This is a genomic window from Rhodoferax sp., from assembly GCF_030646845.1.
Classification (GTDB): domain Bacteria; phylum Pseudomonadota; class Gammaproteobacteria; order Burkholderiales; family Burkholderiaceae_C; genus Rhodoferax.
In genome coordinates this window covers 1-51195 of sequence record NZ_JAUSLE010000062.1, presented here as the reverse complement: position 1 = coordinate 51195, position 51195 = coordinate 1, and the positions used below count along the sequence as shown (strand labels likewise).

Genomic DNA, 51195 nt, shown 5'->3' with positions numbered 1-51195 from the left:
AGTTGCCGCAAACGTGCTAAATCGATCAAAACAAGTCCGGCGCGGCCCTAAGTGCGCGACTAATCCGTGGGCTGGCAGAACTGGCGAAGGCCCTACCATCAATCAGTCGGTATTTTAGCTGTAGCTGGAGACTAACTGCGGACCCTCACCGGCAGTCGCGCCGGCAGGACCCGTTGGAATTTGATTCTATGGGACTATTCGCGGTCGGCACCCTCGGCGGCAGTCGGTTCAGAGATCGGTTGTGGCTGCCCTCGGACCACCGATCTTGTCGCTTTCCAGCGCGACCTGACCGCCTATCTTCCTGAACTCGTAGAGAACGTCGGAGGCCGGGCGAGGTGGCGTTTCGACGACTGCTCAAACGGGCTGGGTCGTCATGCCTTTGCCTGCGGTTAGCGGGCGTCTGAGCAACCTTTCAACGGCTTCGGGCGCGATCGGCTTGCTAAAATGGTAGCCTTGGATCTCGTCACACTGATTGTCGCGCAGGAAGGCCAACTGCTCGTCGCTCTCGACGCCCTCTGCGATGACCCGCATATTCAGCTTCTGCCCGAGTGAAATTACGGCAGCCGCAATGCCCCGGTCGGCCGCGCTATAGGGTAGGCCACGGACAAACGATTGATCAATCTTCAGCCGCGACACCGGGAAGTTCTTCAAAGCGCTGAGGCTCGAGTAGCCCGTACCAAAATCGTCGATCGAAACGCCGATGCCCAGAGCCTTCAACTCAAAGAGAATCCGGGTCGCCTGCTCGGCGTTCTCCATGATGGCACCCTCCGTGATTTCCAGCTTGAGTAGGCGTGCCGGCAAACCACTTTCCTCCAGCGCCTCGCGCACGATGTGCACCAGCTTGTCGTCGCGAAACTGGCGGGTGGAAAGATTGACCGCCACCCGCAGTTCAAGGCCGTCGCGCTGCCACTGGCGGGTCTGGCGGCAGGCCGTGCGCAGCACCCACTGGCCAATCGGAACAATCAGCCCGGTTTCTTCCGCCAAGGGAATGAAATCCAGTGGCGAAATAAGTGCGCCATCGCTGGCGCGCCAGCGTATCAGGGCTTCGACGTCGGTGACTTCGTTGGTGCTCAGACTCAGCAGGGGCTGGTAATGCAGCAGCAATTCGTCGCGCTCAAGCGCATGCCGCAAACGGGCTTCGAGTTCGAGCTTTCTCAAGGCATGCGCGTTCATGTCGGCCGTGTAGTAACAGAAGGTACCCCGCCCGGCGTCCTTGGCCCGGTACATCGCCGCGTCAGCGTTGCGCAACAGGGTGTCAAAGTCGGCGCCATCGGGCGGATAAAGGCTCAGGCCAATGCTGGCGGCCAGACTGATTTCACGACCTTCCAGCGCCAGCGGGCGCGCAATGCGCTCCAGTATCTTGCCGGCCAGCAGCGGCACATCCTGTGGACTGCCCAGATCCGACAGCACGACCACGAAATCGTCACCGCCAAGCCGGGCCACGATGTCGCCGTCCCGCATGCCGGTGCTCAAACGTGCAGCCACCGTGCACAGGACGGTGTCACCAAAAGCGTGACCCAGACTGTCATTGATGCGCTTGAAGTGGTCCAGATCGACGTACAGCAGGGCAACCGAGCGGTGATGGCGTGCCGCATAGGCGATGGCCATGTCGGTCCGGTCCTTGAGCAGACTTCGGCTGGCCAGGCCGGTGAGGGCATCCTGGTTGTTCTGTCGCTCCAGCTGCTCCTCGTACCGCTTGCGGTCCGTGATGTCGTTGAGGATGCCGACGAAATGGGTGCTCTCGCCCGCAGCATTGCGCACGGGCGCGATCGCCAGATCGTTCCAGAACAGCGAGCCGTCCTTGCGGTAGTTCCTGAGCGTGGCACTGCCCTCGCGCTGCTCGCGCAGGGCGCTCTGGATTTCCGCGGTACCCAGCTGTTCCGTCTCGGTGCCCAACAGAAACCACGCGTTGCGGCCATGCACCTCATGCGCGCCATAGCCGGTGATGCGCTCAAAGGCCGGATTCACATAGATGATGGGAAACTCGGATTCCCTGATCTCGACAATGACGATGCCGTTGGCAGAGGCCTCGACCGCGCGGCTGTTCAACCGGGCTGACTCTTCACTGGCCCACAGCCGTTCCTGCGCCTGTTGGCGCTGCACTTCTTTCTCGAAATTGGACACGGCGAATGAGATGTCGGTTGCCATCTCGGTCACCAGAGCGGTCAGCTCCGCGTCAAAGAAATCCTTCTCCGCAGCAAACAGGGACACACTGCCGATCAGGCGCTGAGCCACGTACAAGGGAAAGCACGCCGCTGACTGAAAACCGGTTTGAAGCAAATCGTCCTTGATCGGTGCCAGGGCCGGATCTGCCAGCAGGTCATTGTTCAGGTAAGGGGTACCCTGACCCAGTGCAATCTCGGTCGGAAAGCGCGGCGCGCCCTGCAGGCGCATGGGCGTCAATTTGGTCGCAAACGCCGGTTCCACGCCGCACCGTGCCACGGAAACCAGCTCCCCGGAATCGGGGTCCAGCAGTCCGACCCAGGCCATCGCCAGACCACCACGTTGCACGGCAATGCGGCACAGCTCGGCAAACAGGTACTCCTTGTCCGGCGCATGGACGATGGCCTGGTTGGTCTCACTCAAGGCCGCATAGAGCCGGTTCAGTCTCAATATCTGTTGCTGCGCCAGCTTGAGCTCTGCCACGCGTTGCTCCAGCTCGGCGCTGCGTTTTTCCAGCTTGGCAATCAAAACGTCGTTATAAACCTTCAGCGTGACAGTCTCACTGGCCATGGGTGTTTGCGCCGGTTGCGTGGATTGCGAGGCCGCCTGCAGGACGGCATGCACCCGGCTGATGAAGATACCGGGCTCAGTTGGCTTCACAATAAATCCGTCGGCCCCCATGTCCAGCGCCAGCAGTTCATCTCTGGGCTGGGTGTAGGTGGCGGTGTACACGATGAACGGAATGCGACGCAGCGACTCGTCAGCCTTCCATTCGCGCAGCAGGGTGTAGCCATCCATCACCGGCATCAGCAGGTCGCTGATGATCAGATCCGGCGCCACAGCGCGCGCCAGTTCCAGCGCCTGCCTGCCGTGCTGCGCTTCCTCCACGGCAAAACCATGCCCTTGCAGCAGCATGCGCAGCAAGTAGCGGTTGTCGGCCCGGTCATCCACGATCAGCACATGCGTCATCATGTTTCCTCCAAAAAGCGTTCCACTTCCCCGGCAAAAGACTGTGGGTCAATGGGTTTCTCAATGTAGCCATTACAGCCCGCCGCCAGGCAGCGCTCACGGTCCCCCGGCATGGCATAGGAGGTGACCGCCACAATCGGGGTAGCCGCCAGCTTGGGGTCAGACCGTAGCGCGCGTGCCACCGCATAACCGTCCATCCCTGGCAACTGAATGTCCAGCAGGATCAGCGCCGGGTCCACCTGGCTGGCCAGCGTCACGCCGGTCGGCCCATCTTCAGCCTGCACCATTTCCCAGCCGCGCGCCTGCATCAGGAACGAGGCGAGGTAGCGATTTTGTTCGTTGTCTTCGATCAAGAGAATCCGTTTGTTCATGCGGCTTCCAAAGCAGGTTGTACCTGCACGGGCAGGGTCACGGTGAACACGCTGCCTTGGCCCCAGTGGCTTTGGGCGTCGATGCGCCCACCCATCAGCGCGGTCAGGCGCCGGCAAATCGCCAGCCCCAGTCCGGTTCCATCATGCTTGCGCGAGAGGGCTGAGTCAATCTGGCGAAATGGCGTGAACAGCACGGACATGTCTTCCGGCTTGACCCCGATACCCGTGTCACTCACGCTCAGCCGCACGGCGGCACAGGGCCGGTGCTGGGGATCGGCCTTAAATTCACTGACCGGTTCGGCCTGCACGGTCACTGACCCGGTCTCGGTGAACTTGATGGCATTGCTCAACAGGTTAAGCAACACCTGCTCGACGCGACGCGCATCACCCAACATGTTGCCAACACCTTCGCCGACCTTGACAGCGAGCACCAACCCTTTGCGGTCGGCCAGCGGTCGCACGATGGCAACCACTTTTTCAATCGACTTGAGAAGGTCAAAAGGCTCACGCACCACGGCAAGCTCGCCCGCCTCGATCTTTGCGATGTCCAATACATCATTGATCAGCGCCAGCAGATGCCATGCGCTGTCGCGCACCATGCCAAGCTGTTTGCTCTGCTCGGCGTTGAGCGGGCCGGCCAGGCCTTGCAACAGGATGCCGGAAAAACCAATGATGGAATTGAGCGGCGTTCGCAATTCATGGCTCATGGTGGCCAGAAAAGCGGATTTGAGGCGGTCTGCTGATTCAGCGCGATGCTTCGCATCCAGCAATTCAACATTGGTCTGCGCCAGTTCTTCAGTGCGCAAGATCACCCGATTTTCCAGCTCCTGCGCGTTCTCACGCGCCTGCGCGTACAGACGGGCATTTTCCATGGCCAGTGCAATCGGGCCGCAGATGTCTTCCACCAGTTCCATCGAATGCCGGGATGGCGCCTCGGTGTGGCGCGAAAACAGGCACAACACGCCCAGGGTGCGCTCCTGCACCGTCAGAGGGAAATAGGCATTCCAGCGCACGCCGCCATCCTGTCCCTGGACATCAGCTGGCGGGTGCGCCGGACCAACGGCCGCAAGCAGCACATGGTGTGGCCCGTCGAACACGGTCGGCGGCACGCTCGCACAAACGGTATCCGCCCTCGTTCCGTCGTCAGGCAACAGGTCGTTCCTCACCAGAGCACCCCGGCTCGCCCCGACCCTTAGCAGCCCATCCTGCTCGTCGCGAAGGCACAGCACGCCGCCATCGAAGCCGGTGAGGGCCAGCGCGCCCTTGATCGCTTCGTCGAGCACCGCCGTGACCTCACGGCGCGAGCCCGTGGCGCGCAAGGTGCGATTGATGAGTTTCATTTCTTCATTGCTCTGCCGGATTTCGCTGGTTCGGGCGGCCACCCGGTGCCTGAGCAGAACGACCCAGGCCACGCCGGCAATCAAGGTCAGAAGGGTTGCCACCGCTAGCGGAAGCAGCCAGGCGGGTGTCGCGGCACGCACCTCGTCCACAGCCCAGTGCCGCAGCGATCGGTAGTAGACCGAGTCTGAATTCTTCTTGAACTCGACCAGATGCGTATCAATGGCCGCCAACAATGACTCACGACCAATCCTGGGCGCCGCAAAGTACAGTTTCGAGGGACTGAAGATGATGGCGGTGTCCTCCAGGCCGTATTTGTCCGCGTTGCGCAGGCCAAAGAAACGGTTGGTAATGACCGCATCGGCCTGGCTGCTCGCGACGGCCTCAAACGCGGCGTCATAGCCCACGTAAGGCATCAGTGTGATGGGCAGGTTGAAGGCATCCGCCATCTGCGTAAACAGCAGCTGCTGAATCGACCCCTCAACGACCGCCACCCGTTTGCTCTGGAGGTCGAGCATGGAACGGATGCCGCTGCCGCGTCGCGCATAGACCTGATTCCAGCTGGCCAGCACCGGTTCCTGGTGAAAAGCGTAGCTCTCTTCACGCTCGGTGGTGCGTGCCGCGTCAGGCATCAGGTCGATCTCCCCCCGCTCCAGGCGCTCCAGCCCTTCGGACCAGGTGCCCACGACGTACTCGAGCTGCCAGCCCTCCTTCTCGGCAATGGCTTCAATCAGGTCGATGAATATGCCTTCGGGCTTGCCCGTGTTCGAGATCGCCACTTTCGGGCTGTTCTCGTACACACCCACACGCACTTTTTGCTGGGCCCAGGCGGGAGCCGCCAGCAGCAGGAAACCCAGCACACACAGCCACAACGCACAACCCGAAAGCCGCGCGAAGAAGCCGACTGGGTGGTGCATGTTGGTTACAGGGTGCTCCTGGTCAATAAGGTGGGCTACATCAACTGCGCTGGCGCACGGCTTCGTACAGGCACACGCCGCTGGCCACGGACACATTCAGGCTTTCCACCGCACCACGCATGGGGATGCTCACCAGTTCATCGCAGGTCTTGGCGGTGAGCTGGCGCATGCCTTCGCCCTCGGCGCCCAGCACCAGCGCCACCGGGCCCTTCAAGTCCGCCTGGTAAATGGTCTTGGGCGCCACGTCGCTGGTGCCGATGATCCAGATGTTGCGCTCCTTCAGTTCGTTCAGCGTGCGCGCCAGATTGGTCACCATGAAATAAGGCACGGTTTCGGCCGCGCCGCTGGCCACTTTGGCGACTGTCGCATTGATACCGGCAGCGTGGTCTTTGGGCGCGATCACGGCGTGCACGCCAGCGCCATCGGCCACCCGCAGGCAGGCGCCCAGATTGTGCGGATCGGTCACGCCGTCAAGCACCAGGATCAGCGGCGCTTCGCGCTCGGCCGGCGGCTTGTCAGCCTGTGAGGCTTCGAGCTGCTCCAGCAGTTCGTCCAGCGAGTGCACCTGCGCCAGCTCCTGCACCCGCGCCGCTACGCCCTGGTGCCCGTGGCCGCCGCAAAGCTTGGCCAGCCGCATGCCATCGGCCTCAATCAGGCGAACACCCGCTTCATTGGCTTTCTCGATGAACTGGCGCATGCGCGCATCGCGGCGGGTGGGCTCGAAATAAATCTCGACAATGGATTTGGGCGCGGTTTTGAGACGCACACCGACGGCATGAAAGCCGAATAGAACTTTGGGTGAAGACATGGCCCAATTATCGCGGCTTGTTATTCGCTACAAAAATAATAGCTTCCTACGCAATATCCACGCGGGCTAGAGGTCAAAAAGGCTTAAACATCGGCCGTGGTGTCAAGCACCTGCCCGGCCTCGATCGTGATGCAGCGCGCACAACGCGAGGCAATGGCACGGTCATGCGTCACCAGCACCAGCGTGGTGCCCTGCTCCCGGTTGAGGTCAAACATGAGTTCCATCACCTTTTCACCAGTGGCAAAGTCCAGGCTGCCGGTGGGCTCGTCGGCCAGCAGCACGGCCGGCTTGACCACAAAGGCGCGCGCCAGCGCCACCCGCTGCTGCTCGCCACCACTGAGCACCTTGGGGTAATGACCCAGGCGCTCGGACAGGCCCACGCGCGCCAGCATCTCGGTGGCCGCCTTGCGCGCATCGCGCCTGTCCGCCAGCTCCAGCGGGAGCATGACGTTTTCCAGCGCCGTGAGATTGCCCAGCAACTGAAAGCTCTGGAATACAAAACCCACTTTTTGTGCCCGCAGGGCGGCGCGCTGGTCCTCGTTCATGGCAAACAGGTCCTGGCCCGCCAGCCGCACGGTGCCGCGGGTGGGCGTATCCAGACCCGCGATGATGGACAAGAGCGTGCTTTTGCCGGAACCGGAGGCGCCGACAATGGCCGCTGTCTCCCTGGCGTTCAGCACAAAATCAATATCGCGCAAAATGTCGAGAGTACCGGTGGAATCCGTCACCGATTTGTAGACATGCTCAACGGAAATAATTGAATCAGACATGAGGCTTTCTTTGTACCGACGACACTTTATCGCGGCAGCTGTACTGGCTGCAGTTGCAGGGCTATCTACGGCGGCTGGCGCTGCCACGGCAACCAGGGCCCCCCAGGCTGGCAAAGCGAGGAGCATTCTGGTCGTGGGCGACTCCCTGAGTGCAGAGTATGGCCTCAAACGCGGCACTGGCTGGGTGGCGTTGCTCGAGAAAAAGCTGAAGGCCGAAAAATTGCCAGCCACCGTGGTCAACGCCAGCATCAGTGGCGACACCACATCGGGCGGGCGCTCGCGCCTGGCCGGACTGCTGGCACAACACCGGCCGAGCCACGTGATCATTGAGCTGGGCGCCAACGACGCCTTGCGCGGCCTGCCCCTGCAGCTCACCGAAGACAACCTGACCCAGATGACGCAGGCGGCCCAAAAAGCCGGGGCAAAGGTGCTGCTGGTTGGCATGCAGGTGCCGCCCAACTATGGCAAGGACTACGCCGCGCGCTTTGCCGACCTGTTCGCGGACGTGGCCAGAACCAACAAGGCGGCCCTGGTGCCGTTCCTGCTCAAAGGCATCGCCGATGCGCCGGACAGCACCCGGCTGTTTCAGCCCGACCGCATCCACCCCAAGGAGGAGGCTCACCCCGTCATGCTGGCCAACGTGTGGCCTGAACTGAAGAAGCTGCTGAAATGAGTCTGACCACCTTGAGCGCCAGTGAAGTCATTCAGCGCCTGCATGAATTTGACACCGTCATTGACGCCCGCAGCGAAGGCGAATTTGCGGAAGACCACTTGCCGCAGGCCGTGAACTGGCCCACGTTGAACGACGAAGAGCGTCGCGACATCGGAACCCTGTACAAGCAGGTCAACGCGTTCGAGGCCAAGAAACGCGGCGCGGCCATTGCCGCACGCAATATCGCAGCGCACATCGACCGTGAGGTCATCGACAAACCGAAAGACTGGAAGCCACTGGCTTACTGCTGGCGCGGCGGCAAACGCAGTGGATCGCTGTCACTCATCTTGTCCGAAATCGGCTTTCGCGTGACGCTGGTGGAAGGCGGCTACAAGGCCTTTCGGGCCGCCGTGGTGGAGGACATTCCGCGCCTGGTCAGTGGCCTTGAGTTCCGTGTGATCTGCGGCACCACGGGGTCGGGCAAAACCCGGCTGCTGCAGGCCCTGGCGGCACAGGGGGCGCAGGTGATCGATCTGGAGGCCCTCGCCAACCATCGAAGCTCGGTACTGGGCGCCATACCGGGAATGGCGCAGCCCACGCAGAAGCGTTTTGACACCCTGGTGTGGGACGCGTTGCGGCGGCTGGACCGCACACGCCCGGTGTTCATCGAGAGCGAAAGCAAAAAAGTGGGCAACGTGGCCGTGCCTGTCTCGCTGGTCGAGGCCATGCGGCAAAGCACTTGCCTGAACCTGGTGCTGCCGGATGCCGAGCGGGTTGCCCTGCTGATGGAGGATTACGATTTCTTTGTGCGGGACGTCGAGCATTTCTGCGAACGCCTGCAGATCTTGACCGAGTTCCGGGGCAAGGTGGTGGTCGAAGGCTGGAAAGCGTCGGTGCGGGCCGGAGACATCGAGCCGGTCGTGCAGGAACTGCTCACGCAGCACTACGATCCCGTTTACCTGCAGTCGATGCGGCGCAACTTCGTGCAGTTCGAACAGGCAAAACTGATAGCACCAGAAGACCATTCGACGGGGGCCATGGCATTTTTGGCCCAACAACTGATGGCGGAGACCCCATGAAGAAAGCAGCGTTGATTCTGGGCGTGATGTTGCTGGCGCTGGCGGCTTACCTGAGCCTGTGGCCGGTGCCGATCGAGCCGCTCAGCTGGAACGCGCCCACCGCGCCCGGCTACAGCAGTCCCCACGCGGTGAATAACAAACTGGCCAACCTGAAGATGATTTCGCTGGGCACCGAAGAAGGACCGGAGCACATTGTGGTCGCCAAAGACGGCAAGCTCTACACCACGGTCGCCAGCGGCAACATCCTGCGCATGAACCCCGACGGCAGCGCGCAGGAAGTGTTTGCCAATACCGGCGGACGGGTGCTTGGTTTTGACTTTGACGCGGCCGGCAACCTGGTGGCGGCCGATGCCGTCAAAGGGTTGCTGTCGATCAGTCCGGACAAGAAGGTCACATTGCTGACCGACAAGGTTGGCACCGATCCGATTCGCTATGCCGACGCGGTCGTCGTGGCCGGCAACGGCAAGATGTACGTGAGCGACGCCTCGACGCGTTTCGCGCCAGCCAGCTGGGGTGGCACCTTCGAGGCCAGCGTGCTGGACATCATCGAGCAGTCCGCCACCGGACGCATTCTGGAATACGACCCTGCCACGCAGGGCACGCGCATCGTGGCCAGGGGCCTGAGCTTTGCCAACGGTGTGGCGCTCAGTCAGGACGAGCAAACGCTGTTCGTCAATGAAACCGGCAAGTACCGGATATGGAAGATTTCAGTGAAGGCCAGCAACCTCGACGTGACCCAGGCGAGCCCGCAGGCCAGCGTGCTGTTCGACAATCTGCCAGGCTATCCCGACAACCTCATGCGCGGCCTTGACGGCAAGATCTGGCTGGGTTTTGCCAAGCCCAGAAACCCGACCATCGACAAGCTCGCGAACCAGCCCTTCCTGCGCAAGCTGACCCTGCGCTTGCCGCGCGCCATGTGGCCCATCCCCAAGGCGTATGGGCATGTAATGGCATTCACGGAAGACGGGAAAGTGGTGGCAGATCTGCAGGACCCGACCGGGGCTTACCCGGAGACGACCGCAGTCACAGAAACACGCGATCGGCTCTACGTCCAAAGCCTGCACGCCAAAGGTTTGGGCTGGCTGGCTAAATAAGACTCAGGGTTGCGCGGGGGTGTCCGGATTGCTATCGGAGGGCTCGACGGCCGCATCGTCTTCAGGCGCCCCGTCCTCAGCACCTTCGCCAACCTTGCGCTCGGCCTTGTGCTTGAGTTTTTCCTCTTTTTTCTTCTTCTTCGCCAGCTCTTTCTGACGTTTCTCGTATCCGTAATTGGGTGTAGCCAAAGTATGCTTTCAGGTTGTTAGGGACACTTTAACATTTCACGGCCGGTGCCCGCCATAGCGGGTGCAATTTTTCTTGCCTCAGGACACCAAGGGGGCTTCATCCTCATCCAGCCAGCGCACCGAACCCCGGTACGCGTGCCAGCTGGCGTGTCCCAGCCAGGGGCCAATGAGCAGTAGCCCCAGACCCCAGGGAATGAGCGCCACCAGAACCAGCCCGGTCAGCAGCATGCCCCACAACAGCATCACGGCCGTGTTCGCAAAGACCACCTGCAGGCTGGTGATGGCCGCGGAAATGGCGTCGGTGTCGCGGTCCAGGATCATGGGAATCGACACCACGGACACCGCAAATACCAGCCCGGCAAACACACCGCCAACCACCAGATAAACCGCCAGAAACTCCCAGTTCTCGGGATTGAAGACGGCCCTGATCACGCCCGTGGTGGATGGCATGCCGGTGTTGAAGAACACGGCAAATACCACCAGCGACGCCCGGCCCCACAGCAACTCGAGAACAATCAGCACCAGAACCAGCATGCCCATGCTGCGCATATGCGAGTCCCAGCAGGTCAGGGATGCGCCCAGCTCGGGCGTGATCCCCTGCTCGCGCCGCCGGCTCACCTCATACAGGCCCATCGCCAGAAATGGTCCCACCAGCAAACAGCCCGAGGCAATGGACATGACGTACTCGGGCTTGCTGCGAAACACCGCGCCCAGCACCCAGGCCATGGCAAAGAAGCAAACGCCATAGAAAAGGCTGATGCCCTTCGCCGCCATCAGATCGCGCCAGCCGCGCAGCAGCCAGCGAAACGGGTCACTCAGGCGCAGGTCGACGATTTCTTTGCGTGGTGCCTCAGAGGGCGGCGGCACATACGGGGCGGGAGTTGAGTTCATGGGGTCCAGCGTATCGAAGACCGGACCATATGACAATTCAGGAAAACACTGACTCAGGTCAAGGCGGCCTGCAGTGCCTGATTCAGATCGGCCTGCAAATCAGCCACCGCTTCCAGGCCCACCGAAAAGCGGACCAGAGTACCCTGCTCCAAGTGGGGCGGCCAGACACTGCGCATGGAAGCCAGCTCGTAAGGCACGACGAGACTCATGGGTCCACCCCAGCTATAACCGATTCCGAACAGCTTCAGCCGATCGCAAAACGCATCGATCCGGGCTTGGCCGTATCTTGGGTGAAAAATCACACTGAACAGTCCGGCCGCACCACCTGATCCGGGCTGACACACCGCCCGCCAATGCGCGTGTCCGGGCGAGTCGGGCAGCGCAGGATGCAACACCTGCGCAAATTCGGAACGGGTCTGGCACCAGCGTGCCAATTCCCGCGCGGCTTCGTCATGCGCCTTGTAGCGCAGCGCCAGGCTCGGCAACGCCCGCAACACGGCTTCCGCATCATTGGCCCCCACGCCCAAGCCCAGTCGCATGTGCGTCAGCTTAAGCTTCATGTGCAGCGAGGCATCACGGGTGATGACACTGCCCATGAGCACATCGCCGCCGCCGCTGGGGTATTTGGTCAGCGCGTGCACGGATATATCGACACCCAGCGCCGGGCCGACTCCTGGCGTCAGGTCAAATGGCGCAAAGGCGAGTCCCGCACCCCAAGTGTTGTCCAGCGCCGTCAAGACACCACGAGACTTGCACACCCGGACCATCTCGCACAAGTCAGGAAATTCCAGCGTCACCGAGCCCGCCGCTTCCAGCCAGACCAGACGGGTCTGAGGACTGATTTTGGCCGCCAGATCCTGCGGATTCATCGGGTCGTAGAACCGGTGGGTGATGCCCCAGCTTTTCAGTTCCCCCTCGGCCAGCACCTTATTGGGGCCATAGGCGTTGTCAGGGATGAGCACTTCGTCGCCGGTGCGCAGCAGCGACAGCGCGACATTGGCGATGGCCGCCAGCCCGCTCGGCACCAGCACGCACTGCAGGCCGCCCTCCAGCGTGCACAGACGCTCCTCCAGCATGTAGGTGGTGGGCGTGCCATGCAGCCCGTAGGTGTAGGCCGTCTTGTCCTTCCACTCGAAGTTGCGCATGGCAGCCACATTGGGGAACAGGACGGTTGACGCCTTGAACACGCCGGGTTGCGGTGCGGCAAAGCCGGCCGGCGGAACATACGGGTGATGAATCAGCGCAGTGGAAAGCTCAGCCATGGTCAGATCCGCTTCATCAAACAATTTGTCAAACGACTGTCAAACGCTCCACTTTTGAATCAACTGCTCCGGACGCAGCGCGTCGTAGCCTTCAAAGGGCTGGTGAATCCAGGGGTTCGTGGGCAAGAACTCAACCGAATAGTCCGGCGTGAAAGTGGACAAGGCCTTGGTCCAGATCACGGCGCTACGCAGTTCTGAAATGGGCTCGTAGTTGTTCTTGAGTTGCTTCATCACGGCGTTAAGCGTATGGCCGGAATCTGCCAGATCGTCCACCAGCAACACCTTGCCGGCAATCTCGCCTTTGGGGGTGGTGATGAAGCGGGCAATGTCCAGATTGCCCTGCACCGTACCGGCGTCCGACCGGTAGGAACTGGTCGACATGATGGCCAGCGGCTTGTCAAAGACGCGTGACAGGATGTCGCCAGGGCGCATGCCGCCACGGGCCAGACACAAAATGGTATCGAACTCCCAGCCGGACTGATGGATCTTGATCGCCAGTTTTTCGATCAGGTTATGGTATTCGTCATAACTCACGTACAGGTGTTTGCCGTCTTCCGTCAACATCGTGTTGCTCCTGAATTAATAGCTAGCTGCGCTTGTAGCACGTGGGCTACAGGCCAATTTCATCAAAACCGTCTGCGATCCTGGAAACTAGTCCGCCAGATACGGATGCCGCATCATGATGGTGTGATCGCGGTCCGGACTGGTCGAGACCATGTGAATGGGAACGCCCGTGACCTGCTCAATGCGCTGCAAATACAGGCGCGCATTGGTCGGCAGCTTGTCGTACTGGGTCACGCCCACCGTGCTGTCGCTCCAGCCGGCCATCGTCTCGTAAACCGGTTTGCAGCGTTCAATGTCTTCGGCCCCCATCGGCAGGATGTCAATCAGTTCGCCATCCAGTTCATAGCCCGTGCACAACAGGAGTTCCTTCAGGCCATCGAGCACATCCAGCTTGGTGATGCACAAGCCGGTCAAGCCGTTAACCTGCGCCGAGCGCTTGAGCAGCGCCGCGTCGAACCAGCCACAGCGACGGCTACGGCCCGTGGTAACGCCTTTCTCGGCGCCGACGGTACTCATGTGGTAGCCCGGCGTGCCCTCGACTTCCCAGTCCAGCTCAGTTGGAAAAGGACCGCCGCCAACACGGGTGCAATAGGCCTTGGTGATACCGAGGATGTAGTGCAGCATGCCCGGACCGACGCCGGAACCCGCCGCGGCATTGCCCGCCACGCAGTTGCTGGACGTCACGTACGGATAGGTGCCATGGTCCACATCCAGCAGCGTGCCCTGGGCACCTTCGAACAACAGGTTGGCGCCTTTGAGGTGTGCCTCGTTGAGTTCACGCGACACATCGGCCATCATGGGTTTGAGCAGTTCGGCGTGGCGCATCGCCTCGTCAAATACAGCCTGATACTGCACCTGTCCGTCCACCATGTAGGGCGCCAGCGTCGGACCGAAGTCGAACGCCGCGGAGCCGAGGTAGGTGGTCAGAACGTGGTTGTGCAAATCCAGCAAATCACGCAGCTTGGCGGCGAAGCGCTCGGGGTATTTGAGGTCTTGCACCCGTAGCGCCCGGCGCGCGATCTTGTCTTCATAGGCCGGGCCAATGCCACGACCGGTGGTACCGATCTTGGCATTGCCGCCCTTCTCGCGTGCCGCTTCGCGGGCCACGTCCAGCGCCGCATGAAACGGCAAAATCAGCGGGCAGGCCTCGCTGATGCGCAGGCGCGAACGCAACTCGACACCGACCTTTTCCAGGCCCTCGATTTCCTCAAACAGCTTCGCGACCGAAAGCACCACACCATTGCCGATGTAGCATTTGACGCCCGGGCGCATGATGCCGCTGGGAATCAGGTGCAACGCCGTCTTGACACCGTTGATCACCAGGGTGTGGCCTGCGTTGTGGCCGCCCTGAAAGCGCACCACGCCCTGTGCGCTCTCGGTGAGCCAGTCGACCAGCTTGCCTTTGCCCTCGTCTCCCCACTGGGTCCCCACGACAACGACGTTACGTCCTTTAGTTGCGATCATTTTCAGTATTTCTCAAATTGCTTTCACGACCCACCGCCCCGCGACCTGAATCAGCTCGCGATCGCAATGGAACTCATCAACTTCACTCTCATGCCCGGGCAAAGCACAAACGACGGTCTCGCCCTGAACGCGCAAGGACGCTATGGCCGCACGCAAGTCGGCGGCTTCACGCCACGGCGCGCGTATCGCGGCGCGCAGTGGACGCGCCGCCAGAACACCGACAAGAGCTTTGACGTCCAGACTGAAGCCGGCGGCCGGACGGTTTCGGCCGAACACGGCGCCGACCTCGTCGTACCGCCCGCCACGCACCAGCGCATCGTTGGCACCCGCGGCGTAAATCGAAAACCGGGCACCGGTGTAGTAGGCATAACCGCGCAGATCAGCCAGATCGAAGGTCACATGCGTCCCCTCCAGATGGCTGGCGAGCCACTTCAGATTTGATAGCGCCTCACGCACAACTGGCGAGGGCGGCAGCATTTTTTCAGCTTCGACCAGGATTTTTTCATCGCCATAGAGCTGAACCAGTGCCAGAAGGCCCTGACGGGAAGCCTGTGGAAAATTTTTGGTCAGCACTGACAGTTCACTGCTGTCTTTGGCAGCCAGCGCCGCATGAACCTGCTCCGCCAAGTCGCCTTCGAGCGCCACGCCTTCGAGCAGGGCGTGGACGATGCGGGCATCGGCCATGTCCACGCTGGGCGATTGCACTCTGGCCACCTTGAGGCAATCCAGTGCCAGCTGCAGTGTCTCCAGATCGGCCTCCAGCCCGGCGTGACCGTAGATTTCGGCGCCAAACTGCAACGGCTCCCGCGTCGCATGGGGTCCGCCGGGGCGCGTATGCAGCACCGGGCCGCAATAGCACAAACGGGTGACCCCATGGCGATTCAACAAGTGCGCATCGATGCGCGCCACCTGCGGCGTGCTGTCGGCCCGCAGGCCCATCATGCGCCCGGAGAGTTGATCCACGAGTTTGAAGGTTTGCAGGTCAAGCGCTTCACCGGCACCTGTCAGCAAAGACTCCAGATGCTCCAGCAGGGGCGGCATGACCAACTCGTAGCCATAGCAGCGGGCCATGTCCAGCAAGTCTCGACGAAGTTCCTCGATGTGCCGCGCTTCGGACGGCAAGACATCGGCAATGTGATCCGGCAGGACCCAAGCAGACATGTGAATTTGGGGAGCTGTTAAAACCGTGATTTTACCGGGCTTGGACGCCGGAATTTCTCAAAGAAGAAACCAAATCACGAACAGACCCGCAAGAATGCTGCACATTCCGAAAAAACGAAGCTGTCCGTCGTTCAACTGCAGAATCTGCGCAAACATGCGTCGCCAGCCAGCTGGCGACAACAATGGAAAAAGGCCCTCGATCACCAGAACGAGGGCCATGGCCAGCCAGAAAGTCCCGCTATCCAAGCTTTATTTCTTGGGAGGGGTGGGGGAAACGCTTCCTCGGAAGACTTTGAAGAACTCCGAGGATGAAGGGTCCACAACCATCACGTCGCTCTTTTTGCTGAAACTGGCCTTGTAGGCATCCAGACTCCGGTAGAACTGCGCAAACTGCGGATCACGACCAAAGGCTTCCGCATAAATCCTGGCGGCTTCGGCGTCACCCTCGCCTTTGATTTTCTGGGCATCCCGGTAGGCGTTGGCTATTGCCACTTCCCGTTGTCGATCAGCATCGGCACGGATCTTTTCACCTTCGGCAGCACCGGTTGAACGCAACTCATTGGCCACCCGCTTGCGCTCGGCCTCCATACGCCGGTAGACCGATTCGGTTATCGCGTCAACATAGTCGGCACGGGTAATCCGGACGTCCACGACGTCAACGCCCCATGGCTTGCTGCCCTTGACTTTGTCAAGCACTTCAGCCTTGACGTCTGCCGTTATGGCTTCGCGCTTGGTAGACAGGAGCTCCTTGACCGTGCGCTTGTTGATTTCTTCCTGAAATGCATTGCGCACCACGCGGTTGAGCTGATTGGCGCCATCGGCCTCAGTCAAGCCGACGTTACGAATGTACTGGGTGGGCTCCGAGATGCGCCAGCGCACGTACCAGTCGATCACAACACGCTGTTTCTCAGCCGTGAGCATGGGTTCCGTGTCGCTGGTTTCGAGCGTCAGCAGACGCTTGTCGATGTAGGAGACATTCTGGAATGGCGGCGGCAGCTTGAAGTTCAAACCGGGCTCGGTGATGACCTCCTTGATCTGCCCCAAGGCATACACCACACCAAACTGCCTCTGGTCCACTACGAACAGCATCGAACTGGCAAGCGCCAATGCCACCAGAAGCGAAGCGAAAATAAAACCTAACCTGTTCATTCTGGGCTCCTAGCGTGTATCGCGATCGCGCGCGCGGGCAGCATCCCGCGTACGTGCATCAGGGATCGAGTTGGCGGGTGTGGTTGCGGGCACCGCCGCAGGCGCCGCAACCGCAGCCGGATCAACGCCCTGCCCGCTCATCTGGACAATCTTGTCGAGAGGAAGGTACAGAAGGTTGGAGCCCTGTCTGGAATCAACCATCACCTTGGTGACGTTGCTGTAAATCTGCTCCATGGTGTCAAGGTACATGCGGTCGCGCGTGACCTGAGGGGCCTTCTGATACTCAGCCAGTACCGATTTGAAGCGTTGTGCGTCACCTTGCGCCTGCGCCACAATTTTGGCTTTGTAGGCGTCGGCTTCCTCCTTCAGTCGGGACGCAGAACCGACGGCACGCGGCACCACGTCGTTCGCATAGGCCTGCGCTTCGTTCTTGGCACGTTCGCGCTCCTGGCCGGCCTTCAAAACATCATCAAAAGCCGCCTGCACCTGCTCTGGCGGACGCACGCCGCCCTGCTGCAAATTGATGCCAACCACTTCAATACCCACCATGTACCGATCCAGTATTTTTTGCATCAAGTCGCGAACGCGCGGCGCGATCTGGTCACGCTCTTCTGACAGCGCACTGTCCATGCGCATCTTGCCAACTACTTCGCGCACAGCAGTTTCCGCAGCCTGCACCACCGCCTCGCCAGGACTCTTGCTTTCGAACAGAAATGCCCGCGCATCGCTGAGGCGGTACTGGACGGCAAACTTGATCTCAACGATGTTTTCGTCTTCGGTCAGCATGGCCGACTCGCGCAAGCCGGTGGCCTTGATGACCGTATCACGTCCCACATCGACCGAGCGGATCTGGGTCACAAAGATCAATTCATGACGCTGAATGGGATAAGGCAAACGCCAGTTAAAACCGGCACCGACCGATGATTTGTACTTCCCGAACTGGGTAATAACCGCCTGCTGGCCCTCTTGCACGATGAAAAAACCCGTGCCCAGCCAGATCAGCAGGACCACGCCAACAATCAGGCCAACTCCGATACCGGCGCTCTTCATGTCAGGCTGAAAGCCACCGCCGGAGCCGTTGCCCCCGCCAGCTCCGCCACCGGGGATGCCACGCCCCACGTTTTTCACACCACCAAACAAGCCACCCAATTTGCGATTGAAATCTCGCCAGAGTTCATCGAGATCAGGGGGGCCCTGGTTTGGCCCGCGCTTGCGCCCGCGATCGCCACCACCTTCAGGAGGCGGATCTGGCCTGTCTGACTGCGGGCGGACCGGCTCTGTCGTATCACCCTCCGTCGGTTTGTCGTCGCTGCGGCCCCACCGGGGATCATTCAGGTTGAACATTCCCCGGATTCGCGCTGGCAAAACCGCCCAGCGAAAGGTGCTTAAGTGAGGTTTCATCTCTTCTTCTCTTGTGTGTCGTTACCGGATTGTGCCCAATCAGGGGGCGGCCTCATCATTGTCAGGGGAATACTGATCCTCCTTTGCAGGCAGCACACCCCCACTCACGATGCGCGCTAATTGATGGCGCAACGCCTGAACGCCTTCGCCATTCTTTGCGCTCAAAAATATCCGTGGAATTGGCACTCCATTCAGATCAAATGTGTCTTCCAGTTGCAGGGGGCGGCGCTCGTTTTCAAGAGCGTCGAGCTTGTTGAATACCAAGACCTGCGGAATGTCAGCAGCGCCGATCTCTCCCAGTACACGCTGAACCTCGGCAATCTGCTCCAGGAAATTGGGGCTTGCAGCATCTACCACATGCAACAAGAGATCCGCATCCACTGCCTCCTGAAGGGTCGCTTGAAATGCATCGATCAGGCCGTGCGGCAGATCACGAATAAATCCAACCGTATCGGATAAAGAAACCGAGCGTCCCGCCTCTCCAAGATACAGCTGGCGGGTTGTGGTGTCCAGGGTTGCAAACAACTGATCTGCGGCATAGGCCCTGGCTTTTACCAAAGCATTGAAGAGCGTGGATTTGCCCGCGTTGGTGTACCCAACCAGCGAAATATTGAACGCGTCGCGTCGCTCGCGCTGACGCCGCTGGGTTTGGCGTTGACGCTTGACCTTGATCAGGCGCTCCTTGATCTTCTTGATGTTGTCGCCGATCATCCGGCGATCGAGCTCAATCTGGCTTTCACCAGGACCACCGCGCATGCCGATGCCGCCGCTCTGCCGCTCCAGGTGAGACCAGCGACGGACCAAGCGTGTGCTCAGGTACTGCATTCGGGCAAGCTCGACCTGGAGCTTGCCCTCATGGCTACGGGCTCTTTGGCTGAAAATCTCCAGAATCAGAAGCGTACGATCATTGACGGGCAGCTCAAGGTGTCGCTCCAGATTGCGCTGCTGCGCAGGGCTAAGACTTTGGTCGAATAGCACCTCAACCGCGCCCAGTTGAGCCGCCAGCAATTTGATCTCATCGGCTTTTCCGCTTCCCACAAAGAGGGCGGCATCCGGCGCTTTGCGTTTGCAGGTAATCCGGGCGACCGGATTCAATCCCGCCGTTTGCGCCAGCAAGCCCAACTCTTCGAGTTCGCCATCGAAATTGGGCAATCCAAAATCAACGCCAACCAGTATGGTTGGCGCGGACTGGCGATCAGACGGCGGCAGGTTCGTCACCCTCGCCGGCTGCAAAATTCACGGCGCGTCCCGGCACAATGGTGGAGATGGCGTGTTTGTAGACCATTTGAGTGACCGTGTTGCGAAGCAACACGACATACTGGTCAAAAGACTCAATCTGACCTTGCAGCTTGATACCGTTGACTAAGTAGATGGAGACCGGTACATGCTCCCGCCGCAAGGCATTGAGAAAAGGGTCTTGAAGTAACTGGCCTTTGTTGCTCACGATATTCTCCGTGTTCAAAAAATGATGAAGAGGTCACGATACCACAGCAAAGCGCGTTCTCAAGTCGGGCCGGCGCAATCCCACAATAAAGTTGAGCGCGCCCCCCGATGTTCTTTGCTAAGCGGCGCCTTTGTCGGCGAAGGGGTTGCTCGACGTCTTGAACTCGATGCGCATGGGGGTGCCCACCAGATCAAACTCTTTGCGAAAACGACCTTCCAGGAAGCGTTTGTAGGCATCGGTCACGTGTTCAAGCGAGTTGCCGTGAATCACGATCACCGGTGGATTCATGCCGCCTTGGTGCGCATAGCGCAGTTTTGGGCGGAACATGCCCGAACGCTTGGGACTTTGAAACTGGACGGCCTCCAGCAGCAAACGTGTCAAGACAGGCGTCGACATCTTGCAATTCGCCGCCTTGTAGGCTTGCGCAATGGACGCCCACAGCGGCCCCAGGCCCTGCCTTTTCGTTGCTGATATCAGATGCATCGTCGCGAACTTCAAGAAGGGTAAACGGGTCTCGATGGAGCGTTTCACGAGTTCCCGCTGGTACTCATCCACCGCATCCCATTTGTTTACCGCAAGCACGACAGCGCGGCCATTTTCAAGAATGTAGCCCGCAATATGGGCATCCTGATCCGTAACACCTTGTGTCGCATCGATCAGCAGCAGCACCACATTTGAAGATTCAATGGCCTGCAAGGTCTTGACCACCGAGAATTTCTCAATCGCCTCAAAGACTTTGCCTTTACGGCGCAACCCTGCAGTATCGACCAACTCGAACTTCTGACCGTTGCGTTCAAACGGCACGGAAATCGCATCCCGCGTCGTTCCCGGCAAATCGAACGCGACCAGTCGCTCTTCACCCAGCCAGGTGTTGATCAACGTGGATTTGCCGACATTGGGACGACCTGCGACTGCCAGTTTGATAACGCCAGGCTCTCGTTGATCCTCCGCGTCATCGGGATCCGGCAGGTGAAGAGGCGCCAGCGCCAGCTCCACCAGCGAGTGGATACCCTGGCCGTGCGCGGCAGAGACCGCATGAACTTCACCCAGCCCCAATTCAAAGAACTCGACCAGCTGGGCGCCTGCCAGCATGCCTTCTGCCTTGTTGGCCGCCAGCACGCAGGGTTTGCCGAGACGGCGAAGGTATTTGGCGATCTCGTGATCCTGCGCAGAGATACCCTCGCGGGCATCGACGACGAAAATGACTACATCAGCTTCCGCAACGGCCTGACGCGTCTGTTTGGCCATTTCCTTGAAAATGCCACTCGCAGCATCAGGCTCAAATCCACCGGTGTCGATGACAATGAACTCGTGCTTGCCCTGTCGCCCATTGCCGTAATGCCGATCCCGGGTCAGCCCGGCAAAATCTGCAACGATGGCGTCACGAGACTTGGTCAGCCGATTGAAAAGCGTCGATTTACCAACATTGGGACGGCCGACGAGGGCCAAGACAGGTTTCATGATTTGAGATCCGACGCTTACTCAGGCTTGAAGCCGAAAATACCACCGCTGCGTGTGACAACCACCAGAGTTCCTGCAGCCAAAACCGGCGCAGCAACAATTGCCGAACCATCGGTTGCCACTCGCGTCAGGGGGGACCCGTCTTCACGCGATAGCAAATGAACCAGACCGGCGTCATCGCCCACCGCAATGGATCGACCCACAACGAGCGGGGCAGTCAGGCTTCGGTATCGTAAACGCTCCGACACCCAGACGCGCTCACCATCGGTGCGTCGCCAAGTCACGAGTTTTCCGTCGCCTTCAACTCCGAAAACATACTTGTCGTCACCATGGATGCCGACAGAACCATTTGCCGGCTTGGTCCAAAGCAAGTTGCCACGTGCGGCGTCGACACAGCCAACAGCCGCCTGAAAAGCACGCGCGCAAACGACATCGCCTTCGCGACTGACGCGACCAACCAAATCAACCAGCCGTTCAATATCGTTGGTGCCGCGTGGGGATGCGATGGGGGACTCCCAACGGGTAGCGCCACTTGATGGATTGATGCCGACGAGACGGCCAGACAGGCCGGCCACCAGCGTATCTCCGACAGCCAACAACACACCAGACTGACGTAGCACCAAAGACTCCCCCGGACGCTGCTGGTTCCAGAGCTTGCGCCCTGACTGGGCATCGTAAGCCATCAACGAGCGATCGGCGGCGAGCAAGAACACACGCCCACCCGCAACCAGGGGAGGAGTGAAACTCTGCGCTGAAAGTTTTTGGCGCCACATCTCCCGTCCAGCATCCAGGACAATCAGTTCATTCCCACGAGTCACTACCGCAGCAAAGCGGCCATCGCTACCGACCCCTGCTGCAACCTGAGCATCCACGCTGGTACGCCAGAGTTCCTTACCTGTGCGAGCATCAAAAGAAGCCATAACACCGTCAGAACTGGCGACAGTGACTGTATTGCCGTTCACATTGACCTGAAGCGGGAAATCGATTGTGCCGACTTTCGACGACCAAGCCAATCGCACGCCCAACAGACCCGCGTTAGGAGCCAACTCGGCGGGCCTCAGCTTTTCCGATCCACTTGAACAACTGACAAGGGAACCCAAAACAAATAATCCGAATGCCACCCTGGTGGCGGCCTTCAAAAGAAGATCAAGCTTCACTTTTTCCCTTCTGGTGCCGCGGCATCCGACACAGGCACAGCGCCAGCGCTTTTAGTTGCAGCAACACCACTGCCAATCTCGCCACCTCTCTGCGGATTTATCCCCAGCGAATTCAACTTCACTTCCACCAAGCGCCGGTACTCGGTACGCTCTTCGAAACTCTTGAAAGCTTTTTCATATTCGACCCGCGCTTCCACCTTTTTTCCTTGCAACAACAAAATATCACCTTTTCGATCAGCTACCAGCGCGTCAAAATTGGCGGGGAACGATCCATTCAGCTGCTGCAAGGCAGCATCGAAAGCCTTGGATTCCATCAGAATTCCGGCCAGACGCAACTTCGCGATGGCCTGGTATCCCGGGTCCGATGATTTGGTCGCAACCCAGTCCAAAGCCGCCTTGGCAGCATCAACATTGCCGGCAAGGTAATATTGCTTTGCGACGAGCAACCCCGCCTGCTGTGCATAGGTCGTTGATGCAAACCGGTCTTTCATGTCGGAAAAAGCGCGGTCGATTTTTCCGGTGTCTGCCGACTTCACAACACGCTCGACCTCGTCATACATCGCCGCTGCCTGAATTGCCTGGCTGCGCTGCCAATATTGGTAGAAATTCCAACCTGCAAATGCACCGAGCACCAGAATCAATAGCCAGGTGATGGGATTGCCATACTGCTTCCAAAAATGCTTGAGCTGGTCGAGTTGCTCTTGTTCTTCAAGATCTAGATGATTTGCCATGAAAATATTCAGTTAAGTCCGCGATTGTAGGGTGGGTGCCCAGTCGACCAGGTCAGCGAGTGAGCGGGTTGCCTGCGAACCACTGCCATCGCGAAGTGCTTTGACGGTCACCAGATTTTTTGATATCTCGTCAGCCCCAAAAACAAGCGCGAAATTGGCCCCACTGCTGTCGGCTCGTTTGAATTGCGATTTCATGCTACCCATGCCGTCGCCCGAACTGGTGTGCATTTGAACACTGACTCCTGCGGCTCTCAGATCCTGGAGTGTCCGCAACGCCAGGGGCAAGGCAGCCGCATCGGGCACGATTGCATACGCATCCAGAGTCGGCTCAACAACCCCCAAACCTTGCTCCCGGATGAGCTCCAACACGCGATCGACCCCAAGCGCCCATCCGACAGCGGGCGCGGGCTTGCCGCCCAACTGCTCGACCAGGTAGTCATATCGACCACCGGCGCAAACCGTTCCCTGTGAACCAAGCCGGTCCGTCGTGAACTCGAACACGGTGAGGTTGTAGTAGTCCATACCCCGCACCAGGCGTGGATTCACGGTGTAGGCAACATCGTTGGCGTCCAGAAGGGATTTCAATGTATTGAAATGCGCCAGCGATGCCTCACCCAAATAGTCAAGCGGCCTCGGTGCGGACTCCACCACCGCCTGCATCGCGGGGTTCTTTGTGTCAAGAATCCGAAGGGGATTGCTGTGCAGGCGCCGCCTGGCGTCTTCATCCAGCACATCCGCATGCCGCTCAAAATGTGCAATCAGGGCTTGCCGATGCTTCAACCGCTCTGCAGGTTGACCCAGACTGTTCAGCTCGAGTCGAACATCGGTCAGACCCAGATCCTTCCACAGCGCAAATGCCAGCAAAATCAATTCGGCATCCACCTCGGCACCAGAGAAGCCGAGCGCCTCGGCGCCGATCTGGTCAAACTGCCGATAGCGCCCACGCTGAGGCCGCTCGTGCCGAAACATCGGACCCATGTAGTAGAGGCGTTTGCCGCCGTCATACAACATGGAATGCTCCACAACCGCCCGCACAACACCGGCCGTGGCTTCCGGACGCAGAGTCAGCGGATCCCCATTGAGTCGATCTTCAAAGGAGTACATCTCCTTCTCGACAATATCCGTCACTTCCCCCAGCCCTCGAATGAACAACGGTGTGCGCTCGACAATGGGCGTACGGATGTTCCGGTAAGCATAGCGGGCCATCAATGACCGGACGCGGCTTTCAAGCCATTCGACGGCCGCCGACTCCGGCGGCAGAACATCATTCATGCCCTTGACGGCCGTCAGTTTCTCCGACTTTGCAGCGATTTCTATTTGACTCATGAATTCATTCAAAACGTAGCGACAGTCGCATGCGTACCAAAACGGCGTTCAACATAGCTCTCGACAATCTTCTGAAACTCTTGCGCAATCGTGTCCCCGCGCAAGGTCAATCGCTTTTCGCCATCAATGAACACAGGCGCGGCTGGGGCCTCCCCGGTGCCCGGCAGACTGATCCCAATGTCAGCGTGCTTGCTTTCACCGGGCCCATTCACGATGCACCCCATGACCGCAACCTTCATTTTTTCAACCCCTGGGTATTTCTCGCGCCAGACTGGCATTTGCGCCCTCAGAAAGTCTTCAATCTGCTTGGTGAGCTCCTGAAAAGTGGTGCTGGTAGTGCGACCACAGCCTGGGCAGGCGGTCACGCTGGGAACAAATGACCGGAGTTCGAGGGCCTGAAGAATCTCACAGGCGATGACAACCTCCTGCGTTCGGGCTTCACCCGGCTGCGGTGTCAGGGAAACACGAATGGTGTCACCAATACCCTCCTGCAGCAGAATGGACAGTGCCGTGGCGGACGCCACGGCTCCTTTGGTCCCCATTCCGGCTTCGGTCAATCCCAAATGAAGCGGGTAGTCGCAGCGTCTTGCCAATTCACGGTAGACCGAAACGAGATCCTGCACACCACTGACCTTGCATGACAGGATGATCTGGTTCTCATCCATGCCCATTTCTGCGGCACGGCGAGCTGACTCAATGGCGGACGTGATCAAGGCTTCATACATGACCGGCTTGGCATCCCACGGCGTGGCGCGGCGACTGTTCTCATCCATCAGACCGGCCAGCAACTCCTGGTCCAGACTTCCCCAATTCACCCCGATGCGAACGGGCTTGCCCCACCGCATCGCTGCCTCGACCATCAGACCAAATTGCCTGTCGCGCTTGTCGCCCTTGCCGACATTGCCCGGGTTGATCCGGTACTTGGACAAGGCTTGCGCACAAGCGGGAAAATCAATTAACAACCGGTGTCCGTTGTAGTGGAAGTCGCCAATCAGCGGGACGTCAATTCCCATTCGGTCAAGCTGCTCCCGAACGTGCGGCACGGCTTGCGCCGCCTCCGGCGTATTGACGGTCAGGCGCACCATTTCAGAACCCGCAAGCGCCAATTCCTTGACCTGAATCGCTGTGCCGATGACATCGACAGTGTCCGTATTGGTCATCGACTGAACGCGCACGGGTGCATCACCACCCACAGTCACCACCCTTGCCCCCCAGACCACTCGAGCCTGGCGTGAGCGCCGCGCTTTGGGCGTTGCAGCCTCAATTGGCAAAAAAGATCCCACTATTTCACCTCAAAACGAGCAACATTGTCTCTGGCCACCCGCGTCAAATCAAATGGCTTGCCACGAACCTCGACGACAGTGGTGTCAGCCCGCCCGACCACCACAGAGAGCGGCACGGCACCGGACGCGCCAATCACGTCGCCATCTGCCATGGTCTTGCGCAACTGCACGACGCCACTGGCGTCCACCACTTCAACCCAGGATGCTCCTCGCGCCTTGAAGACGACCAGACCCGACGTCGCACCTGACCCAACCACGGTGACTGGCAGTGCAGTCGCCGCAGCACCCTGCATTGGCGAGGCCGTGGCCGTGGCCGCGGATGCGGATGCCGGCTCAGTCGCCAACGACGCAACTGAATCGGAAGCCGTCAAACTGGGAGACTGGACCGGGACCGCCACCTCCACTGGCGCCGGACTATCCGTTGCCTGTGGCGCTGGGGCCGACTGGGAGACGCCGACTGGAGCCACCTCGGACCGCTGACCACTGGCGATTTCAATTCGCTGCGCGAAGGGAAAGAATACAAGCACCAACACGCCAAGCAGAAGGGCCAGGACAGCCAGAACAACAGGCTTGGAAAGTTGATCCCAAAAAGTCAGACCTGACGCATCGCTGGATGCCCGGAACGGGACGTTGATTCCAGAGGCGTCTGTTTTGAGGTGTGTCGCGGTGGTGTGCGGCAATCTCGCCAGAATCGGTTCCGGATCAATTTTCAGGGTCCGACAGACGCTGGAGGCCAACGCGCGAACAAAGACAATATCCGGCAACAGATCAAATCGGTCTGTTTCGAGCGCTTCGAGCTTTTTGACTGGGACCTTCAGGGCGACAGCCAGGGCCGCAATGTGCAAGCCAGCCGCTTCGCGCGCTTTTCGCAGCATCGCGCCGCCAGATATCTGCGCCATTGAATCCTGGGCAGATGCCCGATCATCAGACGACGGCAAAACACTCTCACTCATCGAAGGCCCCCCGCTGGTACGCGCCAGCCTCATGCGAGCGGGGAAAACGCTTCTCCAGCTGTGCGCCGAGCTGCTGCATGGCTTCGCGATTTCCCAAACGTTGCTCCACCTTGACCCCCAACCAGAGAGACTCAGCGTTTGCAAGTTCACTGTTGTTCAACCGTCGCACATAAAACTGGGCACGAGAATAGTCGCCTCGCTGGAACAATAAAGTCGCCAGGTTGTAAGCCGTAATTGGGTTCCCCGCATCAAACTCGTAGGACTTCAAAAGGCTGATCTCGGCATCCCCTCGCTGTCCGGCTCTGATTTGACACAGGCCCTGCGCCCTGAACGTCTTGGCACGCTCGCCATATTGCGGGTTTAAGAGCGCCTGGGAGAAAAGCTGCAGGGACTCAGGGTATCTCGCCTGCTGACACAACAACCAGCCCAGGTTATGCATGACGTTCGAATCCCGTGGGCTAATCGTCAATGCCTTTCTGAAACTCTCCTCGGCGAACCGAAAATCGTTGAGACGCATATAGATCAAGCCACGCAAGTTGTACGCTTCGCCGTAGGTCGGATCCGCAGCAATGGTCTGTTTGAGTTCATCCAGGGCAATTGTTGTCTGCCCCTGCTCAAAATAGCCAACCGCCAGTTCGAGCCGAATACGTGCGCGCTTTCGTGCATCCGACTCGTCCGAGTCGGTGACCATTTCCGCCGCGCTACCCCCCGGCCCTGACCCGTCCGTTCTCGAAGCGCAGCCGGAAATGCCAGTCAATCCAACGACCAGCATACAAACACCAAATAACCATCGCCTGGTTTGTAGCCATCCTGCCGCATTCATATTCATGCCTCAAGTCTCCTTGACTTCCTTGTTAATCGTCGCAACCGGCTTCAGCATGAATGTACGTTGCCGCACAATTCGGTCGCTGACGCCAGTACGATCTTTCACGTCGCCCGCCAGTTGGCCACAGGCCGCGTCAATATCATCGCCGCGCGTCTTGCGTATTGTCGTGACAATTCCGGCCTCACTCAAAATCCTGGCAAATGCCTGGACTTGTTCTGGCGACGATCGAATCAAACCAGACTCTGGAAAAGGGTTGAAAGGAATCAAATTGAACTTACACCAAACACCCCCGCTGGAGTGCTGACGGACCAGACTCACCAACTCACGGGCATGCTCTGCCTGGTCGTTGACGCCATCGAGCATGCAGTATTCAAAAGTAATGAAATCGCGCGGCGCATGAGCCAGATACCGATTGCAGGCGTCCATCAACTCGGCAATGGGGTATTTGCGATTCAGCGGCACCAGGTTATCCCGCAAGGTGTCATTTGGCGCATGCAAGGACACGGCCAAAGCGACCGGACAATCCTGGGCAAGACGATCCATCATCGGCACCACACCCGAAGTCGAAACCGTCACCCGCCGCCGCGACAATCCGTATCCATGATCATCCAGCATGACGCGCAGTGCCGGGACCAATTCGGAATAGTTCTGCAGGGGCTCACCCATTCCCATCATCACCACATTCGAGATAACGCGATCATCGCGATGCAAATGCTTTCGCAAAAAATGCTCTGCAAACCAGAGCTGCGCGACAATTTCACCCGTTCTCAAATTTCGACTGAATCCCTGATGCCCTGTGGAACAAAATCGGCACCCCACGGCGCAGCCTGCCTGGGAAGAAATGCACAAAGTACCCCGATCGTCTTCAGGAATGAAAACGGCCTCCACCGCATCACCACCGCCGACATCAAACAACCACTTGATCGTACCGTCTGACGAGATGTGCTGCGAGATGACGTCCAGCGCCTTCACATGCGCGCAAACTTTAAGCTTCTCGCGCAAGGATTTTGCGAGATCACTCATATCATCAAAGCTGGACGCGCCCTTCTGATGAATCCACCGAAATAGCTGGACGGCGCGATAGCGTTTTTCACCCAGCCGCTCGCAAAAAACGGCCAGACCGTCAAGGTCGAAATCGAGCAGATTGGCCATCATCGCATTCGCACGGCTCAGCGCCGCCCCAAGCGCACTGCCGCCAACGTAGTGGGCAGCCAAACGCAGTGGAGCGCGCAGGTCATTTCTTAGCGGGAATAGACGTTCATGCCGGGGAAGAAGAAGCTGACTTCCACTGCAGCGGCTTCAACAGCATCGGAGCCGTGCACCGCATTTGCATCAATGCTGTCAGCAAAGTCAGCGCGAATGGTGCCGGGTGCCGCTTTTTTCGGATCAGTCGCACCCATGAGGTCGCGATTTTTCAAGACGGCATTCTCACCTTCGAGTGCCTGGATCATGACAGGACCGGAGATCATGAAGTCAACAAGATCCTTGAAGAAGGGACGCTCCTTGTGCACTGCATAAAAGGCTTCCGCCTCGCCACGAGACAAGCGCACCATTTTGGCAGCAACAACCTTCAGACCGGCGGCCTCGAAACGTGCGTAAATCTGGCCGATTACGTTTTTGACAACGGCATCGGGCTTGATGATGGAGAGAGTACGTTCGATAGTCATGAGTATTTCCTGAGCTTGAGATGTTAATTTCTGCCCATTGGGCAAAGCCTTGAATTTTAACCGCTACACCACAAGAATTGATCTGTGCCGGGAAAATTCCATACAAAGCAAATTGTCGGCAGCAGCTAGTGGGCAATACGCGCGCGCCCTAGCGCCCCCGTCCGCCTCGTCGCTGGCCGCCACCCGAGCCCCCGCCCCCACTGCCCCCGCGCCTTTGACCCTGATCCTGGCGCTGCCGGGTGAAACTATCCGCACCAATGTAGCCAAATGCCGTTTTCATCGGGTCGGGCTGCCCGGCCCCGCCTTGGCGGTCACCTGGCTCGGAACGACTGTTGCGTCCCTGACCGGATCCGGACGGTACCCCTTGACCCATATCTTTACCGCCACCTGCAGCCGCATTGCGCTGCCCGGTTCCAGAGCTTCGCGGTCCGTTGCCACGGACCCCTCGACTCCGATTTCGCGGGCCGGGCTTCTGACCGGGCCCATCGCGCCGTGACCCATCCGGTTCAACCTGACCTCCCTCTTCTCCACGCGCCCGGGAAGTACCCGTTCCGGCAGCCTGCATCAATGACCGGATATCGCCCTCATCCAACTCCATCCACGCGCCACGCTTGAGACCACGCGGCAGCACCATGGCGCCATAGCGGATCCGGATCAACCGACTCACCGCGTGCCCGACGGCCTCAAACATACGGCGAACCTCCCGGTTGCGGCCCTCGGAGATCGTGACACGGTACCAGCAGTTCGAGCCCTCGCCCCCGCCCTCTTCGATCGAGCCGAATTGAGCCATTCCATCGTCTAATTTGACGCCGTCAAGCAGCTTGTGCTTTTCATCCTTGCTTAAGGCCCCCAATACCCGGACGGCATATTCCCGCTCCAGGCCGAACCGGGGATGCATCAAGTTGTTTGCGAGTTCCCCGGAGCTCGTGAACAACAACAAGCCTTCGGTATTCAGGTCCAGACGCCCCACCGATTGCCACTTACCTTGAAACAGTTTGGGCAACCGACGAAACACGGTTGGACGATTTTGTGGATCGTCATGTGTCACAACTTCACCAACTGGCTTGTGATAGGCGATGACACGTGCAGGCGGCGCTTCAATTCGAAACCTGATCGGCTTGCCATTGACTTTGACGTGATCGCCAAACTGTATCCGCTGGCCAATATGGGCCGGTTCATTGTTGACCGTGATTCGGCCCTCCATGATCAACTGCTCCATCTCCAGCCGTGATCCCATGCCGGCCTGTGCCAGGACTTTGTGCAATTTGGGCGTTTCAGCCAGCGGCGCCAGCACCCGTTTGACTGGCACCAGGTCTTCGATTTCTTCATCCGCGTCAAATTGACCGGACACGACGTCATCAAAACGGATCCCAGTCGTCGCGGACTCCGGCTTCTTTTTACCTTCCTGCGGTGGCTTTGGCGCCAGGCCAGGTTTCGAGCTTTCGCCATCGCCCGATTCGTCACTGACCGCGGCCTGCTCCACCATTGCCGGCATATCCGGCTGGCGCAAAGATTCCACTTTTGTTTGAGCGGACGTGTCGTCGCTGTTTGCGGTCATGGTTGAGTCCCAGTGAAGATAAATAATTCGCCGTCAGAACTGATGTCACCCGTCGCAACTGCTTCGGTCGCAACACCACCATCATTCAAGGCCGCGTCAAGCGCCGCAGGAATGTCAAGTTCGGCCTGGAAGGCCGGCTCACTCGCGATAAGCGTCTCCATGAGGCCAGCCTGCTGGGTTGGCGTATCGAGCAAGGGTAGCTGATCGAGGGACTCAAGCCCCAGATCGTCCAGAAAATGCTTGGTCGTTGCAAAAAGCGCCGGACGTCCGATTGCTTCGCGGTGACCGATGACTTCAACCCAGCCTCTGTCTTCCAGTTGCTTGAGAAGAAGCGAATTCACCGTCACACCCCGTATGTCTTCAATATCGCCGCGCGTAACGGGCTGCCGGTAGGCAATGATAGCCAGCGTCTCCAGCGTCGCACGAGTATAGCGAGGGGGTTTTTCGGGGTGCAACCGATCGAGATACTCTCTCATTTCAGGCCGACTTTGAAAACGCCACCCGGTGGCGACGCTGACCAACTCCACCCCACGCTGCGCCCAGTCCTGCTGCAGTTCCTGCAACAATGTTTTGAGCGTGTCCAAGCCCAACCCGTCGTCAAACAGCACACGCATATCGCGTACCAGCAAGGGTTGCTGCGAGCAAATCAAGGCGGTTTCTAGTACGCGCTTGGCATCCGCCGTATTCATGGTTTTTGCAATTCCGGGAAAGGCACCATCAAGGTGAAAAATCAGTACGATTCATTGGGGCGCGGCAGGCAGATTGATGAATCTGCAACGCGTACCCCGGCTGGCCGCCGGGGCGCTGGTTATAAAACCACTAGTTTTCATTGTAACGCAGAGCCCACTTGCTCAATGCCTGATTCAAATCAACGGGCAGGATGGCCCGAAAGTCCATGGCCTTCTGCGTCACAGGATGGACAAAAGAGAGCCGGCAGGCATGCAGCGCCTGCCGCTGCATGCCTGCCGCTGGGGCGCCCCCATAGAGTTCGTCAGCCACCAGAGGATGCCCAATTGATGCCATATGAACGCGAATCTGGTGGGTTCGGCCGGTATGCAAGGTGCAGCGAACCAGACAACCCTGATCGCAGTTTTGAAGCAGTTCAATATCTGTTCTGGCCGACTTTCCGGGACTTTTCGTCAAATCAACCACCGCCATTCGCAGCCGGTTGCGCGGATCCCGGCCTATGGGCGCATCAACTTCGCGAGTACGGCTGCCTGTCCAGGGTCGATGAGCCAGCGCCACATATTGTCGGCCGACCTCTCGCGCGGCGATTGAGCGGACCAGAGCATCCATCACTGGACGCGTCCGGGCTACCACCATCAAACCGCTGGTGTCTTTATCCAGTCGATGAACAATCCCGGCGCGCGGCAAGTTCATGGCCTGCGCGTCATGGGCCAGCAAGCCATTCAGTAGCGTGCCTTTCCAGTTGCCAGGTGCCGGGTGCACGACAAGACCTGCTGGTTTGTTGATCACCAACAAATACTCATCCTCATACGCAAACTCCAGCGCCATAACTTCCGGCTTGAACGCCTGACTCTGAGGTGTCGGACGCAATTCAATGGCCCCAAGATCTCCGGCCTTGACCCGGGAAGATGGTTTCCGCGCCACCTTCCCATTGATCGTGACACCATCCAGATCAACCAGTTGCTGCAGATAGCTGCGCGAAAACTCTGGCACCAACTCAACCAAGGCTTGGTCAAGTCGCAGTCCATGCTGAGCCTCGCCGAAAACCAGGTGGCGTAACTCGGCCTCCGGCCCGGCATCTGCCCGATCCTCAGGATCTTCGCCATCGAGCTCGCCCGATATAATCAATTCGGTATTTTTCAAGAAAGTTGTCCCTCATGCTTCGAGCCAAATTATCGGTTGTCTGCGCCTGGTCGCTGGCAGGTACAGCTTTGCTGCTGGCAGGGTGTTCGTCCACCCCGGAGGACAAGACGGCCGCGTGGAGTCCCAACAAGATCTACGCCGAGGCCAAAGATGAATTGAGTTCCGGTGGGTACGACAAAGCCGTCACGCTGCTTGAAAAACTCGAAGGTCGTGCTGCGGGAACACCTTTGGCGCAGCAAGCCCAGCTTGACAAAGCGTACGCTCATTACAAGGCGGGCGAGGCTGCGCAAGCCATTGCCACACTGGATCGATTCATGAAGCTGCACCCGGCCAGCCCGGCGCTGGACTACGCCTTGTACCTCAAGGGCGTCATTAACTTCAATGACGACTTGGGCATGTTCTCATCCATTACCCGCCAGGATTTGGCGGAACGGGACCAGAAGGCCGCCAAGGAATCCTTTGAGTCCTTCAAGGAGTTGGTTACGCGCTTCCCGGCCTCCCGTTATGCGCCAGACGCCAGCCTGCGCATGACCTACATTGTCAACTCACTGGCCCAATACGAAGTCCATGTCGCGCGTTATTACTTTGAGCGGGGCGCCTATGTGGCAGCCATCAACCGGGCACAAATCGCGGTGTCCGACTATCAAGGCGTTCCCGCCGTTGAAGAGGCGCTGTTCATCATCGTCAAATCATATGACGCGCTCGGCATGAACCAGTTGCGTGACGATGCGAAGCGAGTACTCGAAAAGAACTATCCCCAGACGGAATATCTGACCCGTGGCTTCAGAGTCAAATCGGATCCGTGGTGGAAGGTCTGGTAAGCGCTTTGAGTACCTCGATCAACTCGTCTTCCGAGTTGATTTTTCGCATGGGCGGCAATGCCGCCAGCAGCCGTCGGCCGTAGCCCATGAGGGCGAGTCGTGTATCGCAGACTACGAGAACACCGCGATCGGATTCGCGCCGAATCAATCGACCCGCGCCTTGCTTGAGGGCGATGGCTGCTTCGGGCAAAAAGTAATCATTGAATACGCTGCGACCCATCGCCTCCAAACGCTTGGAGTGTGCCTCCACCAGCGGATCATTGGGTGGTGGGAAAGGAAGCTTGTCAATGATGACCAGCTGTAACGCGTCTCCGGGTACATCCACGCCCTCCCAGAAAGATGCGGACGCCACCAAAATGCAACCAGCCCGGCCGCCCTGGTCGCCCTGGCGAAATCGATCCATCAATTCCCGTTTTGGTTGTTGCCCCTGGACCAGCACTTCCAGGTATTTTGAATCAATGAAATGGCGCTGCAATGCCTCGCTGACGGTATGCAACGCCCGCAGGGTGGTCGTCAGCACCAGTGTACGGCCTCCAATCACGGGCGCTGCCCTCGCAACAAAAGCCGCCACTTGTGCGCTGTGGCCGGGGTCACTTGGCTTCGGCAAATGCAGTGGCACATAGACCGCGGCTTGCCTGGAATAGTCAAACGGACTGCTGACTTTCAGAATCTCGGCGTCACCAAGGCCACAGGGCTCGGTAAACCAGCGCAGCTTCGGGTCGGCACCCAAGGTCGCGGAAGTAAATATCCATGACCGCTGCGAGCCATCGTCTTCCATCGGTTTGATCAGTCGGGTCTGGACCGTCTGCGCAATATCAAGCGGCGATTCAACCAGTCTAAGCTGTGCGCCGACATCAAGCCATCGCACGGCGTCGTGTTCGCAGGAGCCGGAAAACAATTCCAGTCGTTCGATAAATGCGCTGACACGTTCGCTCAAGCGAACCAGGTCAGGTGCAATTTCACTGAACGTGTCCAACGCCAGCATGGCGCGGGTACAGGCCGCGTGAAGTGTGCCCAGTGCATCACTCCATTCGGACACATTCACCTGCTCAGGTGCGTCCCCCACCCAACGCAGCTTGGTGCCTGGATAGACCTTACCCACAACCAGACGCAAATCACGCGCGGCGAACTCGGTATCTGATGCCAATTGCTGCCAATCAACCAGTCCGCGCGCATGCTGCAGGCCACAGATGAGCAGGTCACGTGCAAAGTCCAACAACTGCCCTGTGGTCAACTGCTTACCCAGAAACTGCACGCCCGTTTCATTGAGCTGGTGCGCTTCATCAAAGATCACCGTCCGGACAGACGGCAGTAATTCGGCCATACCGGATTCGCGAACTGCCAGGTCAGCAAAAAACAAATGATGGTTGATGACGACTACATCTGCCGCCAGCGCCTCCCGCCGAGCCTGGTTGACATGACAGCTACGAAACCGGGGGCACTGAGACCCCAGACAATTGTCCCGTGAAGAGGTAACAACCGGGATCACCGGCGAGCGTTCATCGAGACCAGGCAACTCTGCCAAGTCGCCCGTACGAGTGACCTGCGCCCACGCCTCGATCTTGGCCAGGGTCCGCGCAACGATGCGGTCAGGAAGATCCGGGTCATGCCGGGCGATTTCCAGACGATGCAGGCACAAGTAACTGCCACGGCCTTTGAGAAGAGCAGTGCGTACCGGCAGGCCCAGGGCCTCGATCAGAAGGGGCAGGTCGCGACCAAACAACTGGTCCTGCAGTGTTTTGGTCGCTGTTGAAAGCAGCACACGCGTACCACTCAGCAACGCCGGCACAAGATACGAAAAAGTCTTGCCAATGCCGGTACCCGCCTCGACGACAAGCACACCTCCGTGGTCGATAGTGCGTGCAATTGCCATTGCCATCTCAGTTTGCCCATCCCGGGGTCTGAACTCTTCGACCGCGCGCGACAACAAGCCGCCGGGCGCGAATGTCTCGCGAACAAGGTCCTGCAGACTCATCCGTCAGGCGGGCTGGTCAGGGGTCAATACCCGCTCAACTCGCGCGATCTCATCGCGCAGACCCAGGCGCCTTTTCTTCAGCCGCCGCATCAGCAGCTCATCCACAGGGCGCTCGCCATTTGCGCGGTCAATCATGGCATCAAGATCGCCGTGTTCTATGCGCAACTCAATCAGCCGACGCTCGGGAGAATGCAGGTTGGTGTCCAAAATGTCAGTAAGGGAAAGTAACTGAATCAGTCGAGCAGAATGTTTTCATAAGTTGGCTCGATAATACGGCTTCCAAACACATTTATTGGGGTCTTCGCTTTTTAGCTAATCAATATGACCAAAGGCTACCGACTCACCGCATCGACAGGCATTCATAAGGGTGACCGTGACTACCAGCAGGATCAGGTCATTTTGCTAAGCCATTCGCGAGTCAGCGGATGTGTGCTGGCCGTCCTGGCAGATGGCATGGGCGGGCGCAGTGGCGGACGCAAAGCGTCCGACCAGGTCATGATGACGGCCAGGCAGCTATTTGAGCGCTACTCTCCCGAGACGGATGACGCGGCAGCGGCTCTGATGCAGCTGGTACAGGAAGCCCATATGGTCATTAAATTGACTGCCATTTCATCGGAAGAAGAGCCCCACAGCACGGTGGCGGCGTTCTTGGTCAACCCTGGCGGTGACTGCTACTGGGCTCATGCCGGTGACTCACGGATATACCATTACCACGGCAACAAACTGATCAAGCGCACCATGGATCATTCCTACGTTCAAGCGCTGGTCAACCGGGGAGAGATCACCGAGGAGGAAGCAGGCGTTCATCCCCAGTCGAATATTCTCATGGGATGCCTGGGAACGGAAGGCGACCCACCGGTAGATGTCCATTTCATCCCCAAGCTCCGTGCAGGTGACGTTCTCATGGCCTGCAGCGACGGCGTCTGGCATTACTTCAACACGGCTGAAATCGGGTCGATCCTCTCCACCCTTTCAGCACGGGAAGCAACCGAGTTCATGATCGAAAAGGCGCGCTCCCGAGGGCAGGGTGGTGGCGACAATCTGTCCTTGGTAGTGGTCAAGCTGGAGCCTCTGGGCTCCTGATTTCCGCCCCGCGCCCGCAGCCAAGGCCTGCGTGAACGGATTGGCGTCAGGGAGTGGGCGGCAAAGGTTTTGGCGGCGTCCCTGATTTCTCGCTTCTGCTTTTTTCCCTACTGGCGCGGTGCTCCTGCGCTTCCCGCAGTTTTTCCTTGTATTGCCTCTGTTCTTCGGCAATTTCATCCGCTGTACGCCCCTGCTCCACAGTTTTTGGCATGCTTTTTCCTAGAGGCTGACCGGACTTCGCATTCTGGGCAGCCGCCGCTTTCTGGCTTGCACGATCCTCTCTCTCTTGCTGAGCCTCGCGGGCACGCAAGCGGCTCGCGGCTTCTTCCTCCAGCCGCTGGGCTGAAGACCTCTCCTCAATCCGCTCAATTTGCTCCTGCGCTTTTCGCTTGCGCTCAGCAGCGTTGATTGCCACCTCCTGACGGCGAAGGTCATCAAGTACCTCACGCCGACGGACACGGACTTCGCGCAGACAATCCGTCACGGCAAACCTTGCATAGCACGCAGCATCTTCTCCTGCGAAGCGCGCCTCTGCACGCGTCCGATCCGCCTGAATTCGACGAAGCTCACCCTCAATGTCCAGCGATGGCGTGGCAGCATCCGACAACTGCGCGAAGGTGGGCACGGCCAGAAGGAGCAACACCAGTACGGAAAACAGTTTCTTCATGTCAAACGAGTGTCTACGACACGACGCTCCAAAGCTAAAAATTCACTGGATTGCATTTCATTCAATCGGGAAACCGTCCGGGGAAATTCATGGGCCAGAGGACCTTCTGTATACAACGTTTCCGGCGCTACTGCCGCCGACATGATCAGCTTGACCCGTCTGTCATAAAGCACATCCACCAGCCAGGTGAAGCGACGCGCTTCAGATGCCATGCGCACCGGCATATGGGGGACATCACTCAAGAGGACTGTATGGAACTGAGTCGCGATTTCCAGATAGTCGTTTTGCGAGCGCGGTCCCCCGCACAGTGTCTTGAAATCAAACCATACCAATCCACCTGCCTTGCGGCGAGCCTGAATCTCCCTGGCCTCAATATGCAATACGGGATCTTCATCCTGCGTCTCTGCCAAGCGGTCAAATGCATCGTTCATCGCGGCATCGGCCGCGGGGCCGAGCGGCGTATGGTAGAGCTTGAGTTGCTCCAGCGTGCGGCGGCGGTAGTCCGTTCCGTTGTCCACGTTGATGACTTCCAGATTCTCATTCAACAACGCAATCGCAGGAAGAATCCGGTCACGGTGCAAGCCGTTGGGATATAGATCATCAGGTTTGAAGTTGGAAGTGGTGACCAACCCCACGCCGTTCTCGAACAGTGCCGCCAACAAACGATGCAGAATCATGGCGTCCGTGATGTCGGCGACATGAAACTCGTCAAAACAGATCAGCCGGTATTTCTTGGCAATGCGTTTGGCCAGCACATCCAGCGGATTGACTGTACCCCGAAGGCCCGCCAATTCGCGGTGAATCTCGCGCATGAACTCGTGAAAATGCAACCGGGTCTTGCGCTTTAGCGGGACCGCACCAAAGAAACAATCCATCAAGAAGCTTTTGCCCCGCCCCACTCCGCCGTACATATAAACACCGCGCGGAATGTCGGGGCGATTGATCAGCTTTTTCAGCGCGTTGGAGCGTCGCTCCTTGAAGAGCGCCCATTCTTGCGCGCAACGATCCAGCGCATCGATGGCACGCAGCTGCGCCGGGTCCGCCGTGTAGCCACGAGAGGCTAGCTCGGCTTGATAGGCTTGTTTCACGCTCACGGACACACTCTGATTCGCTATGAATTTAGTAGCTGTTTGCGCACTGCAGATGAGCGCAAACAGCCGGGTTCATATGCAGGCAAATCAAAGATTCAGTGTGCGTTTTTCCACCGCAAGCGCGGCTTCCTTGGTCGCCTCGCTCAAGGACGGATGCGCATGGCAGATGCGCGCGATATCTTCACTGCTGGCCCGGAACTCCATCGCCACCACGCACTCTGCGATCAACTCGCTGGCCATGGGGCCCACGATATGCACACCCAGAATTTCGTCCGTTGTCGCATCGGCCAGCATTTTGACCATGCCGGTCGTGTCGCCCAGAGCACGTGCGCGCCCATTCGCAGAGAACGGGAACGTGCCCGCCTTGTAGGCACGACCCGCCGCTTTCAGCTGCTGCTCGGTCTGCCCGACCCAGGCAATCTCGGGGCTGGTGTAAATCACCCAGGGGATGGTGTTGAAATTGACGTGGCCATGCTGGCCCGCAATGCGTTCGGCGACCGCCACACCTTCTTCCTCCGCCTTGTGCGCCAGCATCGGTCCACGCACCACGTCACCAACCGCCCACACACCGGGCAAGCTGGCGCGGCACTCATCGTCCACAACCACCGCACCACGCTCGTCGAGCTTCAGTCCGACCGCTTCCGCGTTCAGGCCGATGGTATTGGGTATGCGCCCGATGGACACAATCAGCTTGTCCACGTCCAGCGTCTGGGCTTCGCCCTTCGCGTTGGTCCAGGCCACACTCACGCCCTTTTTGCCCGCCTTGATCTCGCCGACCTTCACACCCAGTTCGACTTTGAGCCCTTGCTTGACGAAGGCCTTGTATGCTTCCTTGGCGATCTGTTCGTCCACTGCGCCCAGAAACGTGGGCAGACCTTCCAGAATCGTGACGTCAGAACCCAGACGCCGCCAGACCGAGCCCATCTCCAGCCCGATGACACCGGAGCCAATCAGGCCAAGTCTTTTCGGCACCACGCCGATGCGCAATGCGCCGTCGTTGGAGAGGATCATTTCCTCATCAAACGGCGTACCGGGCAAAGCCCGGGCATTGGAGCCGGTCGCGACGATGATTTGCTTGCCCACCAGAGTCTCTTCAGCCATACCGGCCACCTTGATCTCGTAGCCGCCATCGACCGCCTTCACAAAGGAGCCCCGCCCGTGGAAGAAACTGACCTTGTTCTTCTTCAAGAGATACTGGATACCGTCGTTGTTCTGTTTGACCACGGTGTCCTTGCGCGCCACCATCTTGGCCACGTCCATGCTCACGCCGGTGGCCGTGATGCCGTGCTCGGCAAAATGCTTGTTCGCGTGCTCGAAATATTCTGACGACTGCAGCAACGCCTTGGACGGAATACAGCCAATGTTGGTGCACGTGCCGCCCAGTGCCGCAGCGCCCTTGCTGTTCTTCCACTCGTCGATGCAGGCGACGCTCATACCCAGCTGCGCAGCACGAATAGCGCCGATATAGCCACCGGGACCACCGCCGATGACGATCACGTCAAATTGTTTACTCATGAGAATTCCAGTCAATCAGTTGAAGTAAGACCCACCGACGGCAAGGACCGCCAGTCCAGCCACTTGGGTGGGTCTGTCAGGCATGCGTTTAAATATCGAACAGCAGGCGGGCCGGATCTTCCAGCGCTTCCTTCATGGCGACCAGGCCCAGTACAGCTTCGCGGCCGTCGATGATGCGGTGGTCGTAGGACATGGCGAAGTAGTTCATGGGGCGCACCACCACCTGGCCGTTCTCCACCATGGCGCGGTCTTTGGTGGCGTGCACGCCCAGGATCGCAGACTGTGGTGGGTTGATGATGGGGGTGGACATCATGGAACCAAAGGTGCCGCCATTGGAGATGGAGAACGTACCGCCGGTCATCTCTTCGATACCGAGCTTGCCGTCCTTGGCCTTCTGGCCATACTCAGCAATCTTCTTCTCGATCTCGGCAAAGCTCATCTGATCGGCGTTGCGCAGGATGGGCACGACCAGGCCACGGGGCGAGCCAACGGCAATACCGATGTCAAAGTAGCCGTGGTAGACGATGTCGCTGCCGTCCACCGAAGCATTCAGCACGGGGAATTTCTTCAGGGCATGCACCGCCGCCTTGACGAAGAAGCTCATGAAGCCCAGCTTCACGCCGTGTTCCTTCTCGAAACGTTCCTGCATGCGCTTGCGCATTTCCATGACCGGCGCCATGTTGATTTCGTTGAAGGTCGTCAAGATCGCGTTGGTGGACTGCGACTGCAACAGCCGCTCCGCCACGCGAGCACGCAAGCGGCTCATGGGCACGCGCTGCTCGGGACGCTCACCCAAAGACACCGCCGGCGCTGCAACTTGAGGCAATAAAGTGGTCGTAGCCCTCGCCGGCATTGCCGCAGCAGCTACAACTTTAGGAGCAGCGGCGGAGGCCACAGCGCCCAGCACATCACCTTTTGTCACGCGACCATCTTTGCCAGTCCCAGCGACGGAACCAGCGGCAAGCTGGTTGTCCGCCATCAGTTTGGCGGCTGCTGGCATCGCTACCCCCGCCATGGAGGTGCCCGCCGCAGGGGCAGTCACCGCGGTGGCTGCAACGGCCACTGGCGCAGCCGCAGTGGCTGACACTGCCGCGCCAGGCTTGGCTTCAGTGTCAATGCGGGCAATCAACTGTTCGGCAGCCACGGTGGCACCGTCTGCCACCACCAACTCAACCAGCACGCCAGCAGCGGGGGCCGGGACTTCCATCACAACCTTGTCAGTTTCGACCTCGATCAGGATCTCGTCGATCGAAACCGCGTCACCCACCTTCTTTTTCCACTGCAACAGGGTGGCTTCTGCCACTGATTCCGACAATTGCGGAACTTTCACTTCTACGATAGCCATATCGATTCTTTCGGTAAATATATTATTTGGACAGGACAAAGCCTTTGAGCTTGGCAAACGCGCCGTCAACCAGCGCTTTTTGTTGCTCCTGGTGCAGGTGCGAGTAACCCACGGCCGGTGAGGCGGAAGCTGCGCGACCCGAGTAGCCAAGCTTCTGACCTTCGAGCATGTTTTCGTGGATGTAATGCTGCACAAAGAACCAGGCACCCTGGTTTTGCGGCTCATCCTGGCACCACACGATGTCAGTCGCATTGGGGTATTTTTTGAGCTCGGTCGCAAACGCTTTGTGCGGGAAGGGATAGAGCTGCTCGACGCGCAGAATGGCGACGTCATCCGCACCCTTTTCTTCCCGCTTTTTCACCAGGTCGTAATACACCTTCCCAGAACAGGTCACCACGCGCTTGACCTTGTCCGCCTTGAGCGCCTTGTTCTCCGGGATCACCGTCTGGAAGCCCCCTTTGGTGAACTCGGACAATGGGGAGGCTGCATCCTTGTTGCGCAACAGCGATTTGGGCGTGAAGATGATGAGCGGCTTGCGCAGATTGCGCACCATCTGCCGACGCAGCACATGGAAGATCTGGCTGGCCGTGGTGGGCTGCACGATCTGCATATTGGTGTCGGCCGACAACTGCATGAAGCGCTCCAAACGCGCCGAGCTGTGCTCAGGGCCCTGGCCTTCGTAGCCGTGCGGCAACATCATGGTGATGCCATTGACGCGCCCCCACTTCACCTCGCCGGACGCGATGAACTGGTCGATCACCACCTGAGCGCCGTTGGCGAAGTCGCCGAACTGGGCTTCCCAGATAACCATGGAGTTCGGATCGGTGGAGGCGTAACCATATTCAAAGCCAAGCACCGCCTCTTCCGACAGGATGGAGTCGATGACGACAAACGGGGCTTGGCCCTCCGCCACATTTTGCAGAGGCACGTAGATGCCCGTATCCCACTTTTCACGCTTCTGATCGTGAATCACGGCGTGACGGTGTGTGAAAGTGCCCCGCCCGGAGTCTTCACCCGACAAACGGATCGGGTAGCCGCTGGCCACCAGGGAAGCGAAAGCCATGTGCTCGCCCATGCCCCAGTCCACCGGGATATCGCCCCGCCCCATGGCAGCACGGTCATCAAACACCTTGCGAACCAGTTGGTGCGGCGTGACGCTCTCGGGAATGGTCGTGATCTTTTCAGCCAGACGCTTCCACTCAGACATGGGAATGGCGGTGTCACCCGCGTCAGTCCATTTGTTGCCCAGGAAAGGCGTCCAATCGACCGCGTACTTGCTCTTGAAGTTGCTCAGTACCGGGTCCACCGTGTGCTTGCCCGAGTCCATCGCTGCGCGATAGCCCCGGACCATGTCGTCGCCCAGAGTCTCGCCCAAGCCCTGCGCCGCCAGCTTGTCGGCGTACATCTTGCGCGTGCCCGGATGCGCGGCAATCTTCTTGTACATCAGCGGCTGTGTCAGCGCCGGGGTGTCTTGTTCGTTATGGCCCAACTTGCGGAAGCAGGTGATGTCCAGCACCACGTCCTGGCGGAACTCCATGCGGAATTCAAGCGCCAATTGCGTCGCCAGCACCACCGCTTCAGGATCGTCTCCATTGATGTGCAACACCGGAGCCTCAACCATCTTGACGATGTCGGTGCAATACACCGAGGAGCGCATGTCGCGCGGGTCGGAGGTGGTGAAACCAATCTGGTTGTTGATGATGATGTGCACCGTGCCGCCCGTCGTGTAGCCACGCGTCTGGGCCAGGGCCAGGGTTTCCTGGTTGACGCCCTGTCCACCAAAGGCGGCGTCACCGTGCACCAGCACGGGCAGCACCTGGCTGCCCTTGGGGTCCGCCCGGCGATCCATGCGTGCGCGCACCGAGCCCTCGACCACGGGGTTCACGATCTCCAGGTGCGATGGATTGAACGCCAGGCTCAAATGGACCGGACCGCCTGCGGTGGACACGTCCGAGCTGAAGCCCTGGTGGTACTTCACATCGCCGCTCGGCAGATCTTCAGGTGCCGTATGGTCAAACTCGGCAAACAGGTCGCCAGGCATCTTGCCCAAGGTATTGACCAGCACATTCAACCGACCGCGGTGGGCCATGCCGATCACGATTTCCTGCACGCCTTTGGCGCCCGCCGATTGAATCAACTCGTCCATGGCGGCAATAAAGCTCTCGCCACCTTCGAGGGAAAATCGCTTCTGCCCCACGTACTTGGTGTGCAGGAATCGCTCCAGGCCCTCGGCTGCCGTCAGGCGATCCAGAATGTGCTTTTTCTTGTCAGGGCCGAAGCTGGGCTTGCTGCGAATGCTCTCCAGCTTTTGTTGCCACCAGCGCTTTTGATTCTGGTCGCTGGTGTACATGTACTCGGCGCCAATAGTGCCGCAGTAGGTCTCACGTAGCGCGTTCATCAACTCGCGCAAAGACATGGTTTCTTTGCCGAAGAAGGTGTTGCTGGTATTGAAAACGGTTTCCTGGTCAGCATCGCTGAAGCCGTAGAAAGAAGGATCGAGCTCAGGAATGTGCGCGCGCTCGGTGCGCTTTAGGGGGTCAAGGTCGGCCCAGCGCTGGCCCACGTTTCGGTAAGCGGCAATGAGCTGCTGCACTGCCGTGCGCTTGCGGCCCATCTCAACATCAACATTGGCCACCACCACTTTGGTGCCACCGCGTTTGGCACGCTCGGCAAAGGCGTTGATCACCGGCTGGTGCGGAACGTCTTTGGCGTTGCTGCCATCGACCGCTGGCACATGCTGCAATGCATCGAAATAGTCACGCCAGGTGTCAGGCACGCTGCCGGGGTTGGCAAGATAGTTTTCGTACATCTCTTCGACGTACGGCGCGTTGCCACCAAACAGATAGGTGTTTGCCTGATAGGCGTTATAGATCGAGTTTGTCTCACTCATTTTCCGCTGACCTCCGTTCCCCTTCAGGGAACATTAGCTGGTTAAAGCTGTTGTTTGATTAACCTTCCGCGTCACGGCTGAACCGTTTGGCGGATGCGACTGTGGCGTTGGAAGGGCCTAGTAACTCATGCAATTGTGCCATCAAAGAGGCACTGAACAATAACGTTGGTGTTTGGCGCCAACCTAACTCGCCATCAAATCCCTGATCTGCTGCAGCGCCGCCGGGTCGTCCATGGTCGTCAAATCGCCAGGATCGCGCCCTTCGCACACCGCCTGGACGGCCCGACGCAACAGCTTGCCGCTACGGGTTTTCGGCAGGGTGCTGACAAACCGCACGCGCGCCGGTCGGGCCACGGCACCCAAATCGTTGTCGACGAGCTTCATGATCTCCCCCTCGAGCTTCAGGCGCGCCGCGTCATCGCCCAGCAGACTGGCGTCCTTGACCACGGCAAAGGCCATGGCGACCTGCCCTTTGAGTTGATCCGCCACCCCCACCACCGCCACCTCGGAAATGTTGGGGTGGGCCGAAATGCTCTCTTCGATCTCGCGGGTACCCAGGCGGTGTCCGGCCACATTGATCACGTCGTCGGTGCGCCCCAGGATGAAGAAGTAGCCATCCGCGTCGCGAATGCCCCAGTCAAAGGTGCTGTACACCAGTCGGCCCGGCACGCTGGACCAGTAGGTCTTGACGAAGCGCTCGTCGTCACGCCACACGGTTTGCATGCAGCCCGGGGGCAGCGGACCTTCGATGGCGACCACGCCCTTCTGGTTGGGACCGGTCAACTCCTCGCCGGTCTGGTCATCCAGCAGCTTGACGTTGTAGCCATAGACGGCCTTGCCCGGTGAGCCGAACTTGGTGGGCATCGGCTCCACACCATTGCATAGCGAGAGAATCGGCCAGCCGGTCTCCGTCTGCCAGTAGTTGTCGATGATCGGCTTGCCCAGCCCCTGGCTGATCCACTGGGCCGTCGGCTCATCCAGGGGCTCACCGGCCAGAAACAAAGCGCGGAGGCTGGAGAGGTCATATTTGGTGAGCAAAGCCGGGTCCTGCTTTTTCAGCACCCGCACCGCAGTGGGTGCACTGAACATCACGGTGACTTTGTACTTCTCCACCAGACTCCACCAGATCCCGCCATCCGGACGGGTGGGCAGACCTTCGTACATGATGGTGGCCATGCCCGCAATCAGGGGACCATAGACGATGTAGCTGTGCCCCACCACCCAGCCGATATCGCTGGTGGAGAAATAGGTTTCGCCGGCATTGCCGCAGTAAATGTGCTTCATGCTGGCCGCCAGCGCCACGGCATAGCCACCGGTATCGCGCTGCACGCCTTTGGGCTTGCCCGTGGTGCCGCTGGTGTACAGCGTGTAGCTCGGGTGCGTCGCGTCCACCCACTCACATTCCACCACCGTGTTCAGGTGTTTTTGCCGCAATGCCCCCCACAAATGGTCGCGTCCAACTACCAGATTCATAGCAGACAACCCGCGATCAACCAACAGCACCGCACCGGGCTTGTGGCTGGACAAGCGGATGGCTTCGTCCAACAGGGGCTTGTAGGCCACGGCCTTGCCGCCACGCGAACCGGCGTCGGCGCTGATCACCAGCTTGGGCTCCGCGTCTTCAATACGCGAAGCCAGCGAGCCTGAGGCAAAGCCGCCAAACACCACCGTATGAATAGCGCCGATGCGTGCGCAGGCCAGCATGGCAAACGCAGCTTCGGCAATCATGGGCATGTAGATAAGCACCCGGTCGCCCTTTTGCACACCCAATTCTTTGATCGCCGCCGCCATGCGCTGAACTTCCGCATGCAGTTCGCGGAAGGAATAGACCTTTTCCTGATTGGTCTCGGTGGAGACGAAAATCAGCGCCGCCTGATCAGGCCGATCCTTGAGATGGCGGTCCACGGCGTTGTGGCACAGATTGGTGGTACCGCCCACAAACCATTTGGCAAATGGCGGATTGCTGTAGTCGCAGATTTGCTGGGGCTGCGTTTTCCAATCGACTAGTTGGGCCTGTTCGGCCCAGAAGGCATCACGCTCATTGAGAGAGCGGCGATAGAAATCGGCATAGGCGGTCATTGTTGGTCTCCAGTCGGGTCGGTAAACTGAATTCATAATTATGAGCAGGCAGCTTGCTACAGCCTGACTTGGCCCACCAATCCGCGCAGGGCGGCTGAACGCTACTTGATCAGGGCCTGAACTGCCTTGAAAGCGGCATGTTCGGCCGTACGCAGCCACTCGAACGCCACCATCTCGGTCGTTACCAGCTCCGCCCCGGCGCCCGCCAGACGGTCAAACGCGGCATCCCGGTTGCGTTCGGTGCGCGAACTACACGCATCGGTGACCACCCAGACATCAAACTCGTCTTCCAGCAAGTCGAGGGCTGTCTGCAACAAGCAGACATGGGCTTCACAACCAGCGATCACCACCGTGTTTCGCTCCGGCACATCGGCCGCGGGCTTTTGCAGGTGCTTGGGCAAGCTGCGGGCATTGCCCGCCACGGGCTTGGCCGGAGGCCGAAGCCATTCGCCCAGGCCCTCTTCAACGCCGCTGAAATGCATCTTGCTCAAGGTTTGATTGCACAACGCCTTGACCTCGGCCAGATTCTCACCCAGTTTGGACGGGTTCTGTTCTGTGCCCCACACGGGAACCGCCATCAACCGCGCCAGTTGCCCCAGACGCACAGCGTTGGCGACCACCAGGGCATCTTCAAAAATGGCAGGCATCAGGCGGATCTGGTAGTCCACCAGAACGAGTTGGGATTCAGCGGCGTCTAGCAGCATGGCAATCTTTCTAAAGAGGTTGGACCAATTCGGGCAATGCCTGATTAGACCGCAGGCGCAGGCAAAAGGACAGGTGATCGGATCAGATCACGGTACCGGAGGCTACTCAAACAGACTGACCTGCGCCTGTGAGTCGGACTCTGCGCCCTCGGTTTGCAGCACATCAACCGCTCCATTGCAGCGCACAAGCAGCTGCTCCAGATACAGCTTGAACAAAGCCTGCGCAGGCTGCCCAAGTAGCCCGGTAGGCTGCAACAGCAGCAGGCCCACGCCATGCGCGAACAGGGCGGTCGATTCGCGCGTGGCTTGCACCGGGTTCAGGCCCATCTCCAGCAACGCCGCCTTTCCGGGCAACAGTGCTTCGAGCAGGCGCCCATGGATGCGGATGATTTCCGATTGCGGATCGGGGGAGTTATCGGGCCCGCTTGCCAACGCGCGTGGCCTCATGCGCTGCAGCAGGTGAAAGGCCAAATCCAGATCGCGTGGGTTGTTGGCACAAAAGCCGAACCAGGCCAGCGACTTGCTCAGCAAGGTTTTGTCCGGCTTGTTTTTGACCACCCTCGCCTGCGCCACCGACGCGTTCAAACGTTCAAGGGACTCCGCCAGCAGCGCTTCAAAGATGGCCTCCTTGCTGTCGAAATAGGAATAAATCGCCCCTGGCGTATAGCCCGCCCGCCTGGCGATGTCGCGGATGTTGATCCCTTCCATGCCAACATCGGCAAACGCGGTACGCGCAGCGTCAAGCACCAATGCCCGACGTGTATCGATCATGGTCTGCTTTCGCTGGTGTTTGGCTTGCATGGGGAAACTATAGCCCAGAGTCCCCACAACGATCATTTAATTGAACCGCGTAACTATTAATTAAACATTGTTCATTTTTTTAATCGAACGCGCAATTTATTGAACTTGGCATACAGCGCGATCCTGCACCCGTCACAAACCATGACTGCCCGGTCGGCGAACGGCGGCCCTCTTAAACCCCGATGTCAAACCACGCGTCATCCATATAGCGATGCGGCCCGAAGGCGGCCGTCATGGCGGCGGACTCGGCGGCTTGCCACTGGTCGAACACTTCCCGCTCAGCGGAAGTCAGTGCATCCAGATCCGGGGCATCGCCGTAGGTGCCCACGATCTGCAGGTAAGCGGCATAGGTGGGGACCACGAGGCTGGCGTCACCCAACGCGGCATCCAACGCACGGCGAAAGCGTTGTTCGGCTTCGCGGCGCGCGGCATCGGAGGCCTCTTCAGACGTTCTGAGAGTCAGGGTGTAGCTCATTGATGGATTGTCGCCCGTTGCCACGATTCGGCCTGACCGCCCGGCAAACTCAAAGGCCGGTCTTTACGACCACCCGGCCCCGCACCTGGCCCGCCATGAGCGCATGCGCCCTGCCAATCGCACCTTCAAGCGAAACCTCTTCAATCATCGACTCCAGCAGGGTGGCGTCGAGGTCGCGTGCCAGGCGCTCCCAGGCACGCTGCCGCTTGGACAGCGGGGCCATGACCGAATCAATGCCCGCCAGCGTCACACCACGCAGAATAAAAGGCATAACCGTGGTGGGCAGGTCCATACCCTGAGCCAGCCCGCAGGCGGCCACCACGCCACCGTAACGGGTTTGCGCCAGGGCGTTGGCCAGGGTGTGCGACCCGACGGCGTCCACTACCCCCGCCCAGCGCTCTTTCTGGAACGGTTTGCCGGGGTTGGCAAGCAACGCGCGGTCGATGATGCTGGTGGCGCCCAGCGACTGGAGATACGCCGCTTCACCCGCTTTGCCGGTGGCTGCCACTACCGTGTAGCCCAGCTTGCCCAGCAAGGCGATCGCCACACTCCCCACTCCGCCGGTGGCACCGGTAACCAGGATCTCGCCCGCATCTGGTTGGATGCCATGATCTTCCAGCGCCATGACGCACAGCATGGCCGTGTACCCTGCCGTGCCGATGGCCATGGCCTGGCGCGGGGTAAAGACGGTTGGCAGTTTGACCAGCCAGTCGCCCTTGAGCCGCGCTTTCTCACTCAGGCAGCCCCAATGCGTCTCACCCACGCCCCAGCCGTTGTGAACAAATATGTCGCCCGCTTTCCATCCCGGATGACTGGACTCGATCACTGTGCCTGCGCCATCGATGCCAGCCACCATGGGCCAGTTCCGCACTACCGGGCTCTTGTTGGTGATGGCGAGTCCATCCTTGTAATTGAGGGTGGAGTAGGCAACGGCGACCGTGACGTCGCCCTGCGGCAGCCGTGATTCGTCCACCTGCTGGACCGATGCCGTGAATCCGTCAGCGTTTTCCAACAACAGTGCTTTGAACATGCGAAACCTCAAAAATATAAGAAAATCAATAAGTTAAGCGACTAATTTAAAAAATGCTTTAACTTGACAGCACGCTTGACCTGCAAGTATCCTACCCCCATGCGAATCCCCGCCGCCCTCATTGCCATTTTGTTTGCCGTCAGTGCACAGGCCAGTCCTCCCGGGGCGGTCGATGACATGGACCAGCTTCTGGCGGACAAAGGTCTGTTGGCGCGGATTGACCACGTGCGGCACTCCGTCAGCGAAAAAGCATCTGAACTGGTCGTTACGGCCATCGGCTTTCTGGGTGTGCCCTACCGGCGTGGCGGCAACACGGCAGAGACCGGCTTTGACTGCAGCGGCTTCGTCAGGGCCATGTACCAGCAAACAGTGGGTCTGATCCTTCCTCGCAAAGCCGAACAGCAAGCCGCCGCCACTGCAAAGATCGATCGCGCTGAATTGCAGCCCGGCGATCTGGTTTTTTTCAACACCATGCGGCGCGCCTTCAGCCATGTCGGCATTTATGTCGGCGAGGGCAAATTCATCCATTCGCCCAAGCCTGGTGCCGAAGTGCGGGTAGAGAGCATGGGCGTAGCGTACTGGAACCAACGTTTTGACGGCGCCCGACGGGTGCAAAGCACCGCATCAGAGACACCAAGCCTTCAGGCCGCCCAGGCAACTGAGCCTGCCGTACGCTAAATTCAGCCTGCTTGCTATCTTTTCAATAGCGTTAAATGCCCATTACACGTGGGCTAGAGGCTGAAAATCCCTTTAATATTTGGCCTTTGCGCCCTATCGGGCTGGCATTCATTGCCGGCACAGGAATCCCATGAACGATCGAATTTCCCAAATACTGGCCCAAATGGCAGCGCTTGAAGGTGATCTGCGCACCGCCGTCCAGGAACAGGAAGGCAAGATGTTCTTCCAGATCAAGGGCAAACGGGTGGAATTCGAGGCTTCGGTAAAAGCTGCGCACCGCAAACTCAAGAAGAACTTCTTCCGCTGGCTGGTTACCAACCGCCCGCAGAACCTGATTACCGGGCCAATCATTTACGGCATGATCTTTCCGCTGATGATGCTGGACCTGTGTGTCAGCTTCTACCAGTGGGCCTGCTTCCCCATCTACGGCGTGACCAAGGTGCGACGCGCCGACTACATCGTGTTTGACCGGCATCAGCTCGGTTACCTCAATTTCATCGAAAAATTCCACTGCACCTACTGCGAATATGGCAATGGGCTGATGAGTTACATGGCCGAGATTCTGGCGCGCACCGAAGAGTATTTTTGCCCGATCAAACACGCGCACAAGATTCTGGGAACGCACGCCCACTACAACCGGTTTCTGGACTACGGTGACGCCGCCGACTACGAAGCCCGGCTGGAGGAATACCGCGTCGCCCTTGGCAAAAAGAAAGAAGCCCATGCTGCGTCTCCCCTCACCGACCAAAGATGAAATAGCGGGACTTGAACCCCTGAGCCGCCTCGGGCTGGACAGCATCGTCGTCGTCTCGACACGGCAGCAGGCCGACCAGGCATTGCAGGCGCTTGAGGCGAGCACGGTACTGGGGTTTGATACCGAGTCCAAACCGACATTTGCCAAGGCGGAGGTATCAGAGGGGCCGCACGTCGTGCAGTTTTCCACGCTGCACATGGCTTATGTCTTCCAGTTGCATGACGCCGGCTGCTGCGAAGTTGTTTCAACGCTGCTGGTATCGGAACGCATCACCAAGGTCGGGTTTGGCCTGGCCGGTGACCATGTACAAATCATGCGCACCTTGGGCGTGCGTCCCAAGAATGTGCTCGATCTCAATGTGGTTTTCAGGGAAAAAGGCTACGTCAAAGAGCTTGGCGTCAGGGGCGCGGTGGCGGTCATGTTCAACCGGCGATTCCTGAAGTCAAGGAAAGCCACCACCTCCAACTGGGCCAACCGGCAGCTGTCGGAAAGCCAGATCGTCTATTCCGCCAACGACGCCTGGGCGGCGATCAAGGTCTTTCACGCGCTTGAGTTGCCGTCAAGGCCTGTCTGAGGCCACGCTCTGCCCGACTAGAGTTTTCCCGGCAAAGTAAGCAGCCGTGACGGTGAGAGCCCGGGCGCGAGCATTAGCTTGTTATGTGCGCTATTTCCGCGCCGGCGGCAAATCCGTGCAGCTGCCATGCGCCACTTCCGCCGCCATGCCGATGGATTCCCCAAGCGTCGGATGCGGGTGGATAGTCTTGCCGATGTCCACGGCATCCGCGCCCATCTCGATCGCCAGTGCAATC

General features: G+C 59.1%; 49 protein-coding genes. 8 read left to right on the top strand and 41 right to left on the bottom strand.

Going from position 1 to position 51195, the window contains the following annotated elements:
• Positions 1 to 354: 354 nt before the first annotated feature.
• The 5 genes from Q7T10_RS15030 to Q7T10_RS15010 form a co-directional block, all read right to left on the bottom strand.
• Positions 355 to 3132 (bottom strand): EAL domain-containing protein, encoded by a 2778-nt coding sequence (locus tag Q7T10_RS15030; RefSeq protein ID WP_304749798.1) that lies wholly within the window; start codon positions 3130 to 3132, stop codon positions 355 to 357.
• The gene (locus Q7T10_RS15025; protein ID WP_304749795.1) at positions 3132 to 3503 is read right to left on the bottom strand and encodes a response regulator; all 372 of its coding nucleotides are present in this window, start codon (positions 3501 to 3503) and stop codon (positions 3132 to 3134) included. The genes Q7T10_RS15030 and Q7T10_RS15025 overlap by 1 nt, the downstream gene beginning before the upstream one ends.
• Complete coding sequence (locus Q7T10_RS15020; protein ID WP_304749792.1) at positions 3500 to 5758, bottom strand: transporter substrate-binding domain-containing protein; 2259 nt, start codon at positions 5756 to 5758, stop codon at positions 3500 to 3502. Before Q7T10_RS15020 ends, Q7T10_RS15025 begins: the two co-directional genes overlap by 4 nt.
• A 40-nt stretch (positions 5759 to 5798) precedes the next feature.
• On the bottom strand, positions 5799 to 6566 hold the full coding sequence (gene rlmB, locus Q7T10_RS15015; RefSeq protein WP_304749790.1) for a 23S rRNA (guanosine(2251)-2'-O)-methyltransferase RlmB: 768 nt from the start codon (positions 6564 to 6566) through the stop codon (positions 5799 to 5801).
• Positions 6567 to 6649: 83 nt separating this feature from the next.
• Positions 6650 to 7336: an ABC transporter ATP-binding protein gene (locus tag Q7T10_RS15010; protein WP_304749788.1), complete on the bottom strand. Its 687-nt coding sequence runs from the start codon at positions 7334 to 7336 to the stop codon at positions 6650 to 6652.
• Here Q7T10_RS15010 and Q7T10_RS15005 point away from each other — a divergent pair.
• From Q7T10_RS15005 to Q7T10_RS14995, 3 genes are read left to right on the top strand one after another with little or no spacing between them, the layout of a single operon-like run.
• A complete protein-coding gene (locus tag Q7T10_RS15005) occupies positions 7335 to 8009 on the top strand; it encodes an arylesterase (protein WP_304749785.1) in 675 nt (224 codons plus the stop codon). The genes Q7T10_RS15010 and Q7T10_RS15005 overlap by 2 nt on opposite strands.
• Positions 8006 to 9067, top strand: a complete 1062-nt coding sequence (gene mnmH, locus Q7T10_RS15000) for a tRNA 2-selenouridine(34) synthase MnmH (RefSeq protein ID WP_304749782.1) — start codon at positions 8006 to 8008, stop codon at positions 9065 to 9067. Before Q7T10_RS15005 ends, mnmH begins: the two co-directional genes overlap by 4 nt.
• On the top strand, positions 9064 to 10161 hold the full coding sequence (locus Q7T10_RS14995) for an SMP-30/gluconolactonase/LRE family protein (RefSeq protein ID WP_304749780.1): 1098 nt from the start codon (positions 9064 to 9066) through the stop codon (positions 10159 to 10161). The genes mnmH and Q7T10_RS14995 overlap by 4 nt, the downstream gene beginning before the upstream one ends.
• Before the next feature lie 3 nt (positions 10162 to 10164).
• On the opposite strand, the gene Q7T10_RS14990 is transcribed toward Q7T10_RS14995, so the two are convergent.
• The 23 genes from Q7T10_RS14990 to Q7T10_RS14880 form a co-directional block, all read right to left on the bottom strand.
• On the bottom strand, positions 10165 to 10350 hold the full coding sequence (locus tag Q7T10_RS14990; RefSeq protein WP_304749777.1) for a hypothetical protein: 186 nt from the start codon (positions 10348 to 10350) through the stop codon (positions 10165 to 10167).
• Between the two features lie 78 nt (positions 10351 to 10428).
• Positions 10429 to 11241: a DUF2189 domain-containing protein gene (locus Q7T10_RS14985; RefSeq protein WP_304749775.1), complete on the bottom strand. Its 813-nt coding sequence runs from the start codon at positions 11239 to 11241 to the stop codon at positions 10429 to 10431.
• A gap of 53 nt (positions 11242 to 11294) precedes the next feature.
• Positions 11295 to 12503, bottom strand: a complete 1209-nt coding sequence (locus Q7T10_RS14980) for a PLP-dependent transferase (protein ID WP_304749773.1) — start codon at positions 12501 to 12503, stop codon at positions 11295 to 11297.
• Positions 12504 to 12542: 39 nt separating this feature from the next.
• Entirely contained in the window at positions 12543 to 13067 is a 525-nt protein-coding gene (locus Q7T10_RS14975) for a phosphoribosyltransferase (RefSeq protein WP_304749771.1), read from the bottom strand.
• Positions 13068 to 13154: 87 nt separating this feature from the next.
• On the bottom strand, positions 13155 to 14531 hold the full coding sequence (locus Q7T10_RS14970) for an adenylosuccinate synthase (protein WP_304749768.1): 1377 nt from the start codon (positions 14529 to 14531) through the stop codon (positions 13155 to 13157).
• Between the two features lie 12 nt (positions 14532 to 14543).
• The gene (locus Q7T10_RS14965; RefSeq protein ID WP_304749765.1) at positions 14544 to 15692 is read right to left on the bottom strand and encodes an ATP phosphoribosyltransferase regulatory subunit; all 1149 of its coding nucleotides are present in this window, start codon (positions 15690 to 15692) and stop codon (positions 14544 to 14546) included.
• A 57-nt stretch (positions 15693 to 15749) separates the two neighbouring features.
• A complete protein-coding gene (locus Q7T10_RS14960) occupies positions 15750 to 15938 on the bottom strand; it encodes a DUF2065 domain-containing protein (protein ID WP_304749762.1) in 189 nt (62 codons plus the stop codon).
• Positions 15939 to 15941: 3 nt separating this feature from the next.
• Positions 15942 to 16841, bottom strand: a complete 900-nt coding sequence (gene hflC / locus Q7T10_RS14955; RefSeq protein WP_304749759.1) for a protease modulator HflC — start codon at positions 16839 to 16841, stop codon at positions 15942 to 15944.
• A gap of 9 nt (positions 16842 to 16850) precedes the next feature.
• Positions 16851 to 18242: an FtsH protease activity modulator HflK gene (gene hflK, locus Q7T10_RS14950; protein ID WP_304749756.1), complete on the bottom strand. Its 1392-nt coding sequence runs from the start codon at positions 18240 to 18242 to the stop codon at positions 16851 to 16853.
• Positions 18243 to 18281: 39 nt separating this feature from the next.
• The gene (gene hflX, locus Q7T10_RS14945) at positions 18282 to 19460 is read right to left on the bottom strand and encodes a GTPase HflX (protein ID WP_304749753.1); all 1179 of its coding nucleotides are present in this window, start codon (positions 19458 to 19460) and stop codon (positions 18282 to 18284) included.
• Complete coding sequence (gene hfq / locus Q7T10_RS14940; RefSeq protein ID WP_304749750.1) at positions 19438 to 19704, bottom strand: RNA chaperone Hfq; 267 nt, start codon at positions 19702 to 19704, stop codon at positions 19438 to 19440. The genes hflX and hfq overlap by 23 nt, the downstream gene beginning before the upstream one ends.
• Positions 19705 to 19803: 99 nt before the next feature.
• The gene (gene der, locus Q7T10_RS14935) at positions 19804 to 21147 is read right to left on the bottom strand and encodes a ribosome biogenesis GTPase Der (protein WP_304749746.1); all 1344 of its coding nucleotides are present in this window, start codon (positions 21145 to 21147) and stop codon (positions 19804 to 19806) included.
• Positions 21148 to 21164: 17 nt separating this feature from the next.
• On the bottom strand, positions 21165 to 22304 hold the full coding sequence (gene bamB / locus Q7T10_RS14930; protein ID WP_370653778.1) for an outer membrane protein assembly factor BamB: 1140 nt from the start codon (positions 22302 to 22304) through the stop codon (positions 21165 to 21167).
• Positions 22301 to 23035, bottom strand: a complete 735-nt coding sequence (locus Q7T10_RS14925) for a tetratricopeptide repeat protein (RefSeq protein ID WP_304749743.1) — start codon at positions 23033 to 23035, stop codon at positions 22301 to 22303. Before Q7T10_RS14925 ends, bamB begins: the two co-directional genes overlap by 4 nt.
• A gap of 12 nt (positions 23036 to 23047) precedes the next feature.
• Positions 23048 to 24361 carry a histidine--tRNA ligase gene (gene hisS / locus Q7T10_RS14920; protein WP_304749740.1) on the bottom strand — a complete coding sequence of 438 codons (1314 nt, stop codon included), beginning with the start codon at positions 24359 to 24361 and terminating at the stop codon, positions 23048 to 23050.
• 8 nt (positions 24362 to 24369) lie between these two features.
• Positions 24370 to 25644 carry a flavodoxin-dependent (E)-4-hydroxy-3-methylbut-2-enyl-diphosphate synthase gene (ispG, locus tag Q7T10_RS14915; protein ID WP_304749737.1) on the bottom strand — a complete coding sequence of 425 codons (1275 nt, stop codon included), beginning with the start codon at positions 25642 to 25644 and terminating at the stop codon, positions 24370 to 24372.
• On the bottom strand, positions 25644 to 26597 hold the full coding sequence (locus Q7T10_RS14910; protein WP_304749734.1) for a helix-turn-helix domain-containing protein: 954 nt from the start codon (positions 26595 to 26597) through the stop codon (positions 25644 to 25646). Before Q7T10_RS14910 ends, ispG begins: the two co-directional genes overlap by 1 nt.
• Positions 26590 to 27426: a type IV pilus biogenesis/stability protein PilW gene (pilW, locus tag Q7T10_RS14905; RefSeq protein WP_304749731.1), complete on the bottom strand. Its 837-nt coding sequence runs from the start codon at positions 27424 to 27426 to the stop codon at positions 26590 to 26592. Before pilW ends, Q7T10_RS14910 begins: the two co-directional genes overlap by 8 nt.
• 3 nt (positions 27427 to 27429) lie before the next feature.
• Positions 27430 to 28578: a 23S rRNA (adenine(2503)-C(2))-methyltransferase RlmN gene (gene rlmN, locus Q7T10_RS14900; RefSeq protein ID WP_304749800.1), complete on the bottom strand. Its 1149-nt coding sequence runs from the start codon at positions 28576 to 28578 to the stop codon at positions 27430 to 27432.
• Between the two features lie 86 nt (positions 28579 to 28664).
• Positions 28665 to 29090, bottom strand: a complete 426-nt coding sequence (gene ndk, locus Q7T10_RS14895; RefSeq protein WP_304749728.1) for a nucleoside-diphosphate kinase — start codon at positions 29088 to 29090, stop codon at positions 28665 to 28667.
• A 148-nt stretch (positions 29091 to 29238) separates the two neighbouring features.
• Entirely contained in the window at positions 29239 to 30648 is a 1410-nt protein-coding gene (locus Q7T10_RS14890) for a pseudouridine synthase (RefSeq protein WP_304749726.1), read from the bottom strand.
• Complete coding sequence (gene scpB, locus Q7T10_RS14885; RefSeq protein ID WP_304749723.1) at positions 30645 to 31337, bottom strand: SMC-Scp complex subunit ScpB; 693 nt, start codon at positions 31335 to 31337, stop codon at positions 30645 to 30647. The genes Q7T10_RS14890 and scpB overlap by 4 nt, the downstream gene beginning before the upstream one ends.
• Before the next feature lie 130 nt (positions 31338 to 31467).
• Positions 31468 to 32478 carry an RluA family pseudouridine synthase gene (locus Q7T10_RS14880; RefSeq protein WP_304749720.1) on the bottom strand — a complete coding sequence of 337 codons (1011 nt, stop codon included), beginning with the start codon at positions 32476 to 32478 and terminating at the stop codon, positions 31468 to 31470.
• Between the two features lie 14 nt (positions 32479 to 32492).
• On the opposite strand from Q7T10_RS14880, the gene Q7T10_RS14875 reads away from it, so the two are divergent.
• Entirely contained in the window at positions 32493 to 33299 is an 807-nt protein-coding gene (locus Q7T10_RS14875) for an outer membrane protein assembly factor BamD (protein WP_304749718.1), read from the top strand.
• Here Q7T10_RS14875 and Q7T10_RS14870 read toward each other — a convergent pair.
• Complete coding sequence (locus Q7T10_RS14870; RefSeq protein ID WP_304749715.1) at positions 33268 to 35274, bottom strand: ATP-dependent DNA helicase; 2007 nt, start codon at positions 35272 to 35274, stop codon at positions 33268 to 33270. The two genes, Q7T10_RS14875 and Q7T10_RS14870, sit on opposite strands and share 32 nt — an antisense overlap.
• A gap of 3 nt (positions 35275 to 35277) precedes the next feature.
• The gene (locus Q7T10_RS14865) at positions 35278 to 35481 is read right to left on the bottom strand and encodes a YdcH family protein (protein ID WP_304749712.1); all 204 of its coding nucleotides are present in this window, start codon (positions 35479 to 35481) and stop codon (positions 35278 to 35280) included.
• A 114-nt stretch (positions 35482 to 35595) separates the two neighbouring features.
• On the opposite strand from Q7T10_RS14865, the gene Q7T10_RS14860 reads away from it, so the two are divergent.
• Complete coding sequence (locus Q7T10_RS14860) at positions 35596 to 36357, top strand: PP2C family serine/threonine-protein phosphatase (protein WP_304749709.1); 762 nt, start codon at positions 35596 to 35598, stop codon at positions 36355 to 36357.
• Between the two features lie 46 nt (positions 36358 to 36403).
• Here the strand turns inward: Q7T10_RS14860 and Q7T10_RS14855 are convergent, their stop codons facing one another.
• The 10 genes from Q7T10_RS14855 to Q7T10_RS14810 all read right to left on the bottom strand — a co-directional run bounded on the left by Q7T10_RS14855 (position 36404) and on the right by Q7T10_RS14810 (position 48954).
• A complete protein-coding gene (locus Q7T10_RS14855; RefSeq protein WP_304749707.1) occupies positions 36404 to 37024 on the bottom strand; it encodes a hypothetical protein in 621 nt (206 codons plus the stop codon).
• On the bottom strand, positions 37021 to 38118 hold the full coding sequence (zapE, locus tag Q7T10_RS14850; protein ID WP_304749704.1) for a cell division protein ZapE: 1098 nt from the start codon (positions 38116 to 38118) through the stop codon (positions 37021 to 37023). The genes Q7T10_RS14855 and zapE overlap by 4 nt, the downstream gene beginning before the upstream one ends.
• A gap of 84 nt (positions 38119 to 38202) precedes the next feature.
• A complete protein-coding gene (lpdA, locus tag Q7T10_RS14845; RefSeq protein WP_304749701.1) occupies positions 38203 to 39630 on the bottom strand; it encodes a dihydrolipoyl dehydrogenase in 1428 nt (475 codons plus the stop codon).
• An 88-nt stretch (positions 39631 to 39718) separates the two neighbouring features.
• Positions 39719 to 40975 (bottom strand): 2-oxoglutarate dehydrogenase complex dihydrolipoyllysine-residue succinyltransferase, encoded by a 1257-nt coding sequence (gene odhB / locus Q7T10_RS14840; protein ID WP_304749698.1) that lies wholly within the window; start codon positions 40973 to 40975, stop codon positions 39719 to 39721.
• Between the two features lie 22 nt (positions 40976 to 40997).
• The gene (locus Q7T10_RS14835) at positions 40998 to 43865 is read right to left on the bottom strand and encodes a 2-oxoglutarate dehydrogenase E1 component (RefSeq protein ID WP_304749695.1); all 2868 of its coding nucleotides are present in this window, start codon (positions 43863 to 43865) and stop codon (positions 40998 to 41000) included.
• 183 nt (positions 43866 to 44048) lie between these two features.
• The gene (locus Q7T10_RS14830) at positions 44049 to 45944 is read right to left on the bottom strand and encodes a propionate--CoA ligase (RefSeq protein WP_304749693.1); all 1896 of its coding nucleotides are present in this window, start codon (positions 45942 to 45944) and stop codon (positions 44049 to 44051) included.
• Between the two features lie 101 nt (positions 45945 to 46045).
• Positions 46046 to 46648, bottom strand: a complete 603-nt coding sequence (locus tag Q7T10_RS14825; protein ID WP_304749690.1) for an isochorismatase family protein — start codon at positions 46646 to 46648, stop codon at positions 46046 to 46048.
• Positions 46649 to 46750: 102 nt separating this feature from the next.
• Complete coding sequence (locus Q7T10_RS14820) at positions 46751 to 47449, bottom strand: TetR/AcrR family transcriptional regulator (RefSeq protein ID WP_304749687.1); 699 nt, start codon at positions 47447 to 47449, stop codon at positions 46751 to 46753.
• A 172-nt stretch (positions 47450 to 47621) separates the two neighbouring features.
• Complete coding sequence (locus Q7T10_RS14815) at positions 47622 to 47924, bottom strand: hypothetical protein (RefSeq protein WP_304749684.1); 303 nt, start codon at positions 47922 to 47924, stop codon at positions 47622 to 47624.
• A 49-nt stretch (positions 47925 to 47973) separates the two neighbouring features.
• Positions 47974 to 48954 (bottom strand): MDR family oxidoreductase, encoded by a 981-nt coding sequence (locus Q7T10_RS14810; protein ID WP_304749681.1) that lies wholly within the window; start codon positions 48952 to 48954, stop codon positions 47974 to 47976.
• 99 nt (positions 48955 to 49053) lie between these two features.
• Here Q7T10_RS14810 and Q7T10_RS14805 point away from each other — a divergent pair, with 99 nt between their 5' ends.
• The 3 genes from Q7T10_RS14805 (at position 49054) to Q7T10_RS14795 (ending at position 50960) form a co-directional block, all read left to right on the top strand.
• Positions 49054 to 49632: a C40 family peptidase gene (locus Q7T10_RS14805; RefSeq protein WP_304749678.1), complete on the top strand. Its 579-nt coding sequence runs from the start codon at positions 49054 to 49056 to the stop codon at positions 49630 to 49632.
• Positions 49633 to 49762: 130 nt separating this feature from the next.
• Positions 49763 to 50386 carry a hypothetical protein gene (locus Q7T10_RS14800; RefSeq protein ID WP_304749675.1) on the top strand — a complete coding sequence of 208 codons (624 nt, stop codon included), beginning with the start codon at positions 49763 to 49765 and terminating at the stop codon, positions 50384 to 50386.
• A complete protein-coding gene (locus Q7T10_RS14795; protein WP_304749672.1) occupies positions 50355 to 50960 on the top strand; it encodes a 3'-5' exonuclease in 606 nt (201 codons plus the stop codon). The genes Q7T10_RS14800 and Q7T10_RS14795 overlap by 32 nt, the downstream gene beginning before the upstream one ends.
• Positions 50961 to 51050: 90 nt before the next feature.
• On the opposite strand, the gene Q7T10_RS20830 is transcribed toward Q7T10_RS14795, so the two are convergent.
• The coding region (locus tag Q7T10_RS20830) for a hypothetical protein (RefSeq protein ID WP_370653779.1) at positions 51051 to 51195 on the bottom strand (145 nt) is incomplete at its 5' end.

Excerpts from the sequence above, each read along its gene's own strand:
- Q7T10_RS15030 (WP_304749798.1), bottom strand. The coding sequence starts at position 3,132 with ATGACGCATGTGCTGATCGTGGATGACCGGGCCGACAACCGCTACTTG.
- Q7T10_RS15025 (WP_304749795.1), bottom strand. The coding sequence starts at position 3,503 with ATGAACAAACGGATTCTCTTGATCGAAGACAACGAACAAAATCGCTAC.
- Q7T10_RS15020 (WP_304749792.1), bottom strand. The coding sequence starts at position 5,758 with ATGCACCACCCAGTCGGCTTCTTCGCGCGGCTTTCGGGTTGTGCGTTG.
- rlmB (WP_304749790.1), bottom strand. The coding sequence starts at position 6,566 with ATGTCTTCACCCAAAGTTCTATTCGGCTTTCATGCCGTCGGTGTGCGT.
- Q7T10_RS15005 (WP_304749785.1), top strand. The coding sequence starts at position 7,335 with ATGAGGCTTTCTTTGTACCGACGACACTTTATCGCGGCAGCTGTACTG.
- Q7T10_RS15010 (WP_304749788.1), bottom strand. The coding sequence starts at position 7,336 with ATGTCTGATTCAATTATTTCCGTTGAGCATGTCTACAAATCGGTGACG.
- mnmH (WP_304749782.1), top strand. The coding sequence starts at position 8,006 with ATGAGTCTGACCACCTTGAGCGCCAGTGAAGTCATTCAGCGCCTGCAT.
- Q7T10_RS14995 (WP_304749780.1), top strand. The coding sequence starts at position 9,064 with ATGAAGAAAGCAGCGTTGATTCTGGGCGTGATGTTGCTGGCGCTGGCG.
- Q7T10_RS14985 (WP_304749775.1), bottom strand. The coding sequence starts at position 11,241 with ATGAACTCAACTCCCGCCCCGTATGTGCCGCCGCCCTCTGAGGCACCA.
- Q7T10_RS14980 (WP_304749773.1), bottom strand. The coding sequence starts at position 12,503 with ATGGCTGAGCTTTCCACTGCGCTGATTCATCACCCGTATGTTCCGCCG.
- Q7T10_RS14975 (WP_304749771.1), bottom strand. The coding sequence starts at position 13,067 with ATGTTGACGGAAGACGGCAAACACCTGTACGTGAGTTATGACGAATAC.
- Q7T10_RS14970 (WP_304749768.1), bottom strand. The coding sequence starts at position 14,531 with ATGATCGCAACTAAAGGACGTAACGTCGTTGTCGTGGGGACCCAGTGG.
- Q7T10_RS14965 (WP_304749765.1), bottom strand. The coding sequence starts at position 15,692 with ATGTCTGCTTGGGTCCTGCCGGATCACATTGCCGATGTCTTGCCGTCC.
- hflC (WP_304749759.1), bottom strand. The coding sequence starts at position 16,841 with ATGAACAGGTTAGGTTTTATTTTCGCTTCGCTTCTGGTGGCATTGGCG.
- hflK (WP_304749756.1), bottom strand. The coding sequence starts at position 18,242 with ATGAAACCTCACTTAAGCACCTTTCGCTGGGCGGTTTTGCCAGCGCGA.
- der (WP_304749746.1), bottom strand. The coding sequence starts at position 21,147 with ATGAAACCTGTCTTGGCCCTCGTCGGCCGTCCCAATGTTGGTAAATCG.
- Q7T10_RS14925 (WP_304749743.1), bottom strand. The coding sequence starts at position 23,035 with ATGGCAAATCATCTAGATCTTGAAGAACAAGAGCAACTCGACCAGCTC.
- hisS (WP_304749740.1), bottom strand. The coding sequence starts at position 24,361 with ATGAGTCAAATAGAAATCGCTGCAAAGTCGGAGAAACTGACGGCCGTC.
- Q7T10_RS14910 (WP_304749734.1), bottom strand. The coding sequence starts at position 26,597 with ATGAGTGAGAGTGTTTTGCCGTCGTCTGATGATCGGGCATCTGCCCAG.
- pilW (WP_304749731.1), bottom strand. The coding sequence starts at position 27,426 with ATGAATATGAATGCGGCAGGATGGCTACAAACCAGGCGATGGTTATTT.
- rlmN (WP_304749800.1), bottom strand. The coding sequence starts at position 28,578 with ATGATGGCCAATCTGCTCGATTTCGACCTTGACGGTCTGGCCGTTTTT.
- ndk (WP_304749728.1), bottom strand. The coding sequence starts at position 29,090 with ATGACTATCGAACGTACTCTCTCCATCATCAAGCCCGATGCCGTTGTC.
- Q7T10_RS14890 (WP_304749726.1), bottom strand. The coding sequence starts at position 30,648 with ATGACCGCAAACAGCGACGACACGTCCGCTCAAACAAAAGTGGAATCT.
- scpB (WP_304749723.1), bottom strand. The coding sequence starts at position 31,337 with ATGAATACGGCGGATGCCAAGCGCGTACTAGAAACCGCCTTGATTTGC.
- Q7T10_RS14875 (WP_304749718.1), top strand. The coding sequence starts at position 32,493 with ATGCTTCGAGCCAAATTATCGGTTGTCTGCGCCTGGTCGCTGGCAGGT.
- Q7T10_RS14870 (WP_304749715.1), bottom strand. The coding sequence starts at position 35,274 with ATGAGTCTGCAGGACCTTGTTCGCGAGACATTCGCGCCCGGCGGCTTG.
- Q7T10_RS14860 (WP_304749709.1), top strand. The coding sequence starts at position 35,596 with ATGACCAAAGGCTACCGACTCACCGCATCGACAGGCATTCATAAGGGT.
- Q7T10_RS14855 (WP_304749707.1), bottom strand. The coding sequence starts at position 37,024 with ATGAAGAAACTGTTTTCCGTACTGGTGTTGCTCCTTCTGGCCGTGCCC.
- lpdA (WP_304749701.1), bottom strand. The coding sequence starts at position 39,630 with ATGAGTAAACAATTTGACGTGATCGTCATCGGCGGTGGTCCCGGTGGC.
- odhB (WP_304749698.1), bottom strand. The coding sequence starts at position 40,975 with ATGGCTATCGTAGAAGTGAAAGTTCCGCAATTGTCGGAATCAGTGGCA.
- Q7T10_RS14835 (WP_304749695.1), bottom strand. The coding sequence starts at position 43,865 with ATGAGTGAGACAAACTCGATCTATAACGCCTATCAGGCAAACACCTAT.
- Q7T10_RS14830 (WP_304749693.1), bottom strand. The coding sequence starts at position 45,944 with ATGACCGCCTATGCCGATTTCTATCGCCGCTCTCTCAATGAGCGTGAT.
- Q7T10_RS14825 (WP_304749690.1), bottom strand. The coding sequence starts at position 46,648 with ATGCTGCTAGACGCCGCTGAATCCCAACTCGTTCTGGTGGACTACCAG.
- Q7T10_RS14820 (WP_304749687.1), bottom strand. The coding sequence starts at position 47,449 with ATGCAAGCCAAACACCAGCGAAAGCAGACCATGATCGATACACGTCGG.
- Q7T10_RS14815 (WP_304749684.1), bottom strand. The coding sequence starts at position 47,924 with ATGAGCTACACCCTGACTCTCAGAACGTCTGAAGAGGCCTCCGATGCC.
- Q7T10_RS14810 (WP_304749681.1), bottom strand. The coding sequence starts at position 48,954 with ATGTTCAAAGCACTGTTGTTGGAAAACGCTGACGGATTCACGGCATCG.
- Q7T10_RS14805 (WP_304749678.1), top strand. The coding sequence starts at position 49,054 with ATGCGAATCCCCGCCGCCCTCATTGCCATTTTGTTTGCCGTCAGTGCA.
- Q7T10_RS14800 (WP_304749675.1), top strand. The coding sequence starts at position 49,763 with ATGAACGATCGAATTTCCCAAATACTGGCCCAAATGGCAGCGCTTGAA.
- Q7T10_RS14795 (WP_304749672.1), top strand. The coding sequence starts at position 50,355 with ATGCTGCGTCTCCCCTCACCGACCAAAGATGAAATAGCGGGACTTGAA.